This window comes from Cyclobacterium sediminis (assembly GCF_054781075.1).
In genome coordinates this window covers 57,672-115,342 of sequence record NZ_BAAGVC010000042.1, presented here as the reverse complement: position 1 = coordinate 115,342, position 57,671 = coordinate 57,672, and the positions used below count along the sequence as shown (strand labels likewise).

The following is a 57,671-nucleotide window of genomic DNA, read 5'->3' as shown; positions in this document are numbered from 1 at the left end:
CTATAGGGTGATTTATCAAAAAAACCGCTTGGAGAAGACAAAGTTCCACTTCCTTCCATTCCGGTACCTTTCCATATTGCTGTTGCTTTTCTTTTCATTTTCTTAATGTTTTTGATTGGTTTAAAGTTTGTCAATTGAATACTCAATGTATCAAATTTCTGTCATAAAAACTAAAATATTTAGCTTTAGCACCTCGCATCATTAACTAGCAGGATTTTGGCAATTTTAATCAAACACTGTAGGTAGGCTGATAGAAACAAGAAAAACTTATTGGAACACCTAAACTCTTCTCAGAATGAATTGCACCCAATCAATAAACTTTCAAGGCTACTGTCACTTCAAGTTCTACTTCTTCCCCAATAAGGGTTTCAATTTCTGATTTTATTAATTCAAGTTTTTCCTTATCAGGAGAAGTTTCTCCCACAATTTTTACAGTTAATTTTAGTGGTTTAAAACTGCGGACAGAAATATCTCTTAAAATCACTCCATTGATTTCATATCCGTTCAACTTAGATATCACATTGTTTTCTTTTACCATATCCATGAAACCAAAAAATAAAGGAAAACTTATAAGACCAACGACCACAAGAGAATAAACGATTCCTCTTCTCCCCAAACGGAAAGGACTAAAACCCAAAAGTAAAAAAGTCATAGCAGCTGCCAGCACCATCCCAGATAAGTTGGTTAGAAATAGGAGAAAAGCCCCTTGAAATATATCCCAATTAGTCCAACCAAAGCCTATTCCAGACACCGCCAAAGGTGGCACTAAAGCCACTGCAATGGCCACCCCGGCAAGCGTCTTCGCGATTTCGGATTTTGCACTGGCATACGCCCCGGCAATCCCTGAACCTACAGCTACACCCAAATCCAACAGATTAGGTCTAATTCTCGCTAAAATTTCATCGTTGGCAATGTTCAATGGAGTAAGCCAAGTAATTAAAATGGCACAAAGATATCCTATGAGCACTCCCCATCCGATGGTTTTTACGCTATTGACAATAAGAAGGCGTTCTTGTCTCAACACCCCCATAGAAAGTGATATGATGGGCGCCATAAGCGGAGCCAATATCATGGCACCAATGATTACAGGGGAAGAGTTTCCAAAAAGACCTAATGTTGCGATAAATGTTGCCAAAAACATCAACACAAGGTAAACGCCTGACACCATTGAACTTGACCTTAAATTAGAAAAAAGATCCTTAAACTCCTCCGTGGTAGCATGGTTAATTAAAGGAAGTTTTCTTTGCAACAATTCATTTTTCGCATCTCCCCTGGGCAAAGCTTTAATTTTATAAACATCATCTCCCCCACCATTTGGCTCCAATTTGAGTTTTTGGCCCGGGACCATATTCAATGCTCCTTTGCGGATTAAAACTTCTAAGGTATCAGAAGAAAGCAGCATGCCATCTTGGGAATAATTAATGGGTTTATCAGCTTTTATAGTTAGAGAAGATGTTTTAATATGCGCAGCAAATGGTGGTAAATTATAGTTTCGTTTGGTTCTGAACAAGCTACTTAGGCCAAACCACAACAGACCGCTAATACTTTTTGGAGCCAATATCAAAGCATGCAACTTCCCATCATTTATTAAGGAGTTTTCCAATATTCTTTTACTTAGAATACTGCTCTGTGCATGGTGAACAATGATTAACCCAATGGCTGCCGTATTGATTTCGTCCTGATTTTCTGCTTTAATAGTGAAGCTATTCAGTCTGGTATTCCAAAACAATTTTAAGAAATACCTTAACTTATTCCAAAATCTTTGCCATGCATATTGTGCAACGGAACCACTCATTAAACTTAGTGATTCTCCGATAAGTATAGTATTAAAAACTGGGATTCCATTGGCTTCTAAAACATCCACTTTAATCACCTTTTTCTCCTTTAAGATATGCTCGATATTTTCTTCAAGATCCGATTTAATCCCATAGCTTTTTTTCCCATGAATCATTTCCGGATGGGGCAATAATCCTAATTCTAAAAATTGACCTGCGGCTAAATCAAGGAGCGCTTTAAGTTGCTCATCTGAAAGATAGGTGATAATTTGAACACCTTCTTTTATTTCAAGTTTAATATCCCTAGTAAAAGGAATAGTGGAGGAAAGTTGCTTGCCAAATTTTGTTACAATTTGTTTTTGCACAAAATCTTCTTCCTTACTATCATATAAAAGTATCCTCCTTTTCATTTATCCTTACTTATCATAAAACTATACTACAAATAACAAATCGGCAAACCATGGATTGAACAAACATTAATAGCCTTTTACTACATTATTTTGGAACTTTCAATGTACCGAATATGATGCATTAATCAACACTTATCCATATTCAAATTTTGACTAAATCGCAAATGCAAAAAAGTAAAAAGCAGATTTTGTTAATGCATGGACTCCTCCAACTTGATTAGATTGTGAACAGGAATTGGCCAACATTTTATTTACTATAAAAGTAATTATAGCTATTGTAAAACAATGAAAAGATTTCAATTTTCAAATAATAGTAAAATTAAAAGATGCCAGATAAGACAATTTACCCACAAAGTAAAAAAATCAAGTAAAAACCCATTTTTTATTTAAGATATTTTTCCACAATTTTGTTTCCCCCTAAAAAAGGAGTATTCACAATTTTTCAACTTTCGGTTAAAATAAATTCAATGAATTCAGAGGCTAATGCTATATGGACTGAATGTTTGCGGGTAGTCGAAAAGCACGTCAATGAACAAAGTTTTTCTACTTGGTTTAAGCCAATTATTCCTGCGAGAATCGATGGTTCTGTGCTCACCATACAGGTACCCAGTCAATTTTTCTACGAATGGTTGGAAGACAACTATGTGGAAGTATTGAAATTAGCCATTAAAACCATTTTAGGAGCCAATGGGAAGTTAGAATACGCTGTAGTAGTAGATAAGGGCAATTCGCAAAACCAACCTTATATGGTTAGTTACCCCCAAGGGGTAAATAGTCCTGCTGCTGCCAAGAAAAAAGAAAATCTTGCCTCAGCACACAGTCCTTTTGACTTGTCCAGTCTGGATGAACAAACCACTCTTCAATCAAACCTTAGCGCCAATTATACTTTTACCTCTTTTATTGAAGGAGATTGTAACCGATTGGCAAGATCAGCCGGCTTTGCTGTGGCCAACAAACCGGGAATCACCTCTTTTAATCCTTTGATGGTTTATGGTGGTGTTGGGTTAGGGAAAACCCATTTGGTGCAGGCCATAGGCAATGAAATTAAAAATGGTCCGGAAGACAAATTTGTGTTGTACGTTTCCTCTGAGAAATTTGTCAACCAATTTATGGATGGTATTAAAGACGGTAATATAAAGTCTTTCACTAATTTTTACATGCAAGTGGATGTATTAATCATTGATGACATTCAATTTTTGGCCGGTAAAGGAAGAACGCAAGAAATGTTTTTCCATATTTTTAATCACCTTCACCAAAATAAAAAACAAATCATCATGACATCGGATTGCGCACCGAAGGATTTGATGGGCTTGGAAGATCGATTGCTGTCTCGTTTCAAATGGGGACTGACAGCTGATTTGCAAATGCCGGACTTTGAAACCAGAATTGCAATTATAAGGAAGAAAATGCAATCTGAAGGAATTAACATACCTGATAATGTGATTGAATACCTCGCTTATACAGTAGACACAAATGTAAGGGAACTGGAAGGGGTAATGATATCTTTGATAGCACATGCCTCCTTAAGCAGGGTAGAAATCAGCCTTGAATTGGCCAAAACGATCATGAAAAACATCGTTAAGGACATTGAAACTGAAGTTAGCATAGAATTTATCCAGCAATCTTGTGCGGATTATTACGGCATAAAAGTGGAAGACCTCAAAGCAAAGACTAGGAAAAAGGAAATTGTCATTGCCAGACAAGTGGCCATGTATTTTAGCAAAGAATTTACCAATCACTCCTTAAAATCCATTGGATACCATTTTGGTGGAAGAGATCATAGTACGGTGATTCATGCAGTACAGGCCATCAATGACCTGATGGAAACGGATCCTTCCTTTAGAAATGCTATCCAAGAGCAAAAAAAGCAGTTTAAGATTAGGTCTTACTAAGAAGCTTACCTCTACAAGCTGATATAAAAATCAAATTAAACCTTACTTATCACTCAAAAGATATTTTGTAAAACTGGTTCCACCCATAGCTGATTTTTCATAAACAGCCAAACAAGCGTCCTGAAAACGCTCAGCAAAATAAGGTGCCTTAGGAGACAGTTGTAAGCCTTCGATGGCTTTATCAAAAAAGAATACTTTTGTATTCCCGTATTTTGTATGGGGCATAAAATCTCCATAAGCTCGCATGTCATCCCATAACTCAGCCTTTGTATAAACGGCAAAAATTCGAACTACCGGACCTGTATTGTTTTCATTCCTATATACTGCTATTTCAGTATACTCGCCTTCAAGGTCATTTACCCCCGGTTGGCTCAAACTCTGGTATACAATCACCATAAGGAGAACACCGACCAATGCGGCAAGTAAATAAATAATATTTTTTGTTTTCATTTGTCCTAATAACGAGCTTAAACCATTAATTTAGCCAAAAATAGGAAGAATGGCATTCGAATACATCAAAGCTTTACATATTATTTTCATCGTTACCTGGTTTGCAGGCTTATTTTATATCGTAAGGTTATTTATTTATCAAACAGAGGCTTTGGATCGGCCGGAAGCAGAAAAAAAAATCTTGAAACCTCAATTGGATTTGATGGCCAGCCGTTTGTGGTACATTATCACCTGGCCGTCTGCGGTGCTAACCCTTATTTTTGGAACTTGGGTATTGCTTCACCGTCCTTCTTACCTATCCATGCCATTTATGCATGCCAAACTTACCTTTGTCGTTTTGTTATACCTCTACCATTTTCGATGCCATTATATTTTTAAATCCCTTCAAAATGGAAAGCGAATTTGGAACAGTTCAAAACTTCGATTGTGGAATGAAATAGCCACATTATTACTTTTTGCTATCGTCTTTTTAATTGTCCTTAAAAGCCTAATTAACATGATCTGGGGTATTGTCGGACTGTTTGTATTAGGTCTGAGTTTGATGCTGGCTACTAAATGGTACAAAAGATTCCGCAATCGGAACTAATCAATTCTTTACTGTGTCATATAAAATAAAAATGCTTCGATCCCATTATTTAAGTTTTACAATTTTAGGAGTTTTGGCTTTAAATGCTTGCCAGACGAACAATAATACCAATACCTTACCTATTCTGGGCAATCGACATGTAGAAGAAGTAATTGTCGATGGAAAAACCACCACAGACACTGTTTATCACCAAATAGCGGAATTTAGCTTCACCAATCAAGATGGGGAGGAAATTACCAATGAAGATGTAAGAGGAAAAGTTTATGTGGCCGATTTCTTTTTCACAAGCTGTCCAACCATTTGTCCCATTATGAAAAAGCAAATGTTGAGGGTTTTCGAAGCTTATAAAGACAATCCCGACTTTATGATATTAAGCCATACCATCGACCCTGAATACGATACAGTAGCCCTTCTGAAAGACTATTCCCTTCGGCTAGGTATAGAAGATGCAAGTACATGGAATTTTCTGACTGGAGAACAAGAAAAGATATTTGAAATTGGACAAACAAGCTACCTTACCACGGCCATGGATGACAAAAATGAACCGGGGGGATTTTTGCATTCAGGTGCATTTGTCTTGATTGATAGAGCAGGGAGAATCAGAGGAATTTATGATGGCACCAAAGAAACGCAAGTAAATGTTCTCATCAAGGATTTACCCAAACTTCTCAACAACAATGAAAACAGCAATAAGTAGTTTATTATTTTTATTAATCATTGCTTGCAAAGGAGGAGATGACAATCAAAATAAAGGCATAAGTAATATCAAAGATCTCAAGACAAGGCAATATGCCATTCAGGGACAGCAACTTTATTTACAATATTGCAGCAATTGTCACCAAGAGGATGGAACCGGATTAAAAAGGCTTATCCCCCCACTCAAAAATTCAGATTATATGCTCGATGATGTGAACCGAAGCTTATATATCATTAAAAACGGCTTAAAAGGTAGCATAACAGTAAACAATGTGGAGTATAATCAACCCATGCCTGAAAACAGTAAACTCAGCCCAATAGAGGTCGCACAAATTGCCACCTATATCTACAATGTTTGGGGAAATGAATATGGATTAATTACTCCCGAAAAAGTAAAAGAAGCACTCAGTACTGCACCCTAATTACAATAATGCTTCACTTTTTTTAAGGGCTTGCAGGATGTCTTTTTTCACATTACCAACTTTTTCTAATTGCTCTTCAAGGTATGATTTGGCCTGTTCCTCAGACATTTCTTCCAAATCAATATCAAATTGACGCATCCAAACAAACATTTCATCGTAGGCATGCTCGCATTCTGCTGCCACCGCCTTTAATTCAGTTGCTTTTTCTGTATCCGCTGCATCTTCAGATTGCTCAAGGTTTTCAGCCATTTCATTTAATTCCTTTTGAGAAGCCTTCAATTCTCCAATCTTAGGCATCACCTCATCATGAACCTGAATAACCTTTTCTTTCAATAATTCATTTTGACTTTTCTTAGGACTACAAGAATAAACAGAAATACAAAGTAAAATCAACAATACAAAAGGTGCTTTTCTCATGGCTTGTATAGAAGTAAATTGAGCATTCAGTCATTAAACGTGTTCAAAGGTTATTAAAAAAATGATGTAAAAAAAGTGAGTATTATAAATTTTAATTAAAACCTCATAAACCAGTCCTACCTAATCTATTCAGGGTTGATGAGAAACCTATAAACCAATAACTTTCGCATTTTCCAAAATATACATTAGTTTTTCGGGATCATCGGCATTCAAGACCAACTCCCCAACCACTTTCACTTTATTGGAAGTATACTTCACCGGTTCTACTAGCATAACCTCCATTACAGTTTCAGGCCCTCCGGATCCGCAAAAAAAACATTCCGCCAAGGGAAGGGCTGACAAAATTATATGTTTTGGTTTAAACATGCCTTCAAATGGGATAATATAACCGTGGGCAGTGATTTCTTTGCCTTCCAATGCCATGGTCTTTTCCCCAAATACCGGAACGAACAATTCTCCAAATTCATCCTCATCTACCTCATAACTTACCTTTGATAAGTGTTTCCAAACATTATCCTGTTGCCCAAAAGCAGAAAAGGAAAGCAACCCTATCATAAAAACTAAGTACTTCATATTGTTTATTTTACTTGCTTAGTTGACCTGCAATATCTCCTTTGTAAGCATTCCATGCAGGAATAATTGAAGCCCCAATACCGACAATCAAGGCGTAAACTATAATCCACCATTCTTTATCGACAAACATAATGGCATTGAAGCCCGATACCAGGCCTTCTTCGTAGGTTATAACTATAAAAAACAGGAAAAAGTGTCCTAGCACTAAGCCTCCAATGGCTCCTAGCAAAGTTAGGATCACTCCTTCTAAAAGAATTAGAAGAAATAATTGACTTTTGGCTGCCCCAATGGCACGCATAACGGCCAAATCATATTTTCTTTCCTTAAGGGAATTGTACAATGCAATAAAAATACCTAGGCCTGCAATGATAATAATTAGCAGTGCCATACCTTTGATTACCGTTACACCGATTCCCAGCAGTTCAAAAAGCCTGGTTATTTCAAAGGTAGGAGATGCTGCCTGTAAGGAGGTCCTGCTATTAATCATTCTGGGAAGCTGAATAGCAGCCATTGGATTTCTGTAGGCGATCAATACTGTGGTCAACTCCCTGTCTTGGTCGGCTTCAGGAAAACCTGTACCATTTACTTCTTGATCTAATTTTTCCGAAGCAATTTCATCATCATGAGCATACCAAACGGACTCTACACTTGTTACAATTAGTTGATCCAACACATTATTGGCAGGAGATAAAATTCCAACAACCTTAAAAGAATGCTGATCATGCTGATGACTAGCCGCCTCAATACCATGGGCACCTATAAATGTATCGCCCAGCTGAAAATCCTTTGCTTTCGCCACCGTACTGCCCAAAACCACCTCAAAAGGTTTGTCCCACACGCTTCCGGCTGCAAACTCTGCTTGGTACAAATTCAAGTAGTCGTGGTTTGACCCTACTATTCTAAATCCTTCATAATTGTCTCCAAGGGCCATGGGTATGGCATTTTTAATCAATCTATTTCTGGAAACTTTTTGGGCTTCTTTCAAAGGAATATTTCCGGTAGGGAAATCCACATGGTATACGGAGGAAAGCACCAGTTGTAATGGACTACCTTTGGCTCCGATAACCATATCAATACCTGCGGCATCTCTATTCATTTTGTTCTCAAACTGTTCTTCAACCAATAGCAAAACAGTTATAATAGATAAACCTAGCGCTAGGAGCAAGACATTTAATCCGGTGTTTAAAGGCCTATCAACAAGGTATTTCCAACTTAACCTAAAAATATTCATTGATCGGAGGAATTTAAGGTAATGCTTTGTACAACCTTGTCTTTAATGCGATGATCATGCGTGACAATTATCAGGGCAGCCCCAAGTTTTTTAGCTTGCCCTTTAAGTAATTCAACTACCAACCTGGCATTTTCATCATCCAAACTGGCTGTAGGCTCATCTGCTAGGATGATTTTTGGTCCATTAATCAATGCCCTGGCAATGGAGACCCTTTGAGCCTCCCCTTCGCTTAATGTATGTATGCGGGCAGATTGCTTGTTTTGTAAACCAAGTTGATCTAGGTAGTATTGAACCTTATTTGCAGAAAGATTATTTGAAAAAAAATAAGGGAGGCCAACATTTTCTGCAACTGTCAGAGGCTTTAAGAGGTGAGGTTTTTGAAAAACAATGCCTATATTTCTCCCCCTGAATTTATCTAATTCATCTTCTTTTAATTGGTACAAGGAAGTACCATCTATAATTACCTCACCTTTTTTTGGGGCCAATAAGCCACCTAAAATATTTAATAAGGTTGTCTTCCCTGAGCCGGATTTCCCTAAAATCAACAACTCCTCCCCTAATTTCAATTCAATTTCAGGAATTTCAATTTTCGGCTGATTTTCATAAGAAAACTGCAGGTCTTTGACAATAATCATTAATGGTTATTTTTTTGCAGGAATCTCTAAAAAGAACTCAGTTCCTTTATTTACTTTGCTCTTAAAATCAATTTTACCTCCAATAACTTCAATACACTTTTTCACAATAGAGAGACCAAGCCCAGACCCCTCCCTTAAGCCTACATTTTTTGCTCTAAAGAAACGATCAAAAAGTTGAGATTGTTCTGCTTCGTTGATTCCAATTCCCTCATCTTTAATTTGTAAGAACAGGGTGTTATTTTCATGTTTCACCTTAAAATATACATTACCTCCGTCCTTTGAATACTTGACAGCATTTGACAGTAGGTTTTCTAAAATCTGATACAGTAAATCCATATCAGAAGTTATCATTTTAGGTAGCTTTTCGAATTCTAAATTAATTTTTACATTATTATCTATTCCGGCCTTGACCATATCTACGACTTCATTGAGAAATGCGGAAGTATAGATCCTTACCGGCTTGTAATTCATCTTGTCTGCATCTGCTTTCCCAAAAAACAGGACGCTTGTCAATAAGCTGTTAAGATTTCTAACAGAGTTTTCAATTTTATTGGCATGCTTAACCAACTTTGCTTTAAAAGGATGATCCTTTTCGGCATAAAGTTTAAGTAATTGGGCAGAACTTAAAATGGATGTCAATGGGGTTTTAAAACCATGGGAAACATTTTGGACAATTCTAGATTTTAATTCACTGAGTTCCCTTTCTTTTTCTAATGCTTTTTGAAGTTCTTTATTGGCTTCATTTAGGTCTGCAGTACGTTTTTTAACCTTCTCTTCTAATTCATTATTTAAGCTTTGGAGCTCTTTTTCTTTTTTATCTTTAAAGATGGCCAACTCAATCACCATATTTAATTCTCTAATATTAAAGGGCTTGATCACATAAGCACTGGGATTGGTAACAGCCACTTTCTGGAGAGTTTCACTGTCTGAGCTCGCTGTAAGGTATACTACAGGGATATTATATTTTTCATTGATAATCTCCGTGGTTTTTATACCATCCAGTTTTCCTGACAGATTGATATCCATCATAACGATGTCTGCATGGTTCTTTTCCAGGATTTCTAAGGCAATCTCACCTGAATCAGCCATTCCAATGATTTGGTGGTGATTCTTTTCAAGTGCTTTTTTTAATAAAAGTGCCGAGACGGTATCGTCTTCGGTTATTAAAATCTTAAGAGAAAACATACTATAAAATTAATTAAAAATGTACCCCAAAATGGTTAATGATTAAACCGGTATTAAAATTTTTACTAATGTGCCATTGCCCTTCTCACTTTCCACTTCAATCTTACCATTGAGTTTTTCTACTAAATGCTTTGTAATGGCTAATCCCAATCCTGAACCTTCAAATTTACGGTTAAAACCTTTACTTTCTTGTTCGAATGGGTAAAACAATTTGTTCAAATAATCTTTGCTAATACCAATACCTTGATCATGAACTTTGATAATCATGTCTTTTTCAACTTTTTCTATAACAACCAATATCATGCCTTTTTCTGAATACTTGATGGCATTACCTACAATATTGTTAACAATAATTTGAAGGTATTTACGCTCTAAATTGGCATAAAATGGTTTTGTGAGAAATTTTGAAGTGACTAAGATACCTTTTTTTATTCCTATAGATTTATGATTAATCAATATTTTTGAAATAAAATCATTAACATTGGTTTTTTCTAACACAACCCCCAACTCTTCAGACTCTAGTGAGGACAAGTCTAAAAAGTTGGTAATGGTATGCAGCAATCGATCACCACTTTCCTTAATGATATTTAAATGTTCAATTAATTCCTTATCACCGGCCCTGGTTTGAATAATATACTCTGTACTTCCCAATATACCATTCAAAGGAGTTCTAATTTCATGACTCATATTGGAAATAATATTACTTTTTAGATGACTTATTTCCTCTGCCTTTCCTTTGGCTATCTTCAATCCCCTCTCATAGGCCTTCTTTTTAGACACATCGCGGAAAACATTTAAATACATCAATTTCCCCTCAAATTTCTCGTTCATCTTTGAAATGGAAACTTCTATCTCTTTACCTCCTGATTTTAAAGGTAACTCGAACTCCTTTTTAACTTTATCTTTGATACTCAGTTCACTTACAACTTCCCCCCTTAACCTTTCAAATGCTTTATTATCTTTAAACAGAAATTGCAATCCATTTTCTTTAAGTTGTGCTTCGCTAACTTCGGCTAGCGAACAGAAAGATGGGTTGGCTGCCAATACTGCACCTCCTTGGATAGAAAGAAGCAAGCCATCCTGTGAATTGTCCCAAACCACTTTAAACCGATCATCCTTTTCAGCAATTTCAAGATTCTTTTTGTGAAGTTTATTCTTTAAAACTCCTTTATCTTTCGTTTGCCAAACCAATACACACACACCATAGAAAATTGTAATCAAAATGGCTAACACTATAAAAAGTAACCAAAAATTATAATAAAAAGGAATTTCCAAAATCAATTGCCCTTCGTCCTGATGAGCTTGATTAATATTCAAAACCATTATGTTTAGACAATTAATATTATGAGCAGGCATTTTTTTTAAAAAAGCCCAAGCATACCGGGAGTCATCTATCGCTGTTGGAAATCGATTCATTACAAATTTAAAAATGTCTTACCTGTGCAAACGTTTGATTCTGAACGATTTAATTTACCATACATTCTTCTGTCATCTCCCCTCAGTAGTTCAAAATAAATCCAACACATACCTAACTCAACCAATTTTAGTCTGGTTTTTGACAAAGAAAAATGGGTCATAGCAGTTTTTAAATAATAAATGAGCTGTTTTTTTTGTAAACTTACTATTACATTGTGGACTAATAAAACTTTATTTAAAAAGCTATTTACACAATACCAAGGTTGCTTAATCATTAAAAAATGAGGTAAATTATTTATCATAAGATTCAAAGCAATATTTTTACACCCCCATGTCCTGAAACATAGAGGATCTAAATTAAAAAAGAAGTAATTTGGTAAAACTTTATTCATTGGGTCCATTATCTTCCCTAAAAATATAAAAAGTTATTCATAGTTTAAATTAAATTGATATTGTTTGCAATTTCTTTTTGTGATCACCCTTTATCTCCTATTTTTGTAGCAAAATAATTAAAAGTAGACTTATGAGCGTATTGGTAAATAAAAATTCCAAAGTAATTGTACAAGGGTTCACAGGAACTGAAGGTTCTTTTCACGCCCAACAGATGATAGAATATGGTACCAACGTTGTGGGAGGTGTAACTCCTGGTAAAGGTGGCAGTACTCATTTAGGCAAACCGGTATTCAACACGGTGGAAGATGCTGTAAAAACTAAGGGAGCAGATACTACTATAATTTTTGTTCCTCCGGCTTTTGCAGCAGATGCGATTATGGAAGCTGCAGATGCAGGCATCAAAGTAATCATCGCCATTACTGAAGGAATTCCTGTTAAGGACATGATGAAAGCCAAGCCGTACGTTAAGAAAAAAGGTGCTATTTTGGTAGGTCCTAACTGTCCTGGGGTAATCACTCCGGGTGAAGCTAAAGTGGGAATTATGCCTGGCTTCGTATTCAAGCAAGGAAGAGTAGGTGTGGTATCCAAATCAGGAACCCTTACCTATGAAGCAGCTGACCAAATAACAAAAGCTGGATTGGGAGTTTCAACTGCTATTGGTATTGGTGGAGACCCTATAATTGGTACTTCTACTAAAGAAGCGGTACAATTGTTAATGGAAGATCCGGAAACTGATGCAATCGTTATGATTGGTGAAATTGGCGGAAATTACGAAGCAGAAGCTGCCCAATGGATCAAAGAAAACGGAAACAAAAAACCTGTAGTAGGCTTTATTGCCGGCCAAACTGCACCTCCGGGTAGAAGAATGGGACATGCCGGAGCCATTATTGGTGGAAAAGATGATACAGCCATTGCTAAAATGCGAATCATGAAAGAGAATGGTATTTTTGTAGCAGAATCCCCTGCTGAAATTGGTGAAGTAATGGCAAAAGCATTAGGGGTAGACGCCTAATTTTATTTTGTTTGTACACTAATATATCATAACAATAAAAAAGGAGATCAGTTGATCTCCTTTTTCATTTACACTTTACCAAAGATTGCTTAAATTTTTCAACCCGGAATGGAAAATAAGATAGGTAATAAGTGCTGCAATCGTATGAAAATCAGTCTGTTTGAAAGTTTTAGCATAGCATTGCTGTAAAGAAAAAGTAACAGCAACGAAATGGCTTTTCAAAACTATTTTAACAAATATAAAGGAAGTCCATTATAGTGTTAAAGGTCTACCAACAGATAGGCCAACTTCCAAAACAACTAAAAAACTTTTATTTCCAATAGCTTTGGTACATCTAGAACAAAACACGAAGCCTTGTTCTTAAAAGAAACTGATTTTTAGGCATTTCCTAATTTACTAAGAAATTCACAGTTTAAATATATTTTTACAGGCCTACTCCCACCATCTATCAAATTTGTATTGGAAATATTCAGTTATTTACATTAAATTTAATGCATAACCTTAAAACGAATCCAAATAAAACCCATGCCATTGATGAAATCTTTTATTTTGATGGTTTTTGCTTCCCTTTGTATTTTTGTGGCTGAAGCTCAGGAAACTTTAGATTACAAATCTGATATCATTCCGGTATTGGACAAGCATTGCTACTCCTGCCATCATACAGGAAATCCCAAAGGCGGTGTAAATCTGAAAAGATATGAAGAGGAAGGGCGAATAATTAAAGATGGGCAATTTTGGCTTAAAGTGGTAGACCAGATCAAGTCTAAAGAAATGCCTCCATCAAATAAGCCTGAATTAAATGAGAAAGATTATCATGTACTTCTCGACGGTATTAATGGTATCCTTATAAAATCGCTGGAAAAAAGGACACCCGGAAAAGTCATCATAAGGAGATTAAGTCATCGAGAATATCATTATACCATCCTAGATTTGACCGGGGTGAATTTTGATGCAAGCAACAGATTTCCTGCAGATGGTTCTGGAGGTGGCGGATTTGACAATCAAGGAGGCTCCTTGTTTTTCACTCCTCTGAAAATGGAACGGTACTACGATGCTGCTGAGGAAATAGTAACAAAACTTCATGAAGACCATAATAAGTGGTCTGAACTGGTTCCCAAATCCTATAGACAAAATATTTTGCAACGTTTTTTAAACTGGCTTTTGCCTAAGTTCATTAGTGATTTTGAACCCATAAACTCAGCTGAAAAAGCAGCTGAAGAGGTACTGTTTCCTTTTGCGAGTAAGGCCTATAGAAGATTAATAAAAACAGAAGAAAAGGAATTATTCATCAAGCTTTTTTCATCAGTATATAATGCAAATTCTGAAGAACCTGACCCGCAAAGATTCAATAGGTCTATTGCTGAAGTTTTTAAAGCTATATTAATTTCCCCATCTTTTCTTTATAAGATGGAAGAAGAGCCTTTGGGCCCTGAGCCCATCGCTTTGGGAGACTTTGAACTGGCCACTAGATTGTCTTATTTTTTATGGTCTAGTATGCCGGATGATGAACTTTTCAAATTGGCTATGGAAGGTAGGTTACAAGCCCCGGGAGAAATAGAAAATCAAGTCAAGAGAATGCTTAATGATCCAAAATCAAAAAGATTTTCTGAATCTTTTGTAAGCCAATGGCTAGGCATCAATAAATTAAAAGACCCTAATGCCCCTTTGGCAGATTTAGTCCGATTTCCGGAATTTACCCCATCCATTAGAGAAGCCATGTTTGAGGAGACCATTTCTTTTTTTCACCATGTGATGACAGAAAGTAAAAACTTCATGGATTTAATTAATAGTGATTATTCATTTCTTAATGAGGAATTAGCAAATTACTATGGGATTGAAGGAGTCAAAGGAGATAATTTTAAGAAAGTTGCATTAGCTAATAATTCCAGAGGTGGTTTTTTAGGTTTAGGCAGCGTGCAGGCAGTTACCTCATTACCCACACGAACCAGTCCGGTGCTAAGAGGAAAGTGGGTATTGGAAGAAATTTTGGGCACTTCTCCCCCACCGCCCCCACCGGATGTCGCAGAATTACCTGAAGATGAGGCTTTACACGAAGAACTTGGACTAAAAGCACTTTTAGAAAAACATCGTGAAGATCCGGCATGCCAGTCCTGCCATGAAAAAATGGACCCTTTAGGTCTTGGTTTGGAGAATTTTGGAGCAGACGGGAAATGGAGAGAAAGCTATGGCAGCACTCCCATTGACCCGGCAGGGGTACTCGCTTCCGGAGAAACCTTTGAAGGGCCAGGAGAACTGAAGCGATTGCTTATGAAAGAAAAGGAAAAGTTTGCACGTAATCTCTCCAAAAAATCATTGTCTTTTGCAATTGGAAGAGGTACAACGTTCACTGATGAAACTGCCATTCGGGAATTGTCAGCAACATTGATAGAAAATGATTTTAATCCGGATGTATTTATGGCGGCATTGGTTCAAAGCTATCCTTTTAGAATGAAAATAAAAGATTTTCAAAAAAAGGTGAATGAAATTGATTGACAATTGAAATAAACTTGATGATTAGCATTAATCGCCTTGATTAGTTAGATTATGTTATTATAATGTATTGAATAATAATGTTTTAATAGTAAGGCTGGCTATAATCAATTGGTTTTAAATATTATTTTCAAGCATAATTTTGCTTTAAATATTTTGATGATATGAATAAGAAGTGGCAAATATCTAGAAGAAAATTATTGAAAGGTGTGGGTGCAGCTATAGCCTTACCCTTTATGGAAGCCATGGCTTCTCCTTTGGGTTTAAGGAGTTATAGCAATGATGGTTTTCCAGTACGATCCACATTCATGTTTATGCCCAATGGGGTTCACCCGGGTAGATGGACGCCTGAAGGATCCGGAAAAGATTATATCCTTTCTCCTACTTTAGCTCCATTGTCGCATTTGAAAGATGATATTTTGGTACTGGGGCAATTAATGAACAAACATTCTATTTTTCAAGGTGCAGATGGCCACTATGCCAAAACGGCTAACCTCCTCACTTGTCTCCCTATACAAAAGACTGCCGGTGACAATATCAATAGTGGTGGGATTTCGATCGATCAATTGATTGCCAATCACCATAAAAATGAAACCCTTTTCCCCTCTCTGGAATATGGCTTGGATAGAATACAAACAGGAGTAGATATTAATGTAGGCTTTACCAGACTTTATGCAAGTAGCATCTCCTGGAAAAATGCAATGACCCCGCTTTCCAAAGAGATTGATCCCAGAATGGCTTTTGACAGGTTGTTTAGAACCTTTATACCGGGAAATAACAAACAAGAAAACCCCTATAAAAGCAGTATCCTTGATGCCGTTCTAGCGGATGCCAAATCACTTAAAACCAATTTGGGAAGGTCTGATCAAGATAAATTGGAAGAGTATTTGGAATCTATCCGGTCTATTGAAAAGAGAATCAATAACCAAGACAGCTTAAAGGATTTTGCCAGCAATATCACACCGGATATCAAACGTGAATTAATCAGGGTTAACCAAGATATTGAAGAGTATGCTGAAGTGCATAGCGGTGTGAATGTAACAGAAAAAACCAGGCTAATGTTCGATATAATAGCCTTGGCAATGTGGAGTGATGCCAGCAGGGTAGCCACTTTTATGTTTGGAAACTCTGTGAGCAACAGAAACTTTTCATTTTTGGAAGGCGTGAATGGTGCCCATCACTCAATCTCCCACCATATGAATCATCCCGGCAAAATGGAACAGTATGACCGCATTACCAAATGGCATCTCGAACAATATGCCTACTTTTTAGACAAATTAAAGTCAATCAAGGAAGGGAATGGTACCTTACTAGACAATTCCTTGGTCATGTTTGCTTCTGGACTAAGGGATGGAAACAGACATTCCCCTAGGGACCTACCGATTATAGTTGGAGGACATGGAGGAAATAAAATAAATTCCGGACAAAATCTAATCTATCAGGAAAACACTCCGTTGGCTAACCTCTATACCTCTTGGATGCAAGCTGTAGGCATGAATGAAACAAAATTTGCAGACAGTACAGGCTCCTTAGAAGGAATCTTGGCCTAAACACATAACCTATTAAAAAACACGCATCATAACAGGCACTCGGTGTCTGCTATACAGGAATCATATGGACAACAAGGAATTGCCCTCTTCCACTAAAATGTGGACAAAATTATTCGGTAAAAGAATAATAATACCATCAATTTTTATCTTTTCTTACCTAATAATGCTGTTGGTGCCTTTTAATTTTGACCAGCAAAACGACTGGTTTGTTTTACTAGGTAGGTTTCATCCCCTTGTACTCCACTTTCCTATCGTATTGATCCTTGTTACCACAGGCTTTTTATTGATGGGATTTTTTAATCCTAATTTTAATAAGCCGATAATCATTCTTTCCCTACTATGGACTTCTGTATTTTTCTCATTTGTCTCTATCCTCGCCGGTTATTTACTTTTTATTTCGGAGTCCTATTCAGGCAATTTAGTGAGTAATCACCTCAATGGAGCTATGGCCACAGGAATTTCTATCACTTTATGCCTGATCCTCTACGAATTGAATTTCCAAAGGAAATTGAAAGCAGGCTTTCTTTTTTATTCCTTATTGATTCTGGCTAATTTTTCCCTGGCCTATACAAGTCATATGGGAGGTTCATTGACACATGGAGAAGATTTTTTAACCGCTCCGATCGATGCGCTATTACCTGCCAAAAAGATTGATAAAGCTCCTGAGGACATGCTCCTATATGAAGACATGGTCGCCACCATTTTCGAAACAAAATGCGTTTCCTGCCACAATGAAAACAAATCAAAAGGAGACTTGCTTCTGAATAATTATGATGAGGTTTTTGCAAGTGGTAAAAGCAAAAAACAAGCAGTAATTCCCGGTGACACTTCAAAGAGTGAAGTGATGGTGAGGGTTTTACTTCCCGAAGATCATGACGAAAGGATGCCACCCGAAGGGAAGCCTGGCTTAACGGATAATGAAATCAGCTTACTTTCTTATTGGATAAGCAGAGGGGCCTCAGATACTTTAACTTATGGAGATATTGACAATGATGAGGTTTTGACAGAAATAGAAGCCTTGATGCCTGATATCCAGCAAGCACAATATAAAATAATAAAGGAAAAAGAAGCTTTTGAAGCCGCTCTTCAAGAACTTAGAGAAATAGGAGATCCAATGGGAGTTGATATTTCGGCGGATGATCGGTCCAACGGCAAGTTTTTCGGGTTGAAAATGAGGTTTCCACCAGCTCACATCGGAAACGAAGAAATCAAAGCCTTTTCACCTTACTTCCCCTACTTTTCTCGGGTTTCTTTAGCTTCATCCAATATAGATGATGATGCATTATTTCTTTTAGGGAAAATGCCTCAACTCCGAAGGTTAATCTTACAAAAAACAAACATTAAGGGAGAAGGCCTCCCCTATTTAAAAAACCTTGAAAACCTCGAAGAACTGAATTTATCCTTTACACCTCTGGATGAAGGGAATTTGCTTCACCTTATTGGCTTTAAAAACCTTCAAAAAGTTTACCTCTTTGGAACACCGGTAAAACCGGAAGTAATTTCTGCCCTACAAAAACATAAACCTGAATTAGAAATAATTTTGGAAGAAGGTCCATTTTATTAATGGTCTTTTTTAATATAATTAGGTACTATTGTCACTAAATACTTTTAAAATTTAAGTTTCATACAATGAAGATCCACAAAGCATTACACCTGGTATTCTTAATTGGCATTAGCCTTTTTAGTTTCACCCATTGCCAATCCCAAGTAAGCTCTGAAAACCAAGTCGAAGTAGAAGATAAAGTTAAAGGTATTGACCTTTTAAAGGCCTATATTGAGGAAGATTTGGATGTATTTGATTATGAGTTGGCTTTTGAGTCCAAAGGTGAAGGTTATTCTTATTATGTTCTCAAAGTCATCTCTCAAAATTGGTTAACAGAAAATGAAGTAAATGAAACCAAATGGTGGCATTGGGTTTCATTTGTTGTTCCCAATGAGCTTAAACACAATACCTCTTTGCTAATCATTTCAGGAGGAAGCAAAAACACCACTTTACCGGAAAAGCCTGATGACATGATTCTCCAAGCCGCGCTATCGTCAGGGTCTACTGCAATAAAAGTTCATAACATCCCTTTTCAGCCTTTAGAATTTGTGGGCGACACCCTTGGATTAAGGACAGAAGATGCCATTATAGCTTATGGCTGGAGAGAGTTTATGGAACGTGGTGCTAAAGATGAAGATGCCATCTGGTTGGCTAGATTCCCTATGACTAAAGCTGTGGTTTCAGCCATGGATGCTGTGGTGGACTATTCTAAAACCAATTTGGATTTGTCTCTAGATAAATATGTGGTAGCTGGGGCCTCAAAGAGAGGCTGGACTACTTGGACCACTGCAGCCGTAGATGATCGGGTAATTGGAATGGTCCCTATCGTAATTGACATGCTTAATTTAACACCTTCTTTCAAGCACCATTGGCAAACCTATGGTTTCTGGGCTCCGGCGGTGAATGACTACAAGCATGAAAAAATATTTGATTGGATGGACAGTAAAGAATTTGAACGTCTAATTGAAATCGTAGAACCATACCAGTTTCTGGAGGAATACCAAGACATCCCAAAATTACTCATTAATGGTTCAGGAGATCAGTTTTTTCTACCGGACAGCTGGAGATATTATTGGAATGATCTTCCCGGAGAAAGCCATGTAGCTTATATTCCCAATGCCGGTCATGGACTTAAAAATTCCGATGCTCCACAGATTCTTTTAAGTTTTTATTCGCAAATCATTAATAATGTAAAGCGACCTTCCTATAGCTGGGAAGTAAAAGAGGATGAGATCATAGTAAAAACAGACATCAACAACCCCCCTGTGGCAATAAAATTATGGACTGCTACAAACGAATCTACAAGAGATTTTAGGATTGATGCCTTGGGTCCTAAATGGAAAGCTACAAATATTCCTTTTGAAGCAGATGGAGAATATTCTATTCCAATTGACGCCCCTTCTAAAGGCTGGTCTGGTCATTTTGTTGAACTTACCTACGCGGGTCAGGCACCATTAAAATTTACCACAGGGATAAAAGTTCTTCCGGAAACATATGAGCACGAATTATATGTACCAGAAAAAAGAAAAGGCACCCCATTAGATTGAACCACTCAAATAGCACAATAGCCATGTAGTAATCCCACGGAAGGAGTACCCATTTCACCTCCTTCTGTGACGATTACTATATATTTTTTTCCGGCAGCTGATCAAACCAAAGGACTGGCATAGCCTTTTGCCTGCAATTAAAATTTACAGAGTTTTTCCCTAGCATCTTAATCAAATGCCCCAAGGTATTCATCCTTTCAAGCAGGAATAAATACCAAACCACCTGCTATTACCACCGGACCACCATGATTATCCGTCCCTTTTTGAGGAATTCCCCCTCTCCGCCGTTTCGGTAAATTCTCTCAATGCAACCGACCATTCTATTTCACCTTTGTTTAAATTGATGGCATTTAGCGTTCCCCCAAGATGGTTTTATTGCCGCACACTTTTCTTGATCAAAAAAACCTATGTTGACTTACTGTATTACAGAGAATTAGATTCAGGTATATCCGCAGAATGTAAAAAAATTCACTACCCTTATCCCTAAGCTATGCCACCCAATTTTCATAGCCTTACAGAGAAGAAGCTTTCTCAACATTACTAGTAATTAAGATAGAAAAAACCTTTAAAGTGCTAATATATTGATTGGTGCTTACTTTAAATATCCATTAATAGCTATGATTCTAACCATTATATTATTTTGGTTGAAAGCAAAAGGATTATATTTACAACAAATCCAAACGAAGAGTTGGCAAGCATATAGACTATGAAGCTTGGAGCAAGACGTCTAATACAGTTTACTTTTCAATTTTTGCTTTAGAAATGGGTTTCAATTTATAAGTACTCCTATGAAAAAATTAATGATATGCAGACATGGAAAATCTTATTGGGGTGATGCTAGCTTAACGGATCATGAAAGGCCATTGGCTAAAAGAGGCCTGCGTGATGCCCCAATGATGGCTAAAAGAGCACATGCTAACCATATTATTCCGGAAAAAATTCTGACATCAGACGCATTGAGGGCAAAAATGACAGCTGCATTCTACCTAGAATCTTATGAAAAATTAGACATTCCCTACGAGATTAGCCCGAATCTTTATATGAGCTCTGTAAAAGAGCACCTTAATGAGGTTAAAAAAACAAGTGATAAAATTGATACCCTATTTATATTTGGCCATAACCCTGCCTTGACCCAGCTTATCAATTCTTTTGGAGAAAAGCTAGACAACCTTCCTACTGCTGCAGTTTTTGGTTTTAAGTTTGACGTGGACCACTGGAAAGATATCACACAAGCGAATGCCACATTCTGGATGTATGATTACCCTAAAAACTTAAGCACTAAAACTTCCTGACATCTTGTAACACCTCATCGAATGAATTGTGATGGGCTATCAAATAAAGCACTTTTTGGGCAATGTCCTCAGGAGTACTCAATTCCCCATCCTCTTTTAAGGACTTAAATTTAGAAAGACTGCTGAATTCGTTTGGCCTTGCAGATCTGATGGAAGCTTGCATAGGGGTATCAATTACTCCGGGGGATAAAGCAAATAATTTAAATCCCAAGTTCTTGAGCTCAGATTCTCTTTGAGCAATCATTGTCATTTGGTTCAGTGCAGCTTTTGAAGCACTGTACCCGGACCAGCCATCTACGACCTTTGCTGCCGCACCTGAGCTTATATTGACTATTATTTTAGCGCCATTATGATGTTTGTACGTCTTCATAAAGGCATTCATTAGTAAGGCCGGAGCAATTACATTCACAGTATGAATGGACACAATAGCTTCGGAGGATAAATTTCCGTTATAAGCAATCTCTCCTATCCAACCTGCATTGTTAATCAGAACGATTTCTTCATATGTTCCCTCGGGAAAAATTTCGATAATCCTATTTATCAAGTTTTTAGCATCCCCCAGGTCTAATTGTATGGGTGTGAAATTATCTTCCGGTTGCTGGGGACTTCTAGAGATACCTATAACACCGGTATGAGGCAACTTTAATAAGGCCTTTTTAAGGGCCAAGCCCAAACCTTTACTAGCCCCTGTAATGATATAAAGTGATTTTTTCTCCATAAATAAAATGTCTTTAAATTGGGTCACAAATTTTTCAATCCAACTTCAATATCCAAAAGTAATGCGATAATATATCCTATCAATACCTAAAAGAAATTCTTAATCAAAGGAATTTAATCTATTTCCCACCATTGAATCCATTCCTATTTGGCAATACTAATGCAAACTCACTGTTTCAGGTCTAGAAATTTCTCTTTGTAATTTTAAACTCAAAGAATGAAATCTATAGAACAACATGATGGCAGTAAGGGTAAGACCGATTAATAAACCAAACCATATACCCAACTCATTGTAATGAAATTTAAAAGCCAGAAGATAGCCAAGGGGAAGCCCTACCACCCAATAGGCAAGTAGGGTTACCAGTGTAGGCACCTTCACATCAGAAAGCCCCCTTAAGGCTCCCAATGCGACTACCTGAAGTCCATCCGAGAGCTGAAATACAGCAGCAATTACCAATAGATTAGCTGCCATCTCCACAACTTGGGAATCTTCAATGTACAAGAGAGGCAAATAGTTTTTAAATATTAAAAACATTACTGCGAAAAAGGACATGAAAATTAATACGTTTCCAAAGATAGAAAAACCGACTTCTCGTAATTTAGGAATATCCCGCCTTCCCAATTGGTTACCAATCCTCACCATGGCAGCCGCTGATAAGCCTGAGGCCATCATATAGCTTATAGAAGCAAGGTTAATGGCTATTTGATGAGCTGCCAAAGCATTGACCCCTATCCATCCCATCATGATGGCTGCTGAGCTGAATGCCCCAACTTCAAATACAAACTGCAAACCGGTTGGAATGCCTATGCCAAGCATTTTTTTAATGATGGAAAATCTGATCTGCTTTAATTTTATACTGCGAATGTATTTTTCATAGCGCTTGGATCTGGTCACGTAGAGATACAAAACCCAAGCCATAAGTACCCTGGAAATCAATGTGGCCCATCCTGCTCCATTTAATCCCAATTCAGGAAATCCCCAATTTCCATAAATCAATAAATAGTTCAGTCCAATATTTAATAGGTTAAACAAAACCGTTATAAACATGGCTTGCTTGGTCTGAGACAAACCTTCAATAAACTGTTTATAGGTTTGAAAAAACATGAATGGTATAAGAGAGAAAGTTATGATCAACAAATAGGGTATAGCAAGCACCACAACTTCTTGTGGCTGGTTGATCAATCTCAATCCCGGGGATATGGCCAAAATCAACAAGAACAAAACAATAGAAGCTACGGAATTGATCACAAAACCATGGTTCAAAAACCTGCCGATTTTACCCTTTTTTCCCTCCCCATCCGCTGCCGCAACCATGGGAGTCACAGCCATAGAAATACCAATTCCAAACATTAATATCATAAAAAAAATACTATTGGCAAGAGAAGCAGCAGCAAGTGGAACAGCTCCTAACCTACCCACCATGATATTGTCCGCCACGCCAACCATCACTTGACCTAGCTGACTTAGCATCACTGGGTAAGCCAATGTAAATGTCTTATTGAAATTATTTTTGAAACCGGTAAACATCAAAAAATTATTATTTATTTTTTTAACAAAATGGAAGCTTTGAAAATTGCAGCCATACTTATCGCATCTGTAATTTGACCATCCAAAACCATCTCATAAGCTTCTTGAAATGGTAAATGCCAAACTTTAATATCTTCTGTATCATCAAAGGCTGTTTCTCCTTGAATCAACTCCTTAGCCATAAAGACATAGCCTACTTCATCCGTAACGGAATTGGAAGTATGAATTTTTAAAATTTCAGTCCAATCATTCGCTATTAGACCGGTTTCTTCTTTAAGCTCCCGCTTAGCACTTTCCAAGGCAGTTTGCCCAATGGCTCCACCTCCCATAGGGATTTCCCAAGTATATTCATCCAAGGTATATCTGTATTGCCCTACCAACCAAGTGTAGCCGTTTTCATCCAAGGGTAGGATTCCTACTGCCAGATTTTTAAAACTTACTTTTCCATAAATCCCCTTCTTTTGCGTAGGAGTGATTACTTGGTGTTCTTCTACCCTTATCCAAGGATTGTCATACACCTCTTTTTTTGAAATTGTTTTCCACGGATTTTTCATAATAAAAAAAAGGGTGACTATTAGCCACCCTTCTAATGCTTTAAATAAATGTTAATTTAAGCCGGGATAGGCAATACTTTGCTGTCTTTAAAAGTAGAAAGGATAACCATTGATTGCATAGAATCAACCTCCTTAATTTCACTTACCTGCTCCAACATCAACTTTTGATAAGAATTTATATCCTTAGAGATGATTTTCAAAATAAAATCTCCTGTACCAGTGATATGGTGACATTCGATTACTTCAGGTATTTGATTGATCTCTTTCATGAAGGCATCAATATTTGATTTATTGTGACCAATTAACCCTACCAAGACAAAAGTACTCACGCCTAGACCTATTTTTTCTGGATCTAATTTGGCATGGTAACTCTTAATTATTCCTGACTGCTCCAATTTTTTCACTCTTTCCAAGGTAGGTGCCGGAGATAATCCTATATCTTTTGAAAGCTGTGCATTTGTTATTTTTGCATTGCCTTGTAGAATCTCTAAAATTTTACGGTCGATTTTGTCAAATTTCACTTTTATGCTATTATCCATATTGTAAAGAATTTACCGAATTATATGTGGTACAAAGGTAATCTAATTTATATTTATTTTAAAGTCATTTACGAAAAAAACGCAAGGGCGGACGAAATATTGTTGTTTAATTGCTAAAAAAATTAAAATTATTGCGCTTTCTCTTTTGTAATTTCTGAAAAAACCTGTATTTCAACTCGATTAGACTAATAATGAACAAATTAGTGCTCATCAAAGTTTATTCTTTTTCAAAAATTCTCTGGCTTCTTTATTTGCAGGATGTCGTCTCTTTGAATTCTCTTTAACCAAATCAAAATACAGTTTGGCCTTATTTTTCTCCTCGAGCCTATAGTAGTTTTTTCCCAATTGCAGGGCTGAAAACAAATAATAACCACTTTCTTGTGCCCCTAATTCATCCCCAAAAGCAATGGTCCTTAAGTAATAATGTGTAGCGTTTTCATAATTCCTCATCCGATCATAATTCTGGGCAATAAAAAAAGCAGCATACCTTCCACTAGTAGCCTCATATCCTGTCCAATTTTCGTCTATCCGCTTTAAAATCTCTAAAGAAACTTCCTTGGCCTCTCGACCTCTGCCGACGGCATACAATTGCCTTGCAAAATGTCGATGAAAATAGGGGTTGTTGGGATATTTGCCATGTAAGTACTTTGTAATCTCTAAGGCTTTAAAAGGTTTTTTCTCTTCCGTTGCATATAGTCTAAACAAAAAATACTGCGCTTCTATCCTTGCATAAAAGGAGCTTTTGGCCACCTCTTCTAATTGCCTTAACCCTAATTGCTGATCCCCTTTGGGAAAAAGAAGCATAATAGGTTTTAGTAAGGGGTAATTGTCTCGGATCCAAACAGAGAAATAGTTGTATAGAGCGTCTCCCAACAACAATTCCGGGCTGAGCTCTTCTTCCCCTCTACTTAGCTCCAAGTATTTCAAAGCATTTCTACTTGCAAAAGTGGCGCTTGTCCAGTTTTTCCTTTCACTGTATAACCTCCCCTGAAATCCGTAAGCACCTGCTAGAAAAAAAGCCGCTTCCTTATTCTCAGGGTCTGCATCTATCAATACTTCAGCTTTCTCAATGGCCATATCCATATAGCCCAACATAGAAGCATCATGACTTTTGTTATCGATGGCTATTACAATTTTCCACCATTGGCTCAGGCCCATTAGAAAATAAGGAAGTGGATGTTCAGGGTAAGTATAGCGCAATACTTTAAAACCTCTTTCCGCCTTCTCAAAATCAAAATTATACATGCTATTAATCGCATCTGTAATTCTAAACTGAAGGCCCTTATCAAGCAAAAGATATCCTTCTTCCTTCTTGTTTATATCTGTTACAGTCTCCATCTGGGCATGCACTTTTATTGGAACAAACCCATAAAGGAATAGCATTAGGAAAAATACAATCGGTCTATACTTCATTAAGATTTTTTTCAATCAAATTGATTTTTGTATACCTTAAACGCTATTTGACAATAATTAATTTCGAAAAACTAAAAAAATATTTGCCCCAATTCAAAAAACAAAGCCCTATTGATTTAAATCAAAAAAAAAGAGTGAAATAATTTAAAAAAGAGCATAAAAAAACAGACCCACAAACCAAAATCACTTTAGAGGTGACTTCAATCGATGGATCTGTAAACAGCAATAAGATAAAAAAATTAACAGCTTACCTTTATACCTAAACGATTTTTTGTTACTACCTCAGAAAGTGTACTTCTCCAAGCCTTCAACGCCAAAGAATCCGGTATATCTATATCATTAAAAGTAATTATTTCTCCTTCTTCAATATTTCTTTTTAATTGAACCTTACTCATCAAACCTATAGGAACATGATTGGGACAATCAGCGATTTTAATCGCTTCTCCTCTCACTTCCATACCCCCTATGCCTTTATCTATTACAGAACCAGATGTCAATTTCTTCTTTGCGATGGTCCCCACACTGATAGAAGGCACATCACCATTATCTAATAAAATTTCATTGTGATTCACCAGATTTAAAATACTATTAGGGATTTCAAAAAAGCATAAATGCATCGGTTTATAAAGCAAATAGAATGGTCCCTTACCCATTTTATAGGTAGTTAACTCTTCTGCTAAATCTTCTTGATGGGTAGCAGTAATGAATACACCGGGAGGAGACTCTTTAGAAATGATGTAATCGCTTATGACAGCGTTTTCTTTTTGAGCTATTTCACCCAATGCAAAAGCTCCAGCTTCAAAATCACTTGTTTCATACCCTACTAAGCCAGGTTTAACGATGTCTAAACCCAAGCCATTGGCGATAAAAGCTTGCTCAATTTGAAGTTTTGTTCCATCTGTAAAAGAGGTAACAGAACTTAGACTATATCCTTGTTTCTGAGCCCAAAACAACATGTCTTCTAAGCTAGGTTTCTTATTTAAAAACCCTTTTATATTTCCATAAACCAAAGGCTTAAAACCCATTTGCATCACTTCTTTATTAAGTGCTGCCAAGCATCCGGGCTGATCACCATTGGCTTCGGTAATCACACCTCTTTTAGACAACCAAGAACCTGTAAGCACCTGAGTATCTGCATCCATAGTTACTACTGGCAAGCCATATACAAATGCTTTATCAATTATTTCTGTGGAATAAATCGGATCTCCGGTACTTACTACTACCAAGTCAGAGCAGTCAAATAATTTTTCTGCTGAACTAGTTAAAAAATTCTGACTCACACCCAAGTCACTGATTTCCCCAGATCTTCTAGTCAGGATTTTGGAAATTGCCATATCCTCACGCCTGGCAATCAATTTTGCTAAGCCTCTTCCAATCCCCCCTGTGCCTACTATTCCGATTCTTAATTTCTTAGCTATCCTAGTTTTCATAATCTTAAAAATTTTATTTGCTGTTTTAATGCTGTTTGCCCGCTGTTTAAACTTGACATTGTAAAGGTAAGGAAAAAAATTTAAAAACCATTTTATTGTATTTAAAATACATTAAAAATATTTCGAAACACGAAAAGTATTGAAACAACCGAAACAAGAAATAAATCAATAAAACAATATTTTTACCGTATAAAATCAATTTTTACTTTTGTTTTTTACTACATAAAAACTTTTTTACAATTATTAATTTTGTTCAGACAAAATTTATTTTTTTTTGAATTTTTTTGAATTAATTCAATTTAGTCTCCTGTATTTAGTAAACAAGTCTACAAACCGATTTTAAAATGGAGCAATTCAACTGTAATTCATGATATTTTTTTTATTTTCGCCATTCATAAATATTCAGTTAACATGCTAAAATATGCCAGGGTTAACAATCTTGCAGGTTGGACCGCCTTCTTTATTGCATTTATAACATATCTGCTCACCATCGAAGAGACTGCCAGTTTCTGGGATCCGGGAGAATTTATAGCCGTAGCCTATAAATTACAAGTTCCCCATCCTCCGGGAGCCCCTTTCTTTTTGCTTATCTACCGAATGTTTAGCTTTTTAGCACTCGGTGATGGGCTTGAAATCGCCTATTGGATGAACGTGGGAAGTGCATTGCTTTCGGCTTTCACTATTTTATTCCTTTTTTGGACCATCACCTTATTGGGAAGAAAGTTATTGCTTAAGAAAAGTGAAGCGCCCAATCAAGAGCAAATCTATACCTTAATAGGTGCTGGATTTATTGGAGCATTGGCTTATACTTTTACAGATAGTTTTTGGTTTTCTGCTGTTGAAGCTGAAGTTTATGCCATGTCTTCCTTTTTTACCGCCATCGTCATTTGGGCATTCTTAAAGTGGGACATTATCAAGGATCCAGAGGAAGAAAACAAGTACATGATCTTTATCGCCTATTTGGTAGGATTATCAATAGGAGTTCACTTATTAAATCTGGTAACCCTTCCGGCTTTAGCCTTAGTTGTTTACTTTAAAAAATATAAAAACCATAACCTTAAAGGAGGAATCATTGCCTTTTTATTAGGGGGCGTAGCCTTGGTTGTTATCAATAATTTTATAATTCCCGGCTTACCAAGCATTGCAGGTTCTCTAGAAATCTTTTTTGTCAACAGTTTAGGCATGCCATTTGGCTCGGGCATTATCTTCTTTTCTATTGTATTCTTCGGAGGGCTGGTTTTTGCTGTGATATATTCTCACAAAAAAGAAAAAGTCATTTTAAATACCATTTTAATTTGCTTCTCTTTTATTCTTATAGGTTATAGTTCGTATGCACTGATCGTAATCCGCGCGAATGCTGAGCCAGTAATCAACGAAAATGATCCTAAAGACATTATCAGTTTTGTTAGCTACCTAAAAAGAGAGCAATATGGCTACCGCCCTCTGATGCAAGGACAGTATTTCACCGCAGACATTATTGATCAAGTAGAAGGGGACCCTGTTTATGCCAAGGGAGAAGACAAATATGAAGTGGTGGATTATCAATTGGAAAACATTTATGATCCTGAAAAAACCACCTTACTTCCTAGAATATACTCTACTCAAGAAAGGCATAAACAAATCTATAGATCCAAGCTGGGATTAAGGGAAGGTCAAGACCCTACTTTCTTTGACAATATCTATTTCATGTTTGACCACCAACTGGGTCATATGTATTGGAGGTATTTTATGTGGAATTTCAGTGGAAGAGAGAGTGACTTTAGTAATGCCCCCTATTTAAGTATATGGAATACAATTACCATAGATTTTCCTGATTATATCAAAGAAAATAAAGGGCATAACAATTATTTTATGCTACCCTTAATTTTAGGGCTTATAGGCATGTTTTTCCAAGCAAAACATGACCCGGAATCATTCTGGCTTACCCTCATGCTATTCCTAATGATGGGAGTCGTACTGGTACTCTACCTCAATTCCCCGCCTGTAGAGCCAAGGGAAAGAGATTACATCTATGTGGGTTCCTTTTATGCCTTTGCCATCTGGATTGGCTTTAGTGTAATGGCCATCAGTCATCAACTTAGAAAATTGAAAAAAGGAATGGTAATGGCAGGGGTATATGCTGCACTAATTGCATTGCCTGTTCCTATTTTAATGGCCACAGAAAATTGGAATGACCATGACAGATCCGACAGGTACTTCTCTGTGGATTCCGCTAGAAACTTCCTTGCTTCATGTGCCCCCAATGCCATATTATTCACCGGAGGCGACAATGACACCTTCCCGCTTTGGTATGTGCAGGAAGTGGAAGGCTTTAGGACTGATGTGCGGGTTATTGTATTAAGTTATTTTGACACCGATTGGTATGTCAAACAAATGGCCAGGCCTGTCAATGAGTCTGCTGCTTTGGATTTCACTTTGAATTTTGACAACTTTAAAAAAGGCACCAATGATGTGCTTTACGTAACGGATAGAATTGAAAGCTTGCCACTGGTGGAATACCTCAAACTATTAAAAGGCAACAGTGATTTACTAAAATTAACCAATAGCAGGTCAAGCAGCAATATTAATACGATTCCTTCCAGAATTTTAACCTTGCCCGTAAATACTGAAAATGTAGAAAAATCCGGAATTGTGCCGCCACAATTTAAAGACCTGCAAATTCCAAACATCAATATTAGGATCAAGGGAAATTATGTAACCAAGGGTAACCTGATGTTATTGGATCTGATCGCTACTAACAATTGGGAAAGACCCATTTATTTCAACAATACTTCTTTGGCCACCATTGGCTTTGACATGAGTGACCATGTGGTCATGGAAGGACTGACCTACAGGTTGCTCCCCATCCAAAAGCCCGACAACCAAGACGAGTTAATTAATACCGATCTGGCCTATAAGAATGTTACTGAAAAATTCGCCTTTAGAGGAATGGACAATCCGGACAACTATTTTGATGATGAATTCAGGAGATTCACGTCCAACCATAGAAGTGTACTCAATAGCATTGCCATAGCCTTATTGGATGAACAAGATAAGGAGAGAGCGGAAGACATTATGAGGTTGAGTCTGGAAAAACTTCCCGGAAAGGCCATACCGTACGACATGGCTAGCGGACAAGCTGTACCCGTTTTATTCGAGTTGGACATGGATGAAGAAGCCCTGAATATTATCGACCAAATGTCTAAACGTTCTATAGAGCTCCTTGACTTCTATCAGGAGACCGGTAGATCTATGGACAGGGAAGCTCAAATCTCCATGCAGATGTTGCGCTACTTTGTACCCCAATTACGAGAACAGGGGTATGAAGAAAAGGCCAATCAAATTCAGCAGGATTACGAACGAATATTTGGAGCTGCAGCAGGTCCCCCACAACTTCAAAGAAGATAAAATAGCCATTGGCTAATTAATATTAAACGCTAAAAATTATTCCAATCGGCTGCTTATCAATTTAAGCAGCCGATTATTTTTTGTGTAGAATATAGTACAGATCTAAGGCCTCCTCAGGGTTTTCTACCAACAAGTAATCTTCATGATGCAATTGTTCTACAGCCGCTCCTTGATGTTTATGTAGCTTATTTCTATTGATTCTATTTAGGATCTCATAGGGGATTTTCAGCAATCCGGCAGGTAACCTGTATTGTAGGTTTAAAATATCCCAACGCGTAATTTTATTTACTGAAACCTTATTCGCTTCGTAATAATCCCAAACTTTGGCATTCCCGCCAATCCCTTTTGTTTCCACTTTATCAAAAATTGATTCACATAATTTTTGAAGTTGAGAAGGTGTATATTCTCTTATATGCCAAGGATTCCTAGACAATGAAAACCTAATATTTGGGGTGGAGATCAAAGCCATTCCTCCCGGTTTTAATACACGATAAATTTCTTCCAGGTATTGCCTGTCATCATCAATATGTTCAATCACCTGAAAACTCACAACTGAATCAAAGGAATTATCCTCCACGCCGGCCAATGGAGGAATAATTGCTTGCTCGAAGGTAAATTCCGGGTATTTATCCTTTAGCCTGTCCAAGATTTCCCCTATCTTGTCTAGGCCGTGGTAATGATTTACCAATGGGCCTAGGGCCTGTACCCCTCTGCCTTCGCCACAGCCAATCTCCAACAAATTGCCGGAAACGAAACTTTTAGCAACAATGTATGCTTTAAAAAGACGTTGATGAATAGGATTGTCACTGATTAACTTATCGGAAGTAATTTCCGTTGTATAGGTAGCCATCTAAAATTTTATTATTTTCAACAAAATTAAGGTTAATTTTTAAAACCAACTATGGAAAAAATAAAGTCATTGTATATGAAACGAAATATTGGGTTATTATTTATTTTAATCCTCCTTTCTCTTCCTTCTTTTGCACAAAAAAATCTGCAAAGTATTAACCAGAGTTTAAGGTATTCCAGGTATTCAAGAATTTCTTTGAAAGTAATTCCAATTAAAACCGCAGAAAGAACTTTTAAATTACAAATGCTGGTTGAGAAAATCGAAGAGGATCCGAATTTTGACGATTACTTATTCTCTTACACCATTGTCCATAGCTTTGATCAGAGAATTGAGGATGATCAGGTAATTGCCTTGGATCAAGACCTGCTTAAAAAAAATACTACCGGCCATTTTTATTTTGAAGAAACTGTAGAAATCCCAAGTTCCAGAGACCAGGCCTATGTTATTTTTCGGGCAATAGACACCAGACAAGAGGATGAATATGTTTACCATGCAGATTTAATTAGTCCTTTTGTGGTAGATCAACCTTCTTTCGGCGCCTACTTTGGCAATGACATACCCTTTGACCAAAATTTTTTAAATGCGGAAGAATCCTTACTCTTCAAAAGTAACCAAGGAGTAAGCTTATATAGGTATTTTTACCCACAAGATTTCCCTATCCCCCTTCCACCTATGGAAACCAAGGTTCCTGAAATAGCCAAGGAAACCAAAGTAATCAATGAAGGGGATTTCTTATTGAATGTACCTGTATCCTTTGACAAATCAGGCTATTACTTTATACAAAAAGACACCACCACCGCTAGTGGGTTACTGATCAAAACGGCCGGAAAAGCATTCCCAAAAGTGTCAACTTGGGAAGAAATGATCCAAATGGTTGCTTATATTTCTACCCGAAAAGAGCACGAGGCTTTATTGGCTGCAGAAAACAAAAAAATAGCCCTAGATGAATATTGGATCCGGATGACACGAGATGAAGAGGCAGCTAAAAAATTGATCAAAGAGTATTTCCGGCAAGTGGAATTTGCCAATATTTTATTCACTGATTTTAAAGAAGGTTGGGCAACAGACCGTGGCATGGTCTATATAATTATGGGGCCTCCACAAGAAGTATACTTTAATTTAGACAAAGAAACTTGGGTTTACTTGTCTAAGGATTCAAATTCAAAAATAACCTTTACCTTTGCACGTGTAAAGAATATTTTAACCCCACAATATTATACATTGAACCGATCCAGAGCCTATCAGCCTGTATGGTTCAAAACTATCACAGCATGGAGAAACGGAAGGATGGTTTTTTAATCAACAAAAGCGAAGACCAAAAGGATTTTATCTTTGGCATCAGGTCCATCATGGAGGCTTTGAATGCAGACAGAGAAATAGACAAAATACTGGTAAACAAAGAACTTAAAGGAGATCTTTTAAAAGAATTACTTGCACTAACCAAGGAGAAAAAGCTACCGGTAACCAAGGTTCCCGAAAGTAAACTCAATCGGATAACCAGAAAAAACCACCAAGGTGTCATCGCTTATATATCATCCATAGCCTATGCTTCATGGGAAAATGTAGTGGACAGCACTTATACTAAAGGGGAAGCACCACTTATTTTGATGCTTGACAGGGTCACGGATGTACGTAATTTTGGAGCCATTGCCAGGACAGCAGAAGTTGCGGGTGTTCATGGAATTATTATTCCGGAAAAAGGTAGTGCGCAAATCAATTCGGATGCGGTTAAAACATCTGCTGGAGCTTTAAATTTTCTACCGGTAAGTAGGGTAAGAAACCTATATTATACCCTTAAGGACCTTAAGAAATCAGGTTTGAAAGTGGTGGGTGTGACCGAAAAAACAGACCGAATGATGTACCAGGCAGACCTTACTACTCCTACAGTATTGGTTATGGGATCTGAAGAAGATGGCGTTTCAGATGAACTTATGGGCTTGTGTGATGAATTCGTTAAAGTTCCTGTTCATGGCCAAATAGAAAGTTTAAATGTTTCTGTTGCCACAGGAATAGTGATTTACGAAGCTATTCGACAAAGAAAACAATAAACTCCCTAATTCCGGATCAAATGGCAATAGAATTGGTTGTGCTTTTGGTATTGATGTCCGGCATAATTGCCTTGCTGGCTACTTTGTTGATCAAGTCCTACAAAAAACGCGACCAATTGAAAGAAAGCCTGGGAGACCTTAGCCTGGAAAAAGAAAGGCTTAGCGAAAAGTACCAGTATCAGTCGAGCAAATATGGAACGTCTCAAAAAGAAAATGAGCAACTTTCCATACTTTCCAATTCCTTAGAAAAAGAGAATTACCAACTCGCTATAGATAAAGGAAAACTGGAAAGTGAGCTTCAGTTTATGCGTGAGAAATTAATTTTTCAAAAGCAGGAAATAGAAAAAATGCGTGGTCAATTTCAACAAGAATTTGAATTACTGGCCAACAAAATTTTAGAGGAAAAATCCAAGAAATTCACTAGTCAAAATCAGGAAAATATAGAAAACTTTCTCCAGCCCCTAGGGAAAGAATTGAACGCCTTTAAGAAGCAAGTACAGGAGGCTTACGCCATGGAATCCAGAGAAAGGTTTTCACTGGAAAAAAAAGTCAAAGAACTCGCAGAACTAAACCAGCAAATCAGTCAGGAAGCCAAAAACTTAACCAATGCCTTAAAAGGCAATGCCAAAATTAGGGGAAATTGGGGAGAAGCAATCTTGGAAACCATATTACAAAATTCCGGTTTAGAAAAAGACAGACATTACAGTATTCAGGGCTTTCTGAAAGACGAAAATGGTCATGCCCTTCTTGGCCCTGATGGTAAAAAAATGCAACCGGATGTAATCATTCATTATCCGGATGACAAAAAGGTAATCATTGACAGTAAGATCTCGTTAATTGCCTACGAAAAATACAGCAATGCTCTGGGAGATGCAGAACAAAAATCTGCGCTTGAACTTCATGTAAAAGCGATAAAAACCCATATCGACCAATTGTCTGCCAAGCAGTACGAGGCCTACGCTAAAGCCCTGGATTTTGTCATCATGTTTATTCCGCTTGAAGCAGCTTATATCGTGGCCCTTCAGGCTGACCCTAAACTATGGGAATATGCCTATAAAAAACGAGTGCTACTGATTAGTAGTAGCAATTTAATTGCTGCGCTAAAAATGATCAAAGACCTATGGATAAGGGATGATCAATCCAAAAACGCCATTGAAATCGCTGACAGAGGAGGCAAAGTTTATGACAAACTTGCCAATTTTCTACACAGTCTGGAAGACATTGGAAAGCATCTGGACAGGTCCCAAGAGAGTTATGCAACCGCTATTAAACAACTCAAAACCGGCAAAGGCAATTTAATATCACAGGCAGAAAAGCTTAGAGCATTAGGTGTCAATGCCCGAAATAAAATTTCCGGAAACGAATAATTTGGTCAAGCATTGCTGTATGTGACATTTTTTGGGATTAATAAGTAAGTTCGGATAACCAAATTTAGTTGATAAGTCTGCCTATCAGAAAGGTAGATCTTCAGGATTGTCTATTTCCTTGACTACGGCATGTCCGGAAATAAGGTAATTTCGACCTGTAGCCAATTCTTGGCACAACACCCTGGTTCTTTGTGTACGCAACTTCTTAAATTGCCTTTTTCTTAATAAAAAGTGAGTATTTATGGCAAGGTCTCCTAAAAGCGGTTCTTCTTTGATAAAGGTGTTTTTATCGTACTTTCTTAATTCCTTCATCAAAAATAAATCCGCACCGGTGGAAGCTTTAGGGTTATTCATGTACAGCCTTAGGGGGATCAATATATCATTGGGAAACACCCCCTCATGTAACATTGGCGCCATCAACCACTTAAAACTTTGCTTCCATTCGATCCCATGAGGCAATATTCCTTTCCCAATTCTTTCCTTGTATCGGCTGAAAACACGGTGATGAGCTACCTCATGAATAAAAGTAATCAAAAATTGGTATTGATTCAGGTCATTATTGATGGTGATTTTCTGAATACTTTTATCCTTTCTATAGCGAAAATCGCCCAGTTTTGACCTTCTTGATTTGGTGATTTCAAAGATAAAAGGTTCCTCCTCCCATAGGGAAAAGCAATAAGACAAGGCCTTTTCAGGTACCTTGCCTTGTAAATTTTCCAACCACTTTTCTTTTTCCACTATTGCTTATTAACTGAAATCAAAATTAAGGATTTTTATCCTCGTGAATAAGCTCAAGTAGTTTTTTTCTAAACAATTTCTCCGAACCTGTAGAAAGGTTACTGATCCTACACCTCCAGGTTTCATAGCCTCCTTTCTCTATCTCATGTGCGGGTGGAACATAGCCTACATTTTCATTGGCCAGGCTAATTGTGAAATAGGGAAAATCAAGTCCTTCTTTAATTTTAAGCCCGGTTTCCGCAAAAAACTCTCCGGGTAAAGCACCAATTTTCCCTTCCCCTATATGTAAAACCTGTACCGGACAAGAAGCATCTTCAGGAAATTCATTCAGCAACATTTGCTCTCTGGCATACAGTTTTTCCCAACCTTCAGTATTAGGCTTCAATTCTTCCAAACCTCCGGAAGCCAAGATGGCCTTTGATTTTTCCAATTCTTCTAAACTAGGCATCCTTCTCTCAGCCTTTAACAAGCTAAAACTGCTTTTGAGTTGGGGCGATTTATCCCACCTAAGACTTTGAACCATTTCCAAAACCTTTTCGGCCAACTCACCTCCTATTTTTCTACTTTTGGCTAACTCTCCTTCAGGAAATTTAACTCTCCCACTGAAATCCCAGATATTTATATCCCCACTCGTACCATTGCTCATCATCCCCACAAAAGCATCTCCTGCCCCTAATTTTTCTTTCAATGCATTGGAAAACATACCAAAATAATCCGCTGAAATGGTTCCGTTTTGCCAATCCCCAACATAATGAAGGGAGTAATTGCCCAAAATGGAGATCCATTCCCCGTCTAGGCCTTTGATAGCTAAAAAACTCAATTCAGGATCCGGAATATTGAGTGGTTTTATGATTTGGTCTTCCACTCCAAATGGATTGGTTTTGATTGTATCGGCTTTTCCTGTTACCGGGTTAATTGGGGAATAACTATCTCCCATCCAGTACCTGCGACACATCACATATTCCGGAACATCGATAGCGCCAAAGGCCAACTGAGCCGGTTTTACCTGGCTCAAAGCCTTCCCTACAGCCGTTGTTATCAGACCAGGTAGTCGTTTCCTATAGGCCATGTCTGCTGGCACCATGTGCACATCCTCCACAGCACCGGAAGCATGGGTATGTGTAGCCGAAATCAAAACCTGCCCGGGAGGTATTCCAAATTTTTCCTCAATGATAGCTTTGGTTTTATCCAAAAGCTCCTTTCCCAACACACATATGTCAACAATCACTATGGCCAAGCAGCTGTCCTCATTTTTCATTACCAGTGCTTTGGCATGTAAAGGGTCATGTATCTTTTGGGCGTAATGGGTAACAAAATCACCGTTTATAATGGTCCCTAAGGGAGGTGTGGTTTCGACAATGGCCGCACCAGCTTGAAAAACATTTGACATGGATAAGAAGTATTTATTATTGTGAAATTTTAACCGGAGGGCAGTGCTTTTCTTAAAAAGCGAAGAAAATTACCATGGAAAATATTATCAATATCCTTATCAGAATACCCCCTCCTATCCAGAATCTCCTCATATTTCTGGAGATCTGCTATGGAATTAAGGTCCCAGGGAGATTGTTCCGTACCAAAGATGCCATCCAAATCACTACCAATTCCAATATGTTCACTGTCTCCCACCAATTGACAAATATGGTCCCAATGATCTACCAAATGCTCCAATTTGATATCCAATTGCCAAGGGTCTGAAATGGTATCGATAAAACGGATATCCATGGCCCAGCAGTCTAACATACCACCAATAATTGCTCCTCGCTTTACCAATTTTTTAATTTGCTCATCAGTTAACTGTCTCTGATTGGGCACAATTTTCCGAACATTATGATGACTGGCCCAAATGGGACCTCCATATAAATCCAAAGCTTGATCAAAACCTTGATCCGTAAGGTGGGTAAAGTCTAAAATCATTTGGTATTGCTCCATTTTCCTGAGCAGCTCCTTGCCTAATTCAGTGATGGTCCCTTCTGATTTGGTCCCCGGCGCGTATCGTCCCGGACCGAAATGAGACAATCCCAATGCCCGAAGTCCATAATCGTAAGCCCTGTCTAAATAGGAAGGGTTTACCAACGAATCTCCCCCTTCAAGGTTTAGAATATAACCAATTGCTTTTTCCTCATCAGGTATATTGCTATCTTCCCAAAGTGCAAGCATCTGATCCAGATCCTCTTTTGTCAAGATCTGTTTCATTTCACCTAGTGCTTCCATTTCCCTGTACCAAGCCAATTGAGCTTGAGTCATGGCCCAAGCTTGTTGAGGTGAATTCCATCCGGCAAGTGCAGAATCAAGAGGGGAATACCTGGCCAATTGGGTTGCCACCACAATGCCGATTTTTCCTTTTCTTAATTCCGGCAAACAGACCGTTCCTCTACCTCTATCAGGCTTGTCTGGCATATGCATTTCAGCCTTTCGAATGTCTGAAAGCGGTTTACTTAAGTCCCTGTTCCACTCAATGGCATTCATGGACAAATCCAAATGCGCATCTAGAATCAGCCTTTTACTCATTTTGAATCAGGTATTTTAGCAGTACAATCGATTTCTACTTTAAGATTTTCAGCCAAAACAGATTGAACGGTAATCCGCGCAGGTTTGGTATTTTTGAAAAAGCTGGCATAAACCTTATTGTACCGGTCAAACTCTGAGATATCTGACAAATGTACTGTACATTTTACCACATTGTCCATGGTTCCTCCGGCGGCTTCAATAATTGCCTGTATATTTTCTAAGGTTCTCTGGGTCTCCTCCTCGATGGTTCCCAACTTAAATTCAGAAGTTTCAAAATCTACTGATGCCTGCCCGGAAACGAACAAAAACCCATCTACCAAAATGGCGTCAGAATAAGCGCCGGTGTCAAAACTTAAATCTCTTTTAGGGTGTACTATCTTTTTCATTATCTATATTTTTTAATTGATTAAAATCTAATATTACCATGCAGTCCATCCACCGTCTACCACCAAGTTATGCCCCGTAATATAAGTAGAAGCATTGGAGAGTAAAAACCCTACAGATCCGGCCACTTCATTGGCCACACCTACCCTGCCTAAAAAGGTCTTTTTTTCTAAGGATTTGATAAAATCCGGATGCGCTTTTTGTACTTTATCATTCGGGAATGGGCCCGGTGAAATACTGTTACACCGTATATTCTTAGATCCAAAATGCATACCTAGGTACCGCGCCATCTGAATGATTCCTGCTTTACCTACCCCGTATTCAATAGGGTTGGTCATAAGGGGAGGTTCATATATATTTTGGTCAGGTGAACCCATTCCGTACATGCTTCCAAATAATACTATGCTGCCCGATTCCTCGGTCTCCATTAATTGCCCTACGGCTCTTGCCAAAATAAAAGTTGCGGTAAGCTCAGTGTGGATTACTTGGTCAAAATCCTGCGGCTCTATCTTCTCTAAGGACTTCCCACTGGCCGCATAGGCAAGGTTTACCAAACCATCAGGACATCCGTATTTCTCATTATTTTCATTTACAAAGTTGGCAATGGCTTGAGTATCCGAAAGATCAAATTGAGATGGAATCAAAAGACTACCCAATTTGGTTTTTTTCGCAAAATCAAAAGACCTGTCCTCACGGTCAATGCACAAAACCCTGGCCCCTTCCTTACAAAGTAATTGAACCACGGCTTGACCCAAATAACCTGCTCCTCCTACAACCCAAATTGTTTTCCCTTCCAGAGAAAACGGAGAAGCAGCAAAATTTGCAGATTTTGAATCAGGCATTAAGTCCTCCATCCATTAAAATATTCTCGCCATTGATATAAGCTCCGGCTTCAGAAGCCAATAAGACTGCCAAACCTTTGATATCATCAGTATTGGCCATTCTTCCCATAGGCACTTTTTTATTGTAATTGGCTACAAATTGCGCTGGTTGATTGTTGAACAATCCACCCGGGGAAATACAATTGAATCGGATATTTTTACCAGCATTCATTTTAGCCATAAAGCGACTAAGGTTAATTAACCCTGCGTTGTGGAAAAAATAATCAGGAGGCAAGTCTCCCATGCTGGTACCTTCATAATTGGAGAGATCCGGACCTTTCATGCCCATCATGGAACTAATATTAATCACAGATCCACCTCCACTAGCGATAATCAAGTCTGTCATGGCCTTTAGCAAATCCCACATTCCGGTTGCATTTACACGCATTGATTCATCAAATTCTTCAAGAGGTCGATTGTAACCCTTCATAGGCCTTGACACAGCATTGTTTACAAACACATGAAGTTCGCCAAATTTTTCCTTCAGTTGCTGTGTAAACTTTACTACTGAGGTGCTATCCCCTTGGTCCACTTCCATCGCAAAAACATCCAGCCCTTTGGCTTTAAAAGTAGCAGCTGTTTTTTCCGCTGAAGCAATATCTCTAGAAGTAGTTATTACAGTTCCCCCAGCTTCAGCCAAACCTTCTACCAGGCATTTACCATATTGGCCGGAACCACCGGTGACTACAATGACTTTTCCTTTTAAGCTCAATAATTCTTTAACGTTCATTTTCTGCTATGTTAACTACTACACCCCCATTTTCAAAACTTTCCTTGGCACCAATGACCACTTCCATAATCGCAGCGGTTTTAGAAAACTCTAAATAGGGTTTCTCCCCTTTTAATGCTTCTATAAATACAATTAGATTGTCCCTAAACATGGAGTAAGAATTCTGTATATCAGCCATCTTCCAGCCATTTTCCCCAAAAAAGCTAAGTTGAAATGTGCCACAAATATCCTTGAACAAATGTACCGTTGCTTTGACTCCATTCTCGAAAGTAACCATTACAATGTCTTCATCTGCTTCCCCTATATGCTGGACCTTTACCGGTCTAGGATCACCTAAAGTACTAAAAAGTGCCTCCAGAAGGTGTACCCCATATTTTTTCCAATCCTTTTTACCTACTGCAGTTACCAAACGAATGTCTCCAAGTGATTTTATTCCCGTTCTGACTGTTCTACATTCTTGCGAATAGCGCATGGAAGAACAGGACATAAACACTTTTCCTAATTTATGCTGTTCGGAAAAATAGGTTAGGTCTTCCCTAGAATAAACCAAAGGTTTGTCTATAAAAATCGGCACATTTGCTTCTAAAAAAGGCTTGGCCATCTCCACATGACTCTCAGGATCATCCCTTCCGAGAATAACGGCATCCACCGCTCCAATCATGTCTTCCAAATTTTCCACTACATGGGAAATCCCCGCATTTTTAGCAATGCTTTTGCTAATCTCAAGATCTTGACTCCACACATGACTTACCTTGGCTCCGGGAATGCCGAGGGTATCCTCATTGGCTTGTAAATAATCTGATACTGCAGGGTAACCAATCTCATTGATTATATCGCCATCAAAAGATCCATTGATGATTGAAGACCAGGAATAAGGGTGGGCATTTCCCGGACTCATTCCTATCATTCCTATTTTTAGCATTTTCTTTTGGTTAGTTTAAAAGCAAATTCATAATCTTATCTTCCCTTATACTTGAAATTAAAGCCAACCCATCCTGTCCCAATAGGGAATATTGATAAATTCCGGTTCCGGAAAAGGTATGGCCCCGGCGAGTAGCTTTTGATTTAAGGTGGGCAGGTCGGCAGTTTCGAGGGCCTTTTCCAAATAAACAGGTTTATCAATCCCCACCAATACCGATGAAACTTTCTCTTGGTCTAGTACATAGCGGGTAGCATATTCGGGTAATGTCATGCCCTCTTCCGCTGCCAAGCTTGCATATTGCGAAATATGATGTTCTATAGCAGCCAAAGGTGCTTTTAGGTTTTTACCACGTTCACTTAGCATCCCTCTCATCAAAACAGAACGAACCACCATACCGACGCCTTTTTCAGCTCCCAAATCAAAAATCTCCTCTTGTCGCTGATCCAATAAGTTATATGGCAATTGAATGACTTCCCATAAGCCTGAATTGATAGCTGTTTCTGATTCCTCCACAGAATAAGTAGAGGCACCTATGGCTTTGGTTAGCCCTTCCTTTTTCAAATCCTCAAAGGTTCGGCAGACTGCCTCATTCTTCAAAATGCTTAAATCCGCTTGGTGTAACATCAATACATCCACATAATCCATACTTAAGGCTGCTAAACTCTCTTCAAGTGAGCCTCTTATTATGTGCGCCAGGGTTTTGTCATCAGGTAATTCGCCGGAAGGATTTTTCAAATGTTGGCATTTTGTGCAGATCACAACTTCCTCCCGCCTTTGCCGAAAAGCTTTGCCTATCAATTCCTCACTTTTACCATACATTCTGGCGGTATCGAAAAAGTTGACTCCTTTATCTAAAGCCTGAAGCAAAAGAGCTATTGCCTCATTTTCTTGCAACATGTCCTTCTCAGAATGAACACCGGGGCCATAAGGCAAACCGATTTCCACACCCCCGAAAGCGATTTGAGAGACTTCTATTCCGGTATTTCCTAATAGACTACGCTTCATTTTTTGGCGCCGTAATACCCTTTTTCATTGTCCACCTTCTCAGCTGTATTTCCAAAACCAGCTACCAGGTCAGCACAATACTTCGTGAGCGTCAAAACATCTGCACCTATGCTTATAAACTGATATCCCATGTCCTGGTATTCAGCTACCTTGGTTATAGGGCCTGTGGTACCGGCAAACTTGCCATATTTCCTTGCCACTTCTACCACCTTTTGTCTGGCTTCTTGAATTTTTGGGTGATCCATATCGCCGGGAGCTCCAATGGCCTGGCTAAAATCTCCGGGACCAAAAAACAACATGTCAAAACCATCTAATTTGGCGATTTCCTCCAAATTTTCTAATGGTTCAGGATCTTCTATTTGAAAAATTACGAAACGCTGTTGGTTAGCATCTCTTAGGTAGGCTTTAAAATCTCCGGCGGCGTAGGCCCCATCCGCATTTCCTCCATCAATGGCTCGCTTTCCTATGGGATGAAAACGCGTCATCTCTATTACCTTCTTGGCATCTTCCAAACTCATGATATGAGGTACCATGATTCCACTGGCATCGAGTTCCAAGGGTTTTACATAATCACTGTAACTTCCTCTTGGCACTCTCACTAAAGTATCTTTGCCCTGAGATTTGGCTGCCCAAATTTGGGCAGCCAAAATGGACCAATCCTGCCCAATGTGCTCCTGATCCAGCCACAAACAATCAAACCCTGCCTGTGCGGCAATTTCAACAACGCGGGCATCTGCCAAGTTTACTTTAAAAGAACAGACTTTTTCTCCGTCCCTTAATTTCTTAAGCACTAGGCTTTCTCTCATTTTTATAGTCATATCGGTATTTGCTTGATCAAATATACCAAAGGACTATTAGAGACACTATTACTTTTATTTTAAATAATGATACTATTTTTCGAAATTGTCGATGATACTATTGAAAGGAAATTTTGAAGAAAACCGTGTAGCGAAAATTGGCTCATAATACATCAAGACAAAGGCGGAACCTACAGATTTTCCCAACCTTTCCTTTTAAATATAAATAAAAGCCTCAAAGAATTCTATGAGATAACTATTATTCAAGACCTTTTTTCTCCGGATTCCAAAATGGCTTGGTCTTTACTTGATTGCTGTCCCAACCTAACTCTTTTCTAAAATATTTATTTAACTGAATACAAATCCTACTGTCTCCGGCGATATAAACCATCTGCTTCCCTTGCATCTTTCCCACCTTTTCTTTTACCAGTTTCAAAACTTCTTCTTGAGGGTTTAAAGGCATTTCATAGAAACCAAATGGATTGGTGTGGTCTGTATCAGCAAACATTTCCTTTTCGTTAGAACTATAAATAATACCATCGACTTGCTTCCCCTTCTCAAGGTTTCTCTGAATGACGTACAAATGTGACAAGGCAGATAAATCTCCTATCATAAGGTAACTATCCGCGGAATGGTCAACTAGAAATTTTCCCTTTTTCCATTTAAAATAGACTTGATCACCCGGTTGGCTTTTTTCTACCCACTGAGCTCCTATACCCTTGCTGTGGGTAGCGATGGCCAAATCCAAAAAACCTTGCTGTTTGTTAAGATCCCAAACACTATAGCTTCTTATTTTGTCTTTCATGGAAAGGCCTTCTTTGCCAATTCCAATCCCTACACGTAAAAAATATCCCGGAACAAAATCTACCTTAGTGAAGGTATCTGATTTTAAGCGAATCTTGTAGACTGCTTCTGACAATTTGGTTTTCTCCACTATCAATGCTTCCAGAAGCACCACTTTTTTAATTATATTCTCAATTATACCCATTGTTTCACTATTAATCCCTACGCTTTATTCTACCATTTACCCGTACTTTATTCCTTTTCTATTAATGCAAAAAAGCAGCGTTTAAGATTGGGTAAATTTATAATCCTTTTGTCATCCTATCCTTTACAGCTTTAACCATTTCCAATGGGGCCTGGTGGGGTCTTCCGGTTGCCTTCTCAAAATCAGAAGGCACATCATTGACTCCTCGCTTTATACCTTCATAAATACCGGCAATTACCGTTCCTATAAAATCTCCTAGGGCTGCTGTTCTTTCTTTCCGGTAATCTTCTACAGATACCTGATGGTAAGACAGTTGAGTTCCATACACTTCATTGATAATAGCTGCTAACTCTTGTTGGGTGATGGGTTTTCCACCTAGATTATAAATGTGCCCATTGTGTTCATCCTTCAATAACATTTGGGTATAGGCCATAGCTAATTCATCCCTGCTTGTATAAGTACACTTCCCCTCTCCTGCACAATTTCTGATTTCACCATCTTCAATGTAGTGGTCTATGTATTCAATATCCGGTTCGATGTAAATCCCATTTCTTCCGATCGCCCAAAGCAGACCTGAGCCTTGTACATCTTTCTCCGTCTGCCTGTTGCTTTTAACGATTGGGCTAAATGCCGTGTTTTCTTCGTCCCCTATGATACTGGTATAAACAATTTTTTTAACTCCATTTTGCTTTGCTGCTTCAATCACATTTCTATGCTGCTGGATTCTCTTTTCAGGATGATCCATACCTGAAACCAATAACAAGGTATCAATTCCTTTCAAGGCTTCATTGAATTGATTTCGGCTATTATAATCTCCTTTCCTGATCTCAACACCTAGGTGATTGGCCTTTTCAGGAGTTCGCGCAATACCTTTAACCTGGTTTTCACCGACTTCTTTTGTCAATTGATTGACTATAGAAGCTCCTAATTTCCCACTGGCTGATGTAACTGCTATTTTCATGATATTATTTTTAGTTTTCATCCTGAAATGGTGCAAACATACACCTGATTTACTTTCTCAATCAAAGGTCGCTACAAGCCTTGGCACTAAAAAGGTTAATCCTTAGCTATAAATGGTAAATATGGGAATTGGAAACTTAGGACTACCAAATACAGGAAATTAATTCATCCTATCCGGAAAAATGATTCGGTTTAGCAATTACTTCGGTATTATCCCTCCCCATTCAAGCCATTTAAGAAATCCGCCAGTGCAAAGCCCATACTGAAACAACCCTGAAGCAAATACCCTCCGGTGGGTGCATACCAGTCCAGCATCTCTCCAATGGCGTAAGAATTGAGCATTTTTTTAATTTGAAAATTCGAATCAACCTCATCCAAAGCAATACCGCCCATGGTTGAAATAGCTTCATCCAACGGTCCTGCGGACTTGAGCTTTATAGGCACTGCTTTGATCGTTTGAAGAAGTAAATCGGGATTTGAAAATGTGTTTTTGTCACAAAACTGTTTTAACAAACTAATGGAAGTACGGTCTAAATTCAGTTCTTTACTTAAAATACTTGTTACTTTAGCTTGTCTGGACCCATTGTATTTCGCTTTCAACTGAGCGATTGTTAAGCCGGGCTTTAAATCCAAATGGACAATAACCTCCCTTTTAAACAAAAAAGACATTTGAATTTCTCTGCTTAAGGCATAGATAGCATTGCCCTCCAAACCAAATCTTGAAATACTCAATTCTCCCTTAACCTCTTGTTTTCCAAAGGTCAAGGCAATATTTTTTAGAGGTTTTCCTTCATGTGCTCCAATAAACTCCTTGCCCCAAGCTACTTCAAAGGCACAATTGGCAGCCCTCAGCGGCTGAACATTTATTCCTTTTTCTTCAAATTTCTCTTTCCAGGCGCCATCAGAACCTGTCACTTTCCAGCTTGCCCCTCCCAATGCGAAAACTACAATATCGGTATCAATTTTTAGGTCCTTATCAAATCGTAGACACCCCTCTTTATCCCAACCCAACCAATTGGTATTCAGCCTGAATTGAATGTCTTTATCAGCAATATAGGATGTGATTTTATTGAGCACTTCAATGGGTTTTATTCCCCTTTCAGGAAAAACCCGGTTGCTTGATCCTACAAAGGTAGGTACGCCAAGATTTTTTAGCCATAAAATCAGGTCTTTATTGGTAAACCGGCTCAAAATAGGCGCCATAAATTCACTTGGCTCATAAGGTTTAATGAGGGATGCCAAATTGGTCTCGTAAGTTAAATTTAATCCTCCTTCCCCGGCCACCAAAAACTTCCTACCTAAGGTCTTTTTTTGCTCACACAAGGTTACCTTATATTTGGTTGTGTCAATATGCGCAGCAAATAGTAGTGCTGCAGCACCTCCACCTACAATGGTTATCTTTTTCATCTACAAAAACCGGGATTAGTAAGTTAGCAAAAGGAAGTTTCAGCTATAAAGTAATGGGTCGACTTAGGCCTACAAATTTGCATCTTTCGTTTTTCAATGTTGGCAAGATTATTTGGCCGTAAAAAAGCAGCCAAAAATGTAAATACAAATTTACCCTGATATTTTTATCTAATAATACCCAAACTCAATTTTTATGGCTTTTAGATAAAATGAGAGGATCCAGCCAAGCCTGCAAAATTATTCATAAAAACAGTTACCGATCTCAACCTAGCCTTTCTCTAATTTCAAATTATTCTCAGTCCATAGGATATGATCAATTAGGAGGTCTGCCTGCTTTTGTTGTTCTCCATCAAATGGTGCAATTGGAAACCGTACCGTAGGCTGTGTATAGATGCCTTGCCGGTACAATAAGCGCTTAAAAAAATGGATTGAAAGATCTAAACTCTGATTAGAGAAATTCAATACTGGCAATATTGTTTTGAATAAGGCTTCAGCTTCCTTGGTTTCCCCCATTTCAAAGTGGCGGTATATTTTTGTGTAAATCCAATGCATTCCGGTAGGCATAAAGGCATGTACACCCCGGTGAAGCCCATCCATCATTTGAGATACAGCCCAGCCTCCGCTCACATTTAATTTCCCTTGAGTCAGCTTCAGAATGCGTGAATATTTGGGCCCGGCAGGCACCGTTTCTATTTTTAAACAACGAAAAGTAGGTACCTCATCAAATAACTCACAGATCAATTCGTCCGGCAAGCCAGCACCGGTAGCATCCCAATCTTGTAACATAATCATCTCCGGAGATAAATCGGCCAACTCCATAAAGTGCTTTTGAAACTTCTGTTTGTCAACAAAAGGAATTTGGAACAAAACATTTCTACAACCTAAGGCTAAATATGATTTCAGTAGGGTTTTACTTTTGCTCAAATCCTGTTCTCCTGCCCCGCCAATCACAGGTACCCTATCCTCCACTGTTTCTAACACCAAAGCCAACATCTTTTGTCGCTCAGTGGCTGTTAATTTATATACTTCTGCTGCCATCGCAGGCACCAAAAAGCCGGCGACACCAGCCTTTAGCGCCTCGTTAACATTTCTTTTTAATGATTCAAAATCAATTTTATCATGTTTAGTAAAGGGCGTATTGAGCACAGTAACAATCCCTTTTAAAGGATAAAGCTCTTTTTCGGGGTGGAGATGTCCTTCTTTATTCATACTTATTCTTTGATCAGCCAAACATCCGTTACCCTGGATTGCTTCCTCCAGTTTAGGTGTTCTTCATCCGGCTTGTCAAAGCTTAGCTTTAATGTTCCATCTTTGATTAAATCTTTTGGAAGTGGAAACTCTTTAAACTCCTCAAATCCCTTTTCATATTTAGTCGGCACCAAACGTTGGTCATTTGCTCTTAACAATGCTTCACCAAATCCGGAAACCCTGATTAGGTAACTGGCATTAGGATCTAAGTCATGGTACTCCAAAGTTGGTGTAAATTGAAACAGCTGAGTAGAAAGGCGCTTTCGGCTTAGCCCATCATTTTCCCATAAGAAGTCTATGGCATCATCGGTTTTGGAAGTAACATGCTCGGCATCGGCACTTGAAATATTGTCATAAAAACTACCTTCTCCCGGAGAGTCATAGGTCCTAATAAAATCCAGCCTTGCCAACTTTTCTTTTTCAGTGCCCAATTCCCTTATTTTGTCAAATTCGTCTTCCAACCACCACCTATTGTTCAATGGGTAATCAATAAAGTCTAGAATCGCTCCTCTTTCAGCATTTCGTGCCTGGTACTTTTCTACGCTTAACTGTGCACCTATGGATCGAAAAAGTTTATCGGCATATTCAAATACTTTTTCCTTTAGGTCTTGTGAAACCATATCGGTTGTTGCTTTGTTTAAATGCTGAAGTGCATTTTTCATGGCCTCTTCTGCTCCTATTTTTTTTGCTTGAGCCAGTATTTCATTCGCTTCAGCTTCCAGTCCTTTTTCAAAGGCCAGCCTATCCTGAATATATGCATCATAATAAGCCCTCATTACCAATTGCTGCCATCTCCAGTTATCGGACAATTGGGGGTTATTCTCTTCCAAACTTGTCCATAATGCCAAGGTTATTTTAATTGAATCATTGTTCTTTATTGGACCTTCCCAATTTTTTTCTAAAGCAAATATCCCATCAGTAGCTTCCTCCGCGACTTCTGGTCCAAAGAAAAACCGACTGTACTCCATGATAATTTCTTTGGGATCTTTTTGAGGATTGACACCCAGCTGGCTCCATAATACTTTATTGACATCATCATGGGTACCATCTGAATAAGTGATAAAACCATCGGTAAATTGGCTATCTCTATGAAACAAGTCAGTATACATAAAGGGCTGAGGATTGCATGGCTCCCTGCCCAATGTCAAAGCAAAAGCCTGGTCCCAGTTGTCTACCGGATATTGACACCTTACCGTATGCGTTATGTCCGGATAAAATCGGTGCAGGTATTTTTTTGGCAGTAATTTTCTCTCCAAATCAATTGGAGGACTACTAGGGCCATAAACCAATCCTTTGAGCCAATCAGGATTATTCTGTTCCAGATAATCAAAGAAATATTCAACTTTTTCCTTATTAAAGCCTTGCAAGGATACCCAAATCCCGGCCTCGGGATGATACTCCTTCAAAATAGCTGACAAATCATTTAAATAGGGAATCAACTGAGCAGGATGGTTTTCTCCCGGGTCCCCTCCCGGGACAAAGACACCATCTAACCTTGGACATTTGGCATAAAATGCTTCCTGTTCTGCAAGCCCTTCCTGATGTGCATTGTGGATGGTCAGGTCATGCGGGGCAGGAGTCCAAACCCAATATTCCGCATCGTACTTTTCACATATTTTGCTGAGTTCAATCTCCATAAGCTGGGGGTTGACCTTAAAGTGCGGACTAGAGTTGACCTTCTGAAAGGGTATATTTTCGAAACTATTGGCGCCGAAAAGTACCTGCTCTCTGAAATGTTGATCAAATTGCTCCACCGTCCAGGCGTCCCAAGAATTGGCAGTATTTCGAAAACCAAACTGATGCCCTCGAAGAGGATATTCCGGGGCTTCAGAAAAATCTATGGCAGATTTAATAGTGATTTCACCTTCTTTCATATTCGCCATCCTCAGCAACTTACCTACACCAAATAAGATGCCTCTAGTATCAGCCCCTAAAATCCAAATTGTATTCCGGTTACCTTCTTTCTCATGGTAAATACGGTAACCTTCTGCCTTCAAGTTTTCGGGAACACTATTGCTTTTCAAAGGAAGCTTCTTGCCAAATAATTCAATGTCATTTTCCAAAGCTATGGCAATGGTCGTATTGCCTTCCCACTTATCCGCTACCTTCAGGTGAAGTGCAGTACGTTTTTCAATTTCCTCGACCAGGATCTCTTCGGCTGTTTCCCGAATAGGTGAATTGATCTGTGGAGAAATTAAGATATTGGCTTGGCCCAAATCCAGCTTTCCCTGATCTTCGTTGGCACATGAAAATAAGGCATTGAATGCTATAATAATTGCCCAAAACTTTGTAATTGTCTTCATTTTATGCAGCTTTTTACTTTATCGGAAGAAAGGCTCTATGTCATACTGTATACTTATAAATAAAGTTACCTTTCCTATCTCAACATTAACTACTGCAAACTAGACAAAACTTACCACGATTGGTGGGAGCCAAGGTTAGCCAATTGCAAGAAAAAGTAGTAATACTGCATCATAAAAAGAGGGAATTAAAGTTTTATCCCTTGCCATTCTTATTTATAGGTAACATTGGCATAAGCATTAAAGTCAGCAAATTCTTGTGGAAAAGTATTGTTTACAAATTCATATTCCCAAAGTTCAATATACCTTACCCCCATTGTTTTTGCTTGGGCAAACATGGTACTGTAATCATCATCTTTAAACCTTTCCGTTTGGTCAGACCTGCCAATGGCCTGGGCATAAATATCACCCGGGAAAGCGGTTAATGCGTCCAACAAATTGGGTTGGTATGTAGTCTTACCGGAAATCCACCAAATTGCAGCCCCAACTCGTTGGTTCAATGAGCTGTCATTCCATAAGTCCGTTATGATTTGGTTTGGAATAGCGCTATCATTGATAAGGTCATGTACTTCTACGGCAATGGCTTTATCAGGAAAGGCCATTGCGAAATTTTCAGCTACTTCTTTAACGGAATTTACCCATCTTTCAGCAGTGAACCCTGCATTGATAAGTACCGCTTCAGGCACCCCATTAAAATGACCTTCAATGCCATTAGCAGTCATTTGAGGGGCATAGACCAAGGCTAAGTCTTCATCATTTCCATATTTAGCTGCCAAGGCCAAAGCCAATTGGTTTAATTTAACATTAACTTGGGCATCCCACATTTTTGGTATACTCTTTACATTATTGTAATAATCAGTGATTTCAAATGAACCAACATTTTCATCCTCAAACAACCAAGCGGGGCTACTTTCTCCAGCAATTATACCTAAACTCCATTCCAGATTTCTTTCCTTAATTAACTCTAGAAATTGATCAATCAATAAAAAATCAAATACCCCTTCCTCCGGTTCAATATCATTCCATCTCACACGGATTAAAGCCCCATTGACATGGGCATTATCCAAGGCTGTTTCGTTTCCAAAAGAACTTGAATACAAACCCTTTGGCTTGTAAATACCACTGTTATTTTCAACTTTGGGTGCTTCAATACTATTGCATGAAAGACAAATCAAATAGAGGAAAGTTAAAAAAAATCTTTTCATTCATTTTATATTTAAGGTTGATTATGGTAAGACCAGTATTTTAGGCAAAGGTTTAATTATCTTTAAAATAAACGATTAAATTTTGTATAAATAATATTTTACCATGCCTTTTGCAACAAAAAAGAAAATATTATAAACTAACTTATACCCTTAATTTAGCCTATACGATGTATTTTAAGGTCAATTTACCAGCTCAAAAATGCTCCTTCCGGACAATGGCTGTATATTAGCCATCCTAAAGTTTATTTTAAGGCAGACATTTCCTATTGGGATAATTAGCGTAGATCATGAAACAACTATTTTCGAACTTATTGTTTAAAGTTTTCCTAGCCATAGTATTGGGCATTCTTTTCGGACAGTATTTACCAGAATCCATCAATCGGATCTTCACCACATTCAATGCTTTTTTTGGACAATTCCTGAATTTCACCATTCCACTGATCATTATGGGCTTAATTATGCCGGCCATTTCTGATTTAGGAAAAGGGGCAGGGAAATTATTGTTAATGACAGCTGCCATTGCTTATGGTAGCACCTTGTTCTCGGGTTTTATGACCTACCTTACTACTTCCGGGATATTCCCCATGCTCTTGGAATCGCATGTTAATGGAGCTGCTCCAATTGCCGAAGAAGGACCTGAATTAACACCTTACTTTAGTATTAGCATCCCTCCTATTCTCGACGTTATGTCGGCCCTTGTTTTTGCTTTTGTGGTTGGAATAGGTCTTTCCACCCAGGAAGAATCAAATCTAAAATTGATGGTGAGAGACTTTCAAAAAATCATCATGCAATTGATTGAAAATGTAATCATCCCTCTCTTGCCGCTTTTCATTTTGGGTATTTTTGCCAAAATGTCCTTTAGCGGACAAGTCTTTTCAATTCTATCCGTATTCATAAGTATAATTGGGGTGATTTTTGCCTTGCATGTTTTGCTTTTATTGCTTCAATACATCATTGCAGGTTTGGTTTCAAAGAAAAACCCTTTTAAATTATTGATCACAATGATACCTGCCTACTTCACAGCATTGGGCACCCAATCTTCCGCAGCTACCATTCCGGTAACCTTAGAACAAGCGCTGAAAAATGGGGTTTCTGAGAAAATAGCAGGCTTTGTTATCCCTCTATGTGCCACCATTCACCTTTCCGGTAGCATTATGAAAATCACTGCTTGCGCCATGGCCTTAATGATTCTGTACGGAATGCCTTTTGGTTTCACACTCTTTGCCGGATTTATTTTTGTTTTGGGTATTGCGATGATAGCTGCACCCGGGGTTCCCGGAGGAGCCATTATGGCCGCTGTTGGTATTCTTCAATCCATGTTAGGCTTTAACGAAGAGATGATTGGCTTAATGATCGCTTTATACATTGCCATGGATAGTTTTGGAACCGCCTGCAATGTGACCGGTGACGGGGCAATAGCTATTGTTATGGATAAGGTAACGGAAGAAAAGTTGGCTGCTTAAAATTGAAATAGGAAGAAGCATATAAGTGACTGAATCCCATTTATAGCTTATAAATTAAAGTAACCTAGTCAATAGCTTTGGGTTTCTAATCCTTGAAAAAGTGAAATCCAAACCACTGATTTTGGCGGTATTGTTGCTTTTTTTTTTCTGCAACAATACTGATAAAATTTCTTCCTGAGTTAGCTTTCCAAAGTCAATATGCTAAATTTTTGGGACTGTATTTATATTAAAATTGAATTCTGCCGTAACAATAGAAATCAGGTAGTTTTATCTTGGTTCTCATGACTTATACTTGTGCCTGAACAGCATTCATTAAATATGGTAAGGGCTTTCATTGTTTTGCTACTTTTTTCATTGGCTATATCTATCAATGACATTAAAGGGCTTCGCAAAGGAAAAGTATCATTATCTGAGTAAGCTGAAACAAAAACCTTTTCAAGCACTTTCCCTGCTATGGGGCCTTTGTGTACTATATTTAATATTTTGCGATATACAGGTGGGGCATAGATATCATAGAGTTCAGGAGTTAGTTGGTGTTTATTTTGTTTATTCTCTTGATCTTTATCCGACTCCATATAAATTCATTTAAAATTATTTCTGAAGATACTAAATATCCCATTTTAAACAATGGCAGCCCCTTTATTTCAAAAAGGAAAAGATAGTTTTGGCTGTTTCATCTGGATGGCTCATATGTGGGCAATGACCTTTTACCTCAATAACTATTAAGGTGTTATCAGGGGTATTTGCATTGATGTATTGCCCTACGGCTAAAGGTGCAATCATGTCATCTGAACATTGTATGGTCAGGCTTTCAACCGGAATTAAAGGTAGATCTTTTCTATTATCGGACAAGAAAGTTACTCTGGCAAAGTCCTTTCCAATTGCAGGATCAATTGAACAAAAACTATCAGATAATTCACTAGTAAGTTTTTTCCCGTTTTGCGGATTCATTATGTTGGGTGCTATTGATCTGGCCCAGCTGATATAATCCTCTTCCATTACCTCCATTAAGGAGTCAATCGTTTCCTGATCAAACCCTCCTGAGTAATCTTCTGTACTCAAATAACACGGAGATGGGCCAATGAAAACAAGTTTTTCAAAAATATCTGGTCTTTTTATTGACGCTAATGCGCCAATCATACAACTTACTGAGTGACCAATAAATATCGCATTTTTTAATGCTAATTCATCTAAAATCTCAATTACATCATTTACATAGCCATCTAGTGATAAATATTTTTGACGGTCATAAGCCGTTAAATCAGATTTCCCAGCTCCGATAAAATCAAACAAAACAACTTTGTAATTTTTGGTGAAATAACCAACTATGTACTTCCAGGCATTCTGGTCGCATCCGAAACCATGAGCAAAAAACAACACTTTGCTTCCCTGGCCAAAGACATTGATATTGTTTCTTTTCAAGACATCCGTCATATAAATGGATTTGTTTTTGAAGAATTAAAAATACAAAAATGCTACGCTTAAAAAAGACTATTTTTATTTGCCCTACAATATTTTTTAATGGGGTTTAAATTTATGTTCAAAAGGGTGCCGTTGCATTATTCAAAGTTATGAATTATCAGGTAATAAATAATAAAACTTATATCAGAGCGATGCAATATTCCTTCAATGGCTGTGATACCAACTCTTCCGGAGAAAGATCAGAAAATTTGTTTCCAGCGTTCGGTCCAAAAGAAACAAAAAATAGCACCGAGTCGAAACCCGATGCTATCTAAATTTATCCATAAAATCTGTAACGCCTATTCAGGACTAGTCAAACTGAAAGTAATTTTATTTTAAGTCAAATCGATCCGCATCCATCACCTTCGTCCAAGCCTTTACAAAATCATTTGCAAATTTTTCTTTGCTATCGTCTTGGGCGTATACTTCGGCATAGGAACGCAAAATAGAATTGGAACCAAATACCAGATCCATTCGGGTAGCGGTCCATTTTACCTCGCCCGTCTTACGGTCGCAAATGTCATACAGTCCTTCACTCTTTGGTTTCCATTCGTTGTTCATATCTGTTAGATTAACGAAGAAATCGTTGGTCAAGACACCTGGATTGTCGGTGAAAACACCATGTTTGGTATTGCCATAATTGGTACCCAACATACGCATACCACCAACAAGCACCGTCATTTCCGGTGCAGTTAGCCCCATTAGCTGTGTTCGATCTAGCATCAATTCTTCAGAACTTACTACGTAGTCTTCTTTGCTGTAGTTTCTATACCCATCTGCCAATGGTTCTAGTGGAGCAAATGAATCTGCGTCTGTCATCTCATCTGTAGCATCTCCTCTACCGGTTGAAAATGGCACGGCAATATCCAAACCAGCCGCTTTGATGGCTTGCTCTACACCAAGGTTACCTGCAAGTACGATGGTATCAGCTATACTGATCCCAAATTCAGCAGCGATAGGCTCGAGTACAGACAATACATGGGCCAATCGCTCAGGTTCATTGCCTTCCCAATCTTTTTGAGGGGCTAAACGTATTCTGGCCCCATTGGCTCCACCCCGCTTATCAGAATCCCGATAGGTGCGGGCACTGTCCCATGCAGTTGATACCATCTCTGCAATTGATAAACCGGATTCGGCAATTTTATCCTTTACAGCTGCCACATCATAATCCGCTTTTCCTGCAGGAACAGGGTCTTGCCAAATTAAATCTTCCTCCGGTACATCCGGGCCAAAATACCTAACTTTTGGTCCCATATCCCTGTGGGTTAATTTGAACCAGGCGCGAGCAAAGGTTTCTGAAAAATATTCATGATCATTCATAAATTTTAAGCAGATCTCTTTGTAGATAGGGTCCACCTTCATCGCCATATCAGCATCGGTCATCATTGGATTAAGGCGAATACTAGGATCTTCAACGTCTACCGGTTTGTCCTCCTCTTTGATGCTTACCGGTTCCCACTGCCAAGCTCCTGCAGGACTTTGGCGAGGTTCCCATTCATGATTGAACAACATTTCAAAAAATCCATTGTCAAATTTGGTAGGGTGGGTTGTCCATGCACCTTCCAGCCCACTTGTTACTGCATACCTACCTTTGCCGGATTTGGTAGGATTGTGCCAACCTAAGCCTTGCTCTTCCACATCCGCGGCTTCAGGTGCCGGACCTAAGATACTTGCGTCTCCATTCCCATGGGTTTTACCTACTGTATGCCCTCCGGCGGTTAAAGCAGCAGTCTCCTCATCATTCATGGCCATCCTGGCAAAAGTTTCACGAATATGCGCCGCCGTTTTTAAAGGATCTTGTTTACCATTGACTCCTTCCGGATTCACATAAATTAACCCCATCTGCACTGCAGCCAATGGGTTTTCCATGGTGGATGGATTCTCCACATTGTCATACCGTTCATCACTTGGTGCCAACCATTCTTTTTCTGCGCCCCAATAGGTGTCTTTTTCAGGATGCCAAATATCTTCCCTTCCAAAGGAAAATCCATAGGTTTTTAAACCCATACTTTCATAGGCAATGGTACCGGCCAAAATAATTAAATCTGCCCAGCTGACTTTATTGCCATATTTTTTCTTAATTGGCCATAATAATCTTTTTGCTTTGTCTAAACTAACGTTATCCGGCCAAGAATTTAATGGTGCAAAACGTAGGTTTCCTGCACCACCTCCCCCGCGTCCGTCAGAAATCCTGTAAGATCCTGCGGAATGCCATGCCATTCGAATGAATAAACCACCGTAATGGCCCCAATCTGCCGGCCACCACTCTTGACTATCCGTCATGAGCGCATGCATGTCTTTTTTTAATGCCTCAACATCTAATTTTTTAAGCTCCTCCTGATAATCAAAATCCTGACCTAAAGGATTTGTTTTACTGTCATGTTGATGTAAAATATCGAGATTAAGAGCGTTGGGCCACCAACTCATAACTGATGCGTTAACTGAAGTATTTCCGCCATGCATCACAGGGCATTTACCGGTCGAACTACCATTGGCAGAGGTATTGTCGTTGCCTTCAGCAATGGTTACGCCTTCATCCTGTTTTTCGTGATGCGGGCATTTGTTTTCCTCTTGTGATGATTTCGGGTTTTTGTTAATATCCATAGTAAAAGATTTATTGTTTTACGAATCAAATTAAGGTCAACACCTATTTATTTATCTCTTTGATAACACTTTTGCACACCTTATGTTTTTATAAACAGCCACTGATTATGAAACTACCATACTGGGAAATTCACCCAATAGAACTAACCATAACCCTAAATATGCTTATTTAGAAAGCGATTTTTAAGTTAAACGAGAATTATTTCACTTATTTGCCCATATCAAAAAGCATTTCCGGTAATCAATTGTTTAAGCTGTTCATTGTCAATTACAAAATAGTAAATTCTTATAGAATTTCAGCAAGAGACCTAATAAAAATTCAGTCGGATTTTTAAATAAGAGGTTTGATTCTAATTTAAAAGAACATAGATTAAATGAAGGACAGGTAAAAAATTTAAATAAATAGTCCAACTCTACCATATTCTAAAAATTGGCATTTTACTCTTTCAGGCAAATCATCAATAATTATTATAGTGTCCCTTTTATATCGAGTATCCTAGAAAATCTTACCTTAACACCTCACCATAATGCTAGTCTTGAATCTTTTCCCTTTTTATAAAAGCTTTCCGCACCGCCTTATTTTAATTGAATTCAATCAACTAGCTTGGGGGCCTCCTTGAATTTAACCTACGACCTGATCCTTAAGCCGATTTAAACATTTTATGAGGATAGCCCTTTTCAAATTAGGGTATGCTCACTTCAAGTACTTTTTTATTGTTCGA

General features: G+C 38.2%; 50 protein-coding genes (2 of these 50 cut by a window edge). 15 read left to right on the top strand and 35 right to left on the bottom strand.

From position 1 onward, the window contains the following. Positions 1 to 98: the beginning of an OsmC family protein gene (locus ACYVHJ_RS20450; RefSeq protein ID WP_460518633.1), read on the bottom strand. Its footprint begins 340 nt before the window's first position; only the first 98 of its 438 coding nucleotides appear in the window; its start codon is at positions 96 to 98; the stop codon falls past the left edge of the window. Positions 99 to 310: 212 nt separating this feature from the next. Then, on the bottom strand, positions 311 to 2,185 hold the full coding sequence (locus tag ACYVHJ_RS20445; RefSeq protein WP_460518630.1) for a DUF389 domain-containing protein: 1,875 nt from the start codon (positions 2,183 to 2,185) through the stop codon (positions 311 to 313). A 467-nt stretch (positions 2,186 to 2,652) separates the two neighbouring features. Between ACYVHJ_RS20445 and dnaA the strand changes: the two genes are divergently transcribed. Next, a complete protein-coding gene (gene dnaA / locus ACYVHJ_RS20440) occupies positions 2,653 to 4,077 on the top strand; it encodes a chromosomal replication initiator protein DnaA (RefSeq protein WP_339903552.1) in 1,425 nt (474 codons plus the stop codon). 42 nt (positions 4,078 to 4,119) lie between these two features. Here dnaA and ACYVHJ_RS20435 read toward each other — a convergent pair whose 3' ends face one another. Further along, entirely contained in the window at positions 4,120 to 4,527 is a 408-nt protein-coding gene (locus ACYVHJ_RS20435; protein WP_460518625.1) for a hypothetical protein, read from the bottom strand. Between the two features lie 49 nt (positions 4,528 to 4,576). On the opposite strand from ACYVHJ_RS20435, the gene ACYVHJ_RS20430 reads away from it, so the two are divergent. The 3 genes from ACYVHJ_RS20430 to ACYVHJ_RS20420 are packed head-to-tail and all read left to right on the top strand — an operon-like array spanning position 4,577 to position 6,231. Continuing rightward, entirely contained in the window at positions 4,577 to 5,113 is a 537-nt protein-coding gene (locus ACYVHJ_RS20430; protein ID WP_339903554.1) for a CopD family protein, read from the top strand. A gap of 31 nt (positions 5,114 to 5,144) precedes the next feature. Further along, positions 5,145 to 5,810: an SCO family protein gene (locus tag ACYVHJ_RS20425; RefSeq protein ID WP_339903555.1), complete on the top strand. Its 666-nt coding sequence runs from the start codon at positions 5,145 to 5,147 to the stop codon at positions 5,808 to 5,810. Beyond that, the gene (locus ACYVHJ_RS20420; RefSeq protein ID WP_460518620.1) at positions 5,791 to 6,231 is read left to right on the top strand and encodes a c-type cytochrome; all 441 of its coding nucleotides are present in this window, start codon (positions 5,791 to 5,793) and stop codon (positions 6,229 to 6,231) included. The genes ACYVHJ_RS20425 and ACYVHJ_RS20420 overlap by 20 nt, the downstream gene beginning before the upstream one ends. Here the strand turns inward: ACYVHJ_RS20420 and ACYVHJ_RS20415 are convergent, their stop codons facing one another. The 6 genes from ACYVHJ_RS20415 to ACYVHJ_RS20390 all read right to left on the bottom strand — a co-directional run bounded on the left by ACYVHJ_RS20415 (position 6,232) and on the right by ACYVHJ_RS20390 (position 11,589). Then, positions 6,232 to 6,648 carry a hypothetical protein gene (locus tag ACYVHJ_RS20415; RefSeq protein WP_339903557.1) on the bottom strand — a complete coding sequence of 139 codons (417 nt, stop codon included), beginning with the start codon at positions 6,646 to 6,648 and terminating at the stop codon, positions 6,232 to 6,234. A 147-nt stretch (positions 6,649 to 6,795) separates the two neighbouring features. Then, positions 6,796 to 7,221: a hypothetical protein gene (locus ACYVHJ_RS20410; protein ID WP_339903558.1), complete on the bottom strand. Its 426-nt coding sequence runs from the start codon at positions 7,219 to 7,221 to the stop codon at positions 6,796 to 6,798. A gap of 10 nt (positions 7,222 to 7,231) precedes the next feature. Continuing rightward, positions 7,232 to 8,452: an ABC transporter permease gene (locus ACYVHJ_RS20405; RefSeq protein ID WP_460518617.1), complete on the bottom strand. Its 1,221-nt coding sequence runs from the start codon at positions 8,450 to 8,452 to the stop codon at positions 7,232 to 7,234. Beyond that, entirely contained in the window at positions 8,449 to 9,087 is a 639-nt protein-coding gene (locus tag ACYVHJ_RS20400; protein WP_460518615.1) for an ABC transporter ATP-binding protein, read from the bottom strand. The genes ACYVHJ_RS20405 and ACYVHJ_RS20400 overlap by 4 nt, the downstream gene beginning before the upstream one ends. Before the next feature lie 6 nt (positions 9,088 to 9,093). Then, entirely contained in the window at positions 9,094 to 10,272 is a 1,179-nt protein-coding gene (locus ACYVHJ_RS20395; RefSeq protein WP_460518612.1) for a hybrid sensor histidine kinase/response regulator, read from the bottom strand. Between the two features lie 42 nt (positions 10,273 to 10,314). After that, positions 10,315 to 11,589: a sensor histidine kinase gene (locus ACYVHJ_RS20390; RefSeq protein ID WP_460518609.1), complete on the bottom strand. Its 1,275-nt coding sequence runs from the start codon at positions 11,587 to 11,589 to the stop codon at positions 10,315 to 10,317. 622 nt (positions 11,590 to 12,211) lie between these two features. Between ACYVHJ_RS20390 and sucD the strand changes: the two genes are divergently transcribed. The 6 genes from sucD (at position 12,212) to ACYVHJ_RS20360 (ending at position 21,515) form a co-directional block, all read left to right on the top strand. Continuing rightward, entirely contained in the window at positions 12,212 to 13,093 is an 882-nt protein-coding gene (gene sucD / locus ACYVHJ_RS20385) for a succinate--CoA ligase subunit alpha (protein WP_339902586.1), read from the top strand. Positions 13,094 to 13,627: 534 nt separating this feature from the next. Then, positions 13,628 to 15,586, top strand: coding sequence for a DUF1592 domain-containing protein (locus tag ACYVHJ_RS20380; RefSeq protein ID WP_460518606.1), 1,959 nt, complete (start codon positions 13,628 to 13,630; stop codon positions 15,584 to 15,586). Between the two features lie 161 nt (positions 15,587 to 15,747). Continuing rightward, positions 15,748 to 17,133 (top strand): DUF1552 domain-containing protein, encoded by a 1,386-nt coding sequence (locus tag ACYVHJ_RS20375; RefSeq protein WP_460518603.1) that lies wholly within the window; start codon positions 15,748 to 15,750, stop codon positions 17,131 to 17,133. 64 nt (positions 17,134 to 17,197) lie between these two features. Continuing rightward, entirely contained in the window at positions 17,198 to 18,697 is a 1,500-nt protein-coding gene (locus tag ACYVHJ_RS20370) for a c-type cytochrome domain-containing protein (RefSeq protein ID WP_460518600.1), read from the top strand. Between the two features lie 65 nt (positions 18,698 to 18,762). Beyond that, positions 18,763 to 20,223, top strand: coding sequence for a PhoPQ-activated protein PqaA family protein (locus ACYVHJ_RS20365; RefSeq protein WP_460518597.1), 1,461 nt, complete (start codon positions 18,763 to 18,765; stop codon positions 20,221 to 20,223). Between the two features lie 788 nt (positions 20,224 to 21,011). Further along, a complete protein-coding gene (locus tag ACYVHJ_RS20360; RefSeq protein ID WP_339902591.1) occupies positions 21,012 to 21,515 on the top strand; it encodes a SixA phosphatase family protein in 504 nt (167 codons plus the stop codon). Here ACYVHJ_RS20360 and ACYVHJ_RS20355 read toward each other — a convergent pair. The 6 genes from ACYVHJ_RS20355 to ACYVHJ_RS20330 all read right to left on the bottom strand — a co-directional run bounded on the left by ACYVHJ_RS20355 (position 21,502) and on the right by ACYVHJ_RS20330 (position 27,696). After that, complete coding sequence (locus ACYVHJ_RS20355; protein WP_460518594.1) at positions 21,502 to 22,233, bottom strand: SDR family NAD(P)-dependent oxidoreductase; 732 nt, start codon at positions 22,231 to 22,233, stop codon at positions 21,502 to 21,504. The genes ACYVHJ_RS20360 and ACYVHJ_RS20355 overlap by 14 nt on opposite strands. Positions 22,234 to 22,389: 156 nt before the next feature. Continuing rightward, the gene (locus ACYVHJ_RS20350) at positions 22,390 to 23,760 is read right to left on the bottom strand and encodes an MATE family efflux transporter (protein WP_460518591.1); all 1,371 of its coding nucleotides are present in this window, start codon (positions 23,758 to 23,760) and stop codon (positions 22,390 to 22,392) included. A gap of 14 nt (positions 23,761 to 23,774) precedes the next feature. Continuing rightward, complete coding sequence (locus ACYVHJ_RS20345; RefSeq protein ID WP_460518588.1) at positions 23,775 to 24,314, bottom strand: NUDIX hydrolase; 540 nt, start codon at positions 24,312 to 24,314, stop codon at positions 23,775 to 23,777. A 56-nt stretch (positions 24,315 to 24,370) separates the two neighbouring features. Further along, positions 24,371 to 24,853, bottom strand: coding sequence for an Lrp/AsnC family transcriptional regulator (locus ACYVHJ_RS20340; protein ID WP_014018107.1), 483 nt, complete (start codon positions 24,851 to 24,853; stop codon positions 24,371 to 24,373). Between the two features lie 210 nt (positions 24,854 to 25,063). Beyond that, the gene (locus ACYVHJ_RS20335) at positions 25,064 to 26,266 is read right to left on the bottom strand and encodes a tetratricopeptide repeat protein (RefSeq protein ID WP_460518583.1); all 1,203 of its coding nucleotides are present in this window, start codon (positions 26,264 to 26,266) and stop codon (positions 25,064 to 25,066) included. A 239-nt stretch (positions 26,267 to 26,505) separates the two neighbouring features. Further along, complete coding sequence (locus tag ACYVHJ_RS20330; RefSeq protein ID WP_339905317.1) at positions 26,506 to 27,696, bottom strand: NAD(P)-dependent oxidoreductase; 1,191 nt, start codon at positions 27,694 to 27,696, stop codon at positions 26,506 to 26,508. A gap of 411 nt (positions 27,697 to 28,107) precedes the next feature. Between ACYVHJ_RS20330 and ACYVHJ_RS20325 the strand changes: the two genes are divergently transcribed. Beyond that, positions 28,108 to 31,083 carry a glycosyltransferase family 117 protein gene (locus ACYVHJ_RS20325; RefSeq protein WP_460518579.1) on the top strand — a complete coding sequence of 992 codons (2,976 nt, stop codon included), beginning with the start codon at positions 28,108 to 28,110 and terminating at the stop codon, positions 31,081 to 31,083. A gap of 73 nt (positions 31,084 to 31,156) precedes the next feature. Here ACYVHJ_RS20325 and ACYVHJ_RS20320 read toward each other — a convergent pair whose 3' ends face one another. Next, positions 31,157 to 31,933: a class I SAM-dependent methyltransferase gene (locus ACYVHJ_RS20320; RefSeq protein WP_460518576.1), complete on the bottom strand. Its 777-nt coding sequence runs from the start codon at positions 31,931 to 31,933 to the stop codon at positions 31,157 to 31,159. Between the two features lie 75 nt (positions 31,934 to 32,008). On the opposite strand from ACYVHJ_RS20320, the gene ACYVHJ_RS20315 reads away from it, so the two are divergent. Genes ACYVHJ_RS20315 through ACYVHJ_RS20305 form a run of 3 tightly spaced genes read left to right on the top strand, consistent with a single transcriptional unit; the run spans position 32,009 to position 35,348 of the window. Then, entirely contained in the window at positions 32,009 to 33,232 is a 1,224-nt protein-coding gene (locus ACYVHJ_RS20315) for a GWxTD domain-containing protein (RefSeq protein WP_339904358.1), read from the top strand. Continuing rightward, positions 33,205 to 33,981 carry a 23S rRNA (guanosine(2251)-2'-O)-methyltransferase RlmB gene (gene rlmB / locus ACYVHJ_RS20310; protein ID WP_014018113.1) on the top strand — a complete coding sequence of 259 codons (777 nt, stop codon included), beginning with the start codon at positions 33,205 to 33,207 and terminating at the stop codon, positions 33,979 to 33,981. Before ACYVHJ_RS20315 ends, rlmB begins: the two co-directional genes overlap by 28 nt. A 20-nt stretch (positions 33,982 to 34,001) precedes the next feature. Then, positions 34,002 to 35,348 (top strand): DNA recombination protein RmuC, encoded by a 1,347-nt coding sequence (locus tag ACYVHJ_RS20305; RefSeq protein WP_460518572.1) that lies wholly within the window; start codon positions 34,002 to 34,004, stop codon positions 35,346 to 35,348. Positions 35,349 to 35,432: 84 nt separating this feature from the next. Here the strand turns inward: ACYVHJ_RS20305 and ACYVHJ_RS20300 are convergent, their stop codons facing one another. The 15 genes from ACYVHJ_RS20300 to ACYVHJ_RS20230 form a co-directional block, all read right to left on the bottom strand. Then, positions 35,433 to 36,086 carry a transcription elongation protein SprT gene (locus ACYVHJ_RS20300; protein ID WP_460518569.1) on the bottom strand — a complete coding sequence of 218 codons (654 nt, stop codon included), beginning with the start codon at positions 36,084 to 36,086 and terminating at the stop codon, positions 35,433 to 35,435. Between the two features lie 25 nt (positions 36,087 to 36,111). Then, entirely contained in the window at positions 36,112 to 37,476 is a 1,365-nt protein-coding gene (locus ACYVHJ_RS20295; RefSeq protein ID WP_460518566.1) for a hypothetical protein, read from the bottom strand. A gap of 29 nt (positions 37,477 to 37,505) precedes the next feature. Continuing rightward, entirely contained in the window at positions 37,506 to 38,594 is a 1,089-nt protein-coding gene (locus ACYVHJ_RS20290) for a dipeptidase (protein ID WP_460518563.1), read from the bottom strand. After that, a complete protein-coding gene (locus tag ACYVHJ_RS20285; protein WP_460518560.1) occupies positions 38,591 to 38,980 on the bottom strand; it encodes a RidA family protein in 390 nt (129 codons plus the stop codon). The genes ACYVHJ_RS20290 and ACYVHJ_RS20285 overlap by 4 nt, the downstream gene beginning before the upstream one ends. 33 nt (positions 38,981 to 39,013) lie before the next feature. Next, entirely contained in the window at positions 39,014 to 39,820 is an 807-nt protein-coding gene (locus ACYVHJ_RS20280; RefSeq protein WP_460518557.1) for an SDR family oxidoreductase, read from the bottom strand. Then, positions 39,813 to 40,589: a Rossmann-fold NAD(P)-binding domain-containing protein gene (locus ACYVHJ_RS20275; protein WP_460518554.1), complete on the bottom strand. Its 777-nt coding sequence runs from the start codon at positions 40,587 to 40,589 to the stop codon at positions 39,813 to 39,815. The genes ACYVHJ_RS20280 and ACYVHJ_RS20275 overlap by 8 nt, the downstream gene beginning before the upstream one ends. Next, positions 40,579 to 41,511 (bottom strand): Gfo/Idh/MocA family protein, encoded by a 933-nt coding sequence (locus ACYVHJ_RS20270; RefSeq protein ID WP_460518551.1) that lies wholly within the window; start codon positions 41,509 to 41,511, stop codon positions 40,579 to 40,581. Before ACYVHJ_RS20270 ends, ACYVHJ_RS20275 begins: the two co-directional genes overlap by 11 nt. A gap of 57 nt (positions 41,512 to 41,568) precedes the next feature. Continuing rightward, positions 41,569 to 42,516 (bottom strand): aldo/keto reductase, encoded by a 948-nt coding sequence (locus ACYVHJ_RS20265; protein ID WP_460518548.1) that lies wholly within the window; start codon positions 42,514 to 42,516, stop codon positions 41,569 to 41,571. Then, a complete protein-coding gene (locus tag ACYVHJ_RS20260) occupies positions 42,513 to 43,322 on the bottom strand; it encodes an HpcH/HpaI aldolase family protein (protein ID WP_460518545.1) in 810 nt (269 codons plus the stop codon). The genes ACYVHJ_RS20265 and ACYVHJ_RS20260 overlap by 4 nt, the downstream gene beginning before the upstream one ends. Before the next feature lie 250 nt (positions 43,323 to 43,572). Beyond that, the gene (locus tag ACYVHJ_RS20255; RefSeq protein WP_460518542.1) at positions 43,573 to 44,301 is read right to left on the bottom strand and encodes an SIP domain-containing protein; all 729 of its coding nucleotides are present in this window, start codon (positions 44,299 to 44,301) and stop codon (positions 43,573 to 43,575) included. Positions 44,302 to 44,398: 97 nt separating this feature from the next. Continuing rightward, a complete protein-coding gene (locus ACYVHJ_RS20250) occupies positions 44,399 to 45,262 on the bottom strand; it encodes an SDR family oxidoreductase (RefSeq protein ID WP_460518539.1) in 864 nt (287 codons plus the stop codon). A 209-nt stretch (positions 45,263 to 45,471) separates the two neighbouring features. Continuing rightward, positions 45,472 to 46,668, bottom strand: coding sequence for a BaiN/RdsA family NAD(P)/FAD-dependent oxidoreductase (locus tag ACYVHJ_RS20245; protein WP_460518536.1), 1,197 nt, complete (start codon positions 46,666 to 46,668; stop codon positions 45,472 to 45,474). Between the two features lie 267 nt (positions 46,669 to 46,935). Next, positions 46,936 to 47,877: a dihydrodipicolinate synthase family protein gene (locus tag ACYVHJ_RS20240; protein WP_460518533.1), complete on the bottom strand. Its 942-nt coding sequence runs from the start codon at positions 47,875 to 47,877 to the stop codon at positions 46,936 to 46,938. A gap of 2 nt (positions 47,878 to 47,879) precedes the next feature. Beyond that, positions 47,880 to 50,219 carry a hypothetical protein gene (locus ACYVHJ_RS20235; RefSeq protein ID WP_460518530.1) on the bottom strand — a complete coding sequence of 780 codons (2,340 nt, stop codon included), beginning with the start codon at positions 50,217 to 50,219 and terminating at the stop codon, positions 47,880 to 47,882. Between the two features lie 209 nt (positions 50,220 to 50,428). Further along, positions 50,429 to 51,421 carry a beta-galactosidase gene (locus ACYVHJ_RS20230; protein ID WP_460518527.1) on the bottom strand — a complete coding sequence of 331 codons (993 nt, stop codon included), beginning with the start codon at positions 51,419 to 51,421 and terminating at the stop codon, positions 50,429 to 50,431. A 287-nt stretch (positions 51,422 to 51,708) separates the two neighbouring features. Between ACYVHJ_RS20230 and ACYVHJ_RS20225 the strand changes: the two genes are divergently transcribed. Continuing rightward, positions 51,709 to 52,884, top strand: a complete 1,176-nt coding sequence (locus tag ACYVHJ_RS20225; protein WP_460518524.1) for a dicarboxylate/amino acid:cation symporter — start codon at positions 51,709 to 51,711, stop codon at positions 52,882 to 52,884. 257 nt (positions 52,885 to 53,141) lie between these two features. Here the strand turns inward: ACYVHJ_RS20225 and ACYVHJ_RS20220 are convergent, their stop codons facing one another. From ACYVHJ_RS20220 to ACYVHJ_RS20205, 4 genes are all read right to left on the bottom strand, one after another. After that, the gene (locus tag ACYVHJ_RS20220; protein ID WP_460518521.1) at positions 53,142 to 53,459 is read right to left on the bottom strand and encodes a hypothetical protein; all 318 of its coding nucleotides are present in this window, start codon (positions 53,457 to 53,459) and stop codon (positions 53,142 to 53,144) included. Between the two features lie 64 nt (positions 53,460 to 53,523). Further along, positions 53,524 to 54,306, bottom strand: a complete 783-nt coding sequence (locus ACYVHJ_RS20215; RefSeq protein ID WP_460518518.1) for an alpha/beta fold hydrolase — start codon at positions 54,304 to 54,306, stop codon at positions 53,524 to 53,526. 369 nt (positions 54,307 to 54,675) lie between these two features. Then, complete coding sequence (gene katG, locus ACYVHJ_RS20210) at positions 54,676 to 56,949, bottom strand: catalase/peroxidase (RefSeq protein WP_460518515.1); 2,274 nt, start codon at positions 56,947 to 56,949, stop codon at positions 54,676 to 54,678. Between the two features lie 683 nt (positions 56,950 to 57,632). Continuing rightward, positions 57,633 to 57,671 carry the final stretch of a right-handed parallel beta-helix repeat-containing protein gene (locus ACYVHJ_RS20205; RefSeq protein ID WP_460518512.1) on the bottom strand. 1,758 nt of this gene lie beyond the right edge of the window, so only the last 39 of its 1,797 coding nucleotides appear in the window; the start codon falls outside the window, past its right edge; its stop codon occupies positions 57,633 to 57,635.

Excerpts from the sequence above, each read along its gene's own strand:
- sucD (WP_339902586.1), top strand. The coding sequence starts at position 12,212 with ATGAGCGTATTGGTAAATAAAAATTCCAAAGTAATTGTACAAGGGTTC.
- ACYVHJ_RS20330 (WP_339905317.1), bottom strand. The coding sequence starts at position 27,696 with ATGAAAACTAGGATAGCTAAGAAATTAAGAATCGGAATAGTAGGCACA.
- ACYVHJ_RS20375 (WP_460518603.1), top strand. The coding sequence starts at position 15,748 with ATGAATAAGAAGTGGCAAATATCTAGAAGAAAATTATTGAAAGGTGTG.
- ACYVHJ_RS20295 (WP_460518566.1), bottom strand. The coding sequence starts at position 37,476 with ATGTCAAATGTTTTTCAAGCTGGTGCGGCCATTGTCGAAACCACACCT.
- ACYVHJ_RS20350 (WP_460518591.1), bottom strand. The coding sequence starts at position 23,760 with ATGTTTACCGGTTTCAAAAATAATTTCAATAAGACATTTACATTGGCT.
- ACYVHJ_RS20355 (WP_460518594.1), bottom strand. The coding sequence starts at position 22,233 with ATGGAGAAAAAATCACTTTATATCATTACAGGGGCTAGTAAAGGTTTG.
- ACYVHJ_RS20265 (WP_460518548.1), bottom strand. The coding sequence starts at position 42,516 with ATGAAGCGTAGTCTATTAGGAAATACCGGAATAGAAGTCTCTCAAATC.
- ACYVHJ_RS20415 (WP_339903557.1), bottom strand. The coding sequence starts at position 6,648 with ATGAGAAAAGCACCTTTTGTATTGTTGATTTTACTTTGTATTTCTGTT.
- katG (WP_460518515.1), bottom strand. The coding sequence starts at position 56,949 with ATGGATATTAACAAAAACCCGAAATCATCACAAGAGGAAAACAAATGC.
- ACYVHJ_RS20275 (WP_460518554.1), bottom strand. The coding sequence starts at position 40,589 with ATGAACGTTAAAGAATTATTGAGCTTAAAAGGAAAAGTCATTGTAGTC.
- ACYVHJ_RS20290 (WP_460518563.1), bottom strand. The coding sequence starts at position 38,594 with ATGAGTAAAAGGCTGATTCTAGATGCGCATTTGGATTTGTCCATGAAT.
- ACYVHJ_RS20445 (WP_460518630.1), bottom strand. The coding sequence starts at position 2,185 with ATGAAAAGGAGGATACTTTTATATGATAGTAAGGAAGAAGATTTTGTG.
- ACYVHJ_RS20395 (WP_460518612.1), bottom strand. The coding sequence starts at position 10,272 with ATGTTTTCTCTTAAGATTTTAATAACCGAAGACGATACCGTCTCGGCA.
- dnaA (WP_339903552.1), top strand. The coding sequence starts at position 2,653 with ATGAATTCAGAGGCTAATGCTATATGGACTGAATGTTTGCGGGTAGTC.
- ACYVHJ_RS20435 (WP_460518625.1), bottom strand. The coding sequence starts at position 4,527 with ATGAAAACAAAAAATATTATTTATTTACTTGCCGCATTGGTCGGTGTT.
- ACYVHJ_RS20400 (WP_460518615.1), bottom strand. The coding sequence starts at position 9,087 with ATGATTATTGTCAAAGACCTGCAGTTTTCTTATGAAAATCAGCCGAAA.
- ACYVHJ_RS20410 (WP_339903558.1), bottom strand. The coding sequence starts at position 7,221 with ATGAAGTACTTAGTTTTTATGATAGGGTTGCTTTCCTTTTCTGCTTTT.
- ACYVHJ_RS20250 (WP_460518539.1), bottom strand. The coding sequence starts at position 45,262 with ATGAAAATAGCAGTTACATCAGCCAGTGGGAAATTAGGAGCTTCTATA.
- ACYVHJ_RS20320 (WP_460518576.1), bottom strand. The coding sequence starts at position 31,933 with ATGGCTACCTATACAACGGAAATTACTTCCGATAAGTTAATCAGTGAC.
- ACYVHJ_RS20380 (WP_460518606.1), top strand. The coding sequence starts at position 13,628 with ATGAAATCTTTTATTTTGATGGTTTTTGCTTCCCTTTGTATTTTTGTG.
- ACYVHJ_RS20305 (WP_460518572.1), top strand. The coding sequence starts at position 34,002 with ATGGCAATAGAATTGGTTGTGCTTTTGGTATTGATGTCCGGCATAATT.
- ACYVHJ_RS20315 (WP_339904358.1), top strand. The coding sequence starts at position 32,009 with ATGAAACGAAATATTGGGTTATTATTTATTTTAATCCTCCTTTCTCTT.
- ACYVHJ_RS20270 (WP_460518551.1), bottom strand. The coding sequence starts at position 41,511 with ATGCTAAAAATAGGAATGATAGGAATGAGTCCGGGAAATGCCCACCCT.
- ACYVHJ_RS20230 (WP_460518527.1), bottom strand. The coding sequence starts at position 51,421 with ATGAAAAGATTTTTTTTAACTTTCCTCTATTTGATTTGTCTTTCATGC.
- ACYVHJ_RS20365 (WP_460518597.1), top strand. The coding sequence starts at position 18,763 with ATGAAGATCCACAAAGCATTACACCTGGTATTCTTAATTGGCATTAGC.
- ACYVHJ_RS20425 (WP_339903555.1), top strand. The coding sequence starts at position 5,145 with ATGCTTCGATCCCATTATTTAAGTTTTACAATTTTAGGAGTTTTGGCT.
- ACYVHJ_RS20325 (WP_460518579.1), top strand. The coding sequence starts at position 28,108 with ATGCTAAAATATGCCAGGGTTAACAATCTTGCAGGTTGGACCGCCTTC.
- rlmB (WP_014018113.1), top strand. The coding sequence starts at position 33,205 with ATGGAGAAACGGAAGGATGGTTTTTTAATCAACAAAAGCGAAGACCAA.
- ACYVHJ_RS20405 (WP_460518617.1), bottom strand. The coding sequence starts at position 8,452 with ATGAATATTTTTAGGTTAAGTTGGAAATACCTTGTTGATAGGCCTTTA.
- ACYVHJ_RS20430 (WP_339903554.1), top strand. The coding sequence starts at position 4,577 with ATGGCATTCGAATACATCAAAGCTTTACATATTATTTTCATCGTTACC.
- ACYVHJ_RS20340 (WP_014018107.1), bottom strand. The coding sequence starts at position 24,853 with ATGGATAATAGCATAAAAGTGAAATTTGACAAAATCGACCGTAAAATT.
- ACYVHJ_RS20235 (WP_460518530.1), bottom strand. The coding sequence starts at position 50,219 with ATGAAGACAATTACAAAGTTTTGGGCAATTATTATAGCATTCAATGCC.
- ACYVHJ_RS20285 (WP_460518560.1), bottom strand. The coding sequence starts at position 38,980 with ATGAAAAAGATAGTACACCCTAAAAGAGATTTAAGTTTTGACACCGGC.
- ACYVHJ_RS20240 (WP_460518533.1), bottom strand. The coding sequence starts at position 47,877 with ATGAATAAAGAAGGACATCTCCACCCCGAAAAAGAGCTTTATCCTTTA.
- ACYVHJ_RS20280 (WP_460518557.1), bottom strand. The coding sequence starts at position 39,820 with ATGCCTGATTCAAAATCTGCAAATTTTGCTGCTTCTCCGTTTTCTCTG.
- ACYVHJ_RS20260 (WP_460518545.1), bottom strand. The coding sequence starts at position 43,322 with ATGAGAGAAAGCCTAGTGCTTAAGAAATTAAGGGACGGAGAAAAAGTC.
- ACYVHJ_RS20220 (WP_460518521.1), bottom strand. The coding sequence starts at position 53,459 with ATGGAGTCGGATAAAGATCAAGAGAATAAACAAAATAAACACCAACTA.
- ACYVHJ_RS20255 (WP_460518542.1), bottom strand. The coding sequence starts at position 44,301 with ATGGGTATAATTGAGAATATAATTAAAAAAGTGGTGCTTCTGGAAGCA.
- ACYVHJ_RS20335 (WP_460518583.1), bottom strand. The coding sequence starts at position 26,266 with ATGAAGTATAGACCGATTGTATTTTTCCTAATGCTATTCCTTTATGGG.
- ACYVHJ_RS20225 (WP_460518524.1), top strand. The coding sequence starts at position 51,709 with ATGAAACAACTATTTTCGAACTTATTGTTTAAAGTTTTCCTAGCCATA.
- ACYVHJ_RS20370 (WP_460518600.1), top strand. The coding sequence starts at position 17,198 with ATGGACAACAAGGAATTGCCCTCTTCCACTAAAATGTGGACAAAATTA.
- ACYVHJ_RS20360 (WP_339902591.1), top strand. The coding sequence starts at position 21,012 with ATGAAAAAATTAATGATATGCAGACATGGAAAATCTTATTGGGGTGAT.
- ACYVHJ_RS20420 (WP_460518620.1), top strand. The coding sequence starts at position 5,791 with ATGAAAACAGCAATAAGTAGTTTATTATTTTTATTAATCATTGCTTGC.
- ACYVHJ_RS20245 (WP_460518536.1), bottom strand. The coding sequence starts at position 46,668 with ATGAAAAAGATAACCATTGTAGGTGGAGGTGCTGCAGCACTACTATTT.
- ACYVHJ_RS20345 (WP_460518588.1), bottom strand. The coding sequence starts at position 24,314 with ATGAAAAATCCGTGGAAAACAATTTCAAAAAAAGAGGTGTATGACAAT.